71 protein-coding genes and 1 tRNA gene (2 of these 72 cut by a window edge) are annotated in these 54,152 nt (G+C 32.4%); 30 read left to right on the top strand and 42 right to left on the bottom strand.

Going from position 1 to position 54,152, the window contains the following annotated elements; genetic code table 11:
- Together D1866_RS12655 and D1866_RS12650 are read right to left on the bottom strand one after the other, a co-directional pair.
- Positions 1 to 844 carry the 5' portion of a DEAD/DEAH box helicase gene (locus D1866_RS12655; protein ID WP_152940351.1) on the bottom strand. It extends 209 nt beyond the left edge of the window, so the window shows 844 of its 1,053 coding nt (coding positions 1–844); its start codon is at positions 842 to 844; its stop codon lies off the left edge, out of view.
- Between the two features lie 63 nt (positions 845 to 907).
- Complete coding sequence (locus D1866_RS12650) at positions 908 to 1,582, bottom strand: hypothetical protein (protein WP_152940349.1); 675 nt, start codon at positions 1,580 to 1,582, stop codon at positions 908 to 910.
- 65 nt (positions 1,583 to 1,647) lie between these two features.
- Here D1866_RS12650 and D1866_RS12645 point away from each other — a divergent pair, with 65 nt between their 5' ends.
- From D1866_RS12645 to D1866_RS12625, 5 genes are all read left to right on the top strand, one after another.
- Positions 1,648 to 2,592: a TIGR00269 family protein gene (locus tag D1866_RS12645; RefSeq protein WP_152940347.1), complete on the top strand. Its 945-nt coding sequence runs from the start codon at positions 1,648 to 1,650 to the stop codon at positions 2,590 to 2,592.
- A 58-nt stretch (positions 2,593 to 2,650) separates the two neighbouring features.
- Positions 2,651 to 3,022 (top strand): DNA primase noncatalytic subunit PriX, encoded by a 372-nt coding sequence (gene priX / locus D1866_RS12640; RefSeq protein WP_152940345.1) that lies wholly within the window; start codon positions 2,651 to 2,653, stop codon positions 3,020 to 3,022.
- Positions 3,023 to 3,067: 45 nt separating this feature from the next.
- On the top strand, positions 3,068 to 3,304 hold the full coding sequence (locus D1866_RS12635; protein WP_013775749.1) for a hypothetical protein: 237 nt from the start codon (positions 3,068 to 3,070) through the stop codon (positions 3,302 to 3,304).
- Positions 3,305 to 3,382: 78 nt separating this feature from the next.
- On the top strand, positions 3,383 to 3,763 hold the full coding sequence (locus D1866_RS12630; protein WP_152940343.1) for a hypothetical protein: 381 nt from the start codon (positions 3,383 to 3,385) through the stop codon (positions 3,761 to 3,763).
- Positions 3,764 to 3,814: 51 nt separating this feature from the next.
- Entirely contained in the window at positions 3,815 to 4,837 is a 1,023-nt protein-coding gene (locus D1866_RS12625; protein WP_152940341.1) for a metallopeptidase TldD-related protein, read from the top strand.
- 134 nt (positions 4,838 to 4,971) lie between these two features.
- On the opposite strand, the gene D1866_RS12620 is transcribed toward D1866_RS12625, so the two are convergent.
- From D1866_RS12620 to D1866_RS12610, 3 genes are read right to left on the bottom strand one after another with little or no spacing between them, the layout of a single operon-like run.
- Complete coding sequence (locus D1866_RS12620) at positions 4,972 to 5,547, bottom strand: XdhC family protein (RefSeq protein ID WP_152940339.1); 576 nt, start codon at positions 5,545 to 5,547, stop codon at positions 4,972 to 4,974.
- 32 nt (positions 5,548 to 5,579) lie between these two features.
- Positions 5,580 to 5,894, bottom strand: coding sequence for a hypothetical protein (locus D1866_RS12615; RefSeq protein ID WP_152940337.1), 315 nt, complete (start codon positions 5,892 to 5,894; stop codon positions 5,580 to 5,582).
- A gap of 45 nt (positions 5,895 to 5,939) precedes the next feature.
- The gene (locus D1866_RS12610; protein WP_152940335.1) at positions 5,940 to 6,212 is read right to left on the bottom strand and encodes a hypothetical protein; all 273 of its coding nucleotides are present in this window, start codon (positions 6,210 to 6,212) and stop codon (positions 5,940 to 5,942) included.
- Positions 6,213 to 6,257: 45 nt separating this feature from the next.
- Between D1866_RS12610 and D1866_RS12605 the strand changes: the two genes are divergently transcribed.
- Positions 6,258 to 7,172, top strand: a complete 915-nt coding sequence (locus D1866_RS12605; RefSeq protein ID WP_152940333.1) for a glycosyltransferase family A protein — start codon at positions 6,258 to 6,260, stop codon at positions 7,170 to 7,172.
- Here D1866_RS12605 and D1866_RS12600 read toward each other — a convergent pair.
- Positions 7,143 to 8,948 (bottom strand): glycoside hydrolase family 15 protein, encoded by a 1,806-nt coding sequence (locus D1866_RS12600; RefSeq protein WP_152940331.1) that lies wholly within the window; start codon positions 8,946 to 8,948, stop codon positions 7,143 to 7,145. The genes D1866_RS12605 and D1866_RS12600 overlap by 30 nt on opposite strands.
- Positions 8,949 to 9,031: 83 nt before the next feature.
- On the opposite strand from D1866_RS12600, the gene D1866_RS12595 reads away from it, so the two are divergent.
- Positions 9,032 to 9,955, top strand: a complete 924-nt coding sequence (locus D1866_RS12595; RefSeq protein WP_152940329.1) for a mechanosensitive ion channel family protein — start codon at positions 9,032 to 9,034, stop codon at positions 9,953 to 9,955.
- Here the strand turns inward: D1866_RS12595 and D1866_RS12590 are convergent.
- Positions 9,941 to 10,705: a hypothetical protein gene (locus tag D1866_RS12590; protein WP_152940327.1), complete on the bottom strand. Its 765-nt coding sequence runs from the start codon at positions 10,703 to 10,705 to the stop codon at positions 9,941 to 9,943. The two genes, D1866_RS12595 and D1866_RS12590, sit on opposite strands and share 15 nt — an antisense overlap.
- Before the next feature lie 130 nt (positions 10,706 to 10,835).
- Here D1866_RS12590 and D1866_RS12585 point away from each other — a divergent pair, with 130 nt between their 5' ends.
- Entirely contained in the window at positions 10,836 to 12,050 is a 1,215-nt protein-coding gene (locus tag D1866_RS12585) for a hypothetical protein (RefSeq protein WP_152940325.1), read from the top strand.
- A 130-nt stretch (positions 12,051 to 12,180) separates the two neighbouring features.
- Here the strand turns inward: D1866_RS12585 and D1866_RS12580 are convergent, their stop codons facing one another.
- On the bottom strand, positions 12,181 to 12,765 hold the full coding sequence (locus D1866_RS12580; RefSeq protein WP_152940323.1) for an FAD-dependent oxidoreductase: 585 nt from the start codon (positions 12,763 to 12,765) through the stop codon (positions 12,181 to 12,183).
- Positions 12,766 to 12,797: 32 nt separating this feature from the next.
- Positions 12,798 to 13,115: a transcriptional regulator gene (locus D1866_RS12575; protein ID WP_152940321.1), complete on the bottom strand. Its 318-nt coding sequence runs from the start codon at positions 13,113 to 13,115 to the stop codon at positions 12,798 to 12,800.
- Between the two features lie 266 nt (positions 13,116 to 13,381).
- On the opposite strand from D1866_RS12575, the gene lrs14 reads away from it, so the two are divergent.
- Together lrs14 and D1866_RS12565 are read left to right on the top strand one after the other, a co-directional pair.
- Positions 13,382 to 13,765: an Lrs14 family HTH-type transcriptional regulator gene (lrs14, locus tag D1866_RS12570; RefSeq protein ID WP_152940319.1), complete on the top strand. Its 384-nt coding sequence runs from the start codon at positions 13,382 to 13,384 to the stop codon at positions 13,763 to 13,765.
- Positions 13,766 to 13,868: 103 nt separating this feature from the next.
- Complete coding sequence (locus tag D1866_RS12565; protein ID WP_013775735.1) at positions 13,869 to 14,156, top strand: hypothetical protein; 288 nt, start codon at positions 13,869 to 13,871, stop codon at positions 14,154 to 14,156.
- A 13-nt stretch (positions 14,157 to 14,169) separates the two neighbouring features.
- Here D1866_RS12565 and D1866_RS12560 read toward each other — a convergent pair whose 3' ends face one another.
- Together D1866_RS12560 and D1866_RS12555 are read right to left on the bottom strand one after the other, a co-directional pair.
- The gene (locus D1866_RS12560) at positions 14,170 to 14,631 is read right to left on the bottom strand and encodes a DUF2258 domain-containing protein (RefSeq protein ID WP_152940317.1); all 462 of its coding nucleotides are present in this window, start codon (positions 14,629 to 14,631) and stop codon (positions 14,170 to 14,172) included.
- Between the two features lie 37 nt (positions 14,632 to 14,668).
- Positions 14,669 to 15,304, bottom strand: a complete 636-nt coding sequence (locus tag D1866_RS12555) for a hypothetical protein (protein WP_152940315.1) — start codon at positions 15,302 to 15,304, stop codon at positions 14,669 to 14,671.
- Positions 15,305 to 15,340: 36 nt separating this feature from the next.
- On the opposite strand from D1866_RS12555, the gene acnA reads away from it, so the two are divergent.
- Positions 15,341 to 17,782, top strand: coding sequence for an aconitate hydratase AcnA (acnA, locus tag D1866_RS12550; RefSeq protein WP_155861192.1), 2,442 nt, complete (start codon positions 15,341 to 15,343; stop codon positions 17,780 to 17,782).
- Positions 17,772 to 19,010, top strand: coding sequence for a ribonuclease FAU-1 family protein (locus D1866_RS12545; RefSeq protein ID WP_152940313.1), 1,239 nt, complete (start codon positions 17,772 to 17,774; stop codon positions 19,008 to 19,010). Before acnA ends, D1866_RS12545 begins: the two co-directional genes overlap by 11 nt.
- Here the strand turns inward: D1866_RS12545 and D1866_RS12540 are convergent.
- Positions 18,994 to 19,155: an AbrB/MazE/SpoVT family DNA-binding domain-containing protein gene (locus D1866_RS12540; RefSeq protein ID WP_013775730.1), complete on the bottom strand. Its 162-nt coding sequence runs from the start codon at positions 19,153 to 19,155 to the stop codon at positions 18,994 to 18,996. The two genes, D1866_RS12545 and D1866_RS12540, sit on opposite strands and share 17 nt — an antisense overlap.
- Positions 19,156 to 19,569: 414 nt before the next feature.
- Between D1866_RS12540 and D1866_RS12535 the strand changes: the two genes are divergently transcribed.
- A complete protein-coding gene (locus D1866_RS12535; protein WP_152940311.1) occupies positions 19,570 to 20,130 on the top strand; it encodes a hypothetical protein in 561 nt (186 codons plus the stop codon).
- Here the strand turns inward: D1866_RS12535 and D1866_RS12530 are convergent.
- The 3 genes from D1866_RS12530 to D1866_RS12520 are packed head-to-tail and all read right to left on the bottom strand — an operon-like array spanning position 20,095 to position 22,737.
- Entirely contained in the window at positions 20,095 to 21,240 is a 1,146-nt protein-coding gene (locus D1866_RS12530; protein WP_152940309.1) for a VWA domain-containing protein, read from the bottom strand. The two genes, D1866_RS12535 and D1866_RS12530, sit on opposite strands and share 36 nt — an antisense overlap.
- Positions 21,241 to 21,250: 10 nt before the next feature.
- Positions 21,251 to 22,051 carry a metallophosphoesterase gene (locus D1866_RS12525; protein ID WP_152940307.1) on the bottom strand — a complete coding sequence of 267 codons (801 nt, stop codon included), beginning with the start codon at positions 22,049 to 22,051 and terminating at the stop codon, positions 21,251 to 21,253.
- Positions 22,051 to 22,737 carry an FHA domain-containing protein gene (locus D1866_RS12520; protein WP_152940305.1) on the bottom strand — a complete coding sequence of 229 codons (687 nt, stop codon included), beginning with the start codon at positions 22,735 to 22,737 and terminating at the stop codon, positions 22,051 to 22,053. The genes D1866_RS12525 and D1866_RS12520 overlap by 1 nt, the downstream gene beginning before the upstream one ends.
- Positions 22,738 to 22,803: 66 nt before the next feature.
- Between D1866_RS12520 and D1866_RS12515 the strand changes: the two genes are divergently transcribed.
- Positions 22,804 to 23,874, top strand: coding sequence for a VWA domain-containing protein (locus D1866_RS12515; RefSeq protein ID WP_152940303.1), 1,071 nt, complete (start codon positions 22,804 to 22,806; stop codon positions 23,872 to 23,874).
- Complete coding sequence (gene trm10, locus D1866_RS12510; RefSeq protein WP_152940301.1) at positions 23,871 to 24,749, top strand: tRNA (adenine(9)-N1)-methyltransferase Trm10; 879 nt, start codon at positions 23,871 to 23,873, stop codon at positions 24,747 to 24,749. The genes D1866_RS12515 and trm10 overlap by 4 nt, the downstream gene beginning before the upstream one ends.
- Here trm10 and D1866_RS12505 read toward each other — a convergent pair.
- Positions 24,731 to 25,045, bottom strand: coding sequence for a hypothetical protein (locus tag D1866_RS12505; protein ID WP_152940299.1), 315 nt, complete (start codon positions 25,043 to 25,045; stop codon positions 24,731 to 24,733). The genes trm10 and D1866_RS12505 overlap by 19 nt on opposite strands.
- A 41-nt stretch (positions 25,046 to 25,086) precedes the next feature.
- On the opposite strand from D1866_RS12505, the gene D1866_RS12500 reads away from it, so the two are divergent.
- Positions 25,087 to 25,803, top strand: coding sequence for a CoA-transferase subunit beta (locus D1866_RS12500; protein ID WP_152940297.1), 717 nt, complete (start codon positions 25,087 to 25,089; stop codon positions 25,801 to 25,803).
- Here the strand turns inward: D1866_RS12500 and D1866_RS12495 are convergent.
- The 5 genes from D1866_RS12495 to D1866_RS12475 all read right to left on the bottom strand — a co-directional run bounded on the left by D1866_RS12495 (position 25,781) and on the right by D1866_RS12475 (position 30,150).
- A complete protein-coding gene (locus tag D1866_RS12495; RefSeq protein ID WP_152940295.1) occupies positions 25,781 to 26,539 on the bottom strand; it encodes a CoA transferase subunit A in 759 nt (252 codons plus the stop codon). The two genes, D1866_RS12500 and D1866_RS12495, sit on opposite strands and share 23 nt — an antisense overlap.
- Positions 26,529 to 28,367 (bottom strand): AMP-binding protein, encoded by a 1,839-nt coding sequence (locus tag D1866_RS12490; RefSeq protein WP_196773440.1) that lies wholly within the window; start codon positions 28,365 to 28,367, stop codon positions 26,529 to 26,531. Before D1866_RS12490 ends, D1866_RS12495 begins: the two co-directional genes overlap by 11 nt.
- 31 nt (positions 28,368 to 28,398) lie before the next feature.
- On the bottom strand, positions 28,399 to 28,968 hold the full coding sequence (locus D1866_RS12485) for a hypothetical protein (RefSeq protein ID WP_152940293.1): 570 nt from the start codon (positions 28,966 to 28,968) through the stop codon (positions 28,399 to 28,401).
- A gap of 113 nt (positions 28,969 to 29,081) precedes the next feature.
- A complete protein-coding gene (locus D1866_RS12480) occupies positions 29,082 to 29,465 on the bottom strand; it encodes a CBS domain-containing protein (protein ID WP_152940291.1) in 384 nt (127 codons plus the stop codon).
- 13 nt (positions 29,466 to 29,478) lie between these two features.
- Entirely contained in the window at positions 29,479 to 30,150 is a 672-nt protein-coding gene (locus D1866_RS12475) for a DsbA family oxidoreductase (protein ID WP_152940289.1), read from the bottom strand.
- Positions 30,151 to 30,305: 155 nt separating this feature from the next.
- Between D1866_RS12475 and D1866_RS12470 the strand changes: the two genes are divergently transcribed.
- On the top strand, positions 30,306 to 31,025 hold the full coding sequence (locus D1866_RS12470) for a CBS domain-containing protein (RefSeq protein WP_155861191.1): 720 nt from the start codon (positions 30,306 to 30,308) through the stop codon (positions 31,023 to 31,025).
- A gap of 76 nt (positions 31,026 to 31,101) precedes the next feature.
- Positions 31,102 to 31,284 (top strand): hypothetical protein, encoded by a 183-nt coding sequence (locus D1866_RS12465; protein ID WP_152940287.1) that lies wholly within the window; start codon positions 31,102 to 31,104, stop codon positions 31,282 to 31,284.
- On the opposite strand, the gene D1866_RS12460 is transcribed toward D1866_RS12465, so the two are convergent.
- From D1866_RS12460 to D1866_RS12450, 3 genes are read right to left on the bottom strand one after another with little or no spacing between them, the layout of a single operon-like run.
- Entirely contained in the window at positions 31,281 to 31,658 is a 378-nt protein-coding gene (locus D1866_RS12460) for a RidA family protein (protein ID WP_152940285.1), read from the bottom strand. The two genes, D1866_RS12465 and D1866_RS12460, sit on opposite strands and share 4 nt — an antisense overlap.
- Before the next feature lie 11 nt (positions 31,659 to 31,669).
- Positions 31,670 to 32,302, bottom strand: coding sequence for an amidohydrolase family protein (locus D1866_RS12455; protein WP_155861190.1), 633 nt, complete (start codon positions 32,300 to 32,302; stop codon positions 31,670 to 31,672).
- A 2-nt stretch (positions 32,303 to 32,304) separates the two neighbouring features.
- Positions 32,305 to 34,269 (bottom strand): protein kinase domain-containing protein, encoded by a 1,965-nt coding sequence (locus D1866_RS12450; RefSeq protein ID WP_196773438.1) that lies wholly within the window; start codon positions 34,267 to 34,269, stop codon positions 32,305 to 32,307.
- 158 nt (positions 34,270 to 34,427) lie between these two features.
- Between D1866_RS12450 and D1866_RS12445 the strand changes: the two genes are divergently transcribed.
- The 3 genes from D1866_RS12445 (at position 34,428) to D1866_RS12435 (ending at position 36,073) form a co-directional block, all read left to right on the top strand.
- A complete protein-coding gene (locus D1866_RS12445) occupies positions 34,428 to 34,736 on the top strand; it encodes a hypothetical protein (RefSeq protein ID WP_152940284.1) in 309 nt (102 codons plus the stop codon).
- Positions 34,733 to 35,722, top strand: coding sequence for an MFS transporter (locus D1866_RS12440; RefSeq protein WP_152940282.1), 990 nt, complete (start codon positions 34,733 to 34,735; stop codon positions 35,720 to 35,722). Before D1866_RS12445 ends, D1866_RS12440 begins: the two co-directional genes overlap by 4 nt.
- 72 nt (positions 35,723 to 35,794) lie before the next feature.
- Positions 35,795 to 36,073 (top strand): helix-turn-helix domain-containing protein, encoded by a 279-nt coding sequence (locus tag D1866_RS12435; protein ID WP_048054582.1) that lies wholly within the window; start codon positions 35,795 to 35,797, stop codon positions 36,071 to 36,073.
- Here the strand turns inward: D1866_RS12435 and D1866_RS12430 are convergent.
- On the bottom strand, positions 36,070 to 36,999 hold the full coding sequence (locus D1866_RS12430) for a nucleoside hydrolase (RefSeq protein WP_152940278.1): 930 nt from the start codon (positions 36,997 to 36,999) through the stop codon (positions 36,070 to 36,072). The two genes, D1866_RS12435 and D1866_RS12430, sit on opposite strands and share 4 nt — an antisense overlap.
- 8 nt (positions 37,000 to 37,007) lie before the next feature.
- Positions 37,008 to 37,877 carry an FAD-binding protein gene (locus tag D1866_RS12425; protein ID WP_152940276.1) on the bottom strand — a complete coding sequence of 290 codons (870 nt, stop codon included), beginning with the start codon at positions 37,875 to 37,877 and terminating at the stop codon, positions 37,008 to 37,010.
- A gap of 53 nt (positions 37,878 to 37,930) precedes the next feature.
- Between D1866_RS12425 and purE the strand changes: the two genes are divergently transcribed.
- Genes purE through D1866_RS12410 form a run of 3 tightly spaced genes read left to right on the top strand, consistent with a single transcriptional unit; the run spans position 37,931 to position 39,799 of the window.
- A complete protein-coding gene (gene purE, locus D1866_RS12420) occupies positions 37,931 to 38,407 on the top strand; it encodes a 5-(carboxyamino)imidazole ribonucleotide mutase (RefSeq protein WP_013775706.1) in 477 nt (158 codons plus the stop codon).
- Positions 38,379 to 39,470 carry a 5-(carboxyamino)imidazole ribonucleotide synthase gene (locus tag D1866_RS12415; protein ID WP_152940274.1) on the top strand — a complete coding sequence of 364 codons (1,092 nt, stop codon included), beginning with the start codon at positions 38,379 to 38,381 and terminating at the stop codon, positions 39,468 to 39,470. Before purE ends, D1866_RS12415 begins: the two co-directional genes overlap by 29 nt.
- A complete protein-coding gene (locus tag D1866_RS12410) occupies positions 39,467 to 39,799 on the top strand; it encodes a winged helix-turn-helix domain-containing protein (RefSeq protein WP_152940272.1) in 333 nt (110 codons plus the stop codon). Before D1866_RS12415 ends, D1866_RS12410 begins: the two co-directional genes overlap by 4 nt.
- Here the strand turns inward: D1866_RS12410 and D1866_RS12405 are convergent.
- Entirely contained in the window at positions 39,782 to 40,225 is a 444-nt protein-coding gene (locus tag D1866_RS12405) for an alanyl-tRNA editing protein (RefSeq protein WP_152940269.1), read from the bottom strand. The two genes, D1866_RS12410 and D1866_RS12405, sit on opposite strands and share 18 nt — an antisense overlap.
- Complete coding sequence (gene tpiA, locus D1866_RS12400) at positions 40,212 to 40,910, bottom strand: triose-phosphate isomerase (RefSeq protein WP_152940267.1); 699 nt, start codon at positions 40,908 to 40,910, stop codon at positions 40,212 to 40,214. The genes D1866_RS12405 and tpiA overlap by 14 nt, the downstream gene beginning before the upstream one ends.
- Before the next feature lie 26 nt (positions 40,911 to 40,936).
- On the opposite strand from tpiA, the gene D1866_RS12395 reads away from it, so the two are divergent.
- From D1866_RS12395 to D1866_RS12380, 4 genes are read left to right on the top strand one after another with little or no spacing between them, the layout of a single operon-like run.
- Positions 40,937 to 41,455 (top strand): DUF429 domain-containing protein, encoded by a 519-nt coding sequence (locus tag D1866_RS12395; RefSeq protein WP_155861188.1) that lies wholly within the window; start codon positions 40,937 to 40,939, stop codon positions 41,453 to 41,455.
- On the top strand, positions 41,452 to 42,417 hold the full coding sequence (locus D1866_RS12390) for an alpha/beta hydrolase-fold protein (RefSeq protein WP_152940263.1): 966 nt from the start codon (positions 41,452 to 41,454) through the stop codon (positions 42,415 to 42,417). The genes D1866_RS12395 and D1866_RS12390 overlap by 4 nt, the downstream gene beginning before the upstream one ends.
- 55 nt (positions 42,418 to 42,472) lie before the next feature.
- Entirely contained in the window at positions 42,473 to 42,664 is a 192-nt protein-coding gene (locus D1866_RS12385; protein ID WP_152940261.1) for a hypothetical protein, read from the top strand.
- Positions 42,665 to 42,672: 8 nt separating this feature from the next.
- Entirely contained in the window at positions 42,673 to 42,921 is a 249-nt protein-coding gene (locus tag D1866_RS12380) for a hypothetical protein (RefSeq protein WP_152940259.1), read from the top strand.
- On the opposite strand, the gene D1866_RS12375 is transcribed toward D1866_RS12380, so the two are convergent.
- Entirely contained in the window at positions 42,904 to 43,359 is a 456-nt protein-coding gene (locus D1866_RS12375) for an 8-oxo-dGTP diphosphatase (RefSeq protein WP_170254118.1), read from the bottom strand. The genes D1866_RS12380 and D1866_RS12375 overlap by 18 nt on opposite strands.
- 31 nt (positions 43,360 to 43,390) lie before the next feature.
- On the opposite strand from D1866_RS12375, the gene D1866_RS12370 reads away from it, so the two are divergent.
- Entirely contained in the window at positions 43,391 to 44,221 is an 831-nt protein-coding gene (locus D1866_RS12370) for a CBS domain-containing protein (protein ID WP_152940255.1), read from the top strand.
- On the opposite strand, the gene D1866_RS12365 is transcribed toward D1866_RS12370, so the two are convergent.
- Entirely contained in the window at positions 44,207 to 44,902 is a 696-nt protein-coding gene (locus D1866_RS12365) for a DUF3834 domain-containing protein (RefSeq protein ID WP_152940253.1), read from the bottom strand. The two genes, D1866_RS12370 and D1866_RS12365, sit on opposite strands and share 15 nt — an antisense overlap.
- Before the next feature lie 41 nt (positions 44,903 to 44,943).
- Here D1866_RS12365 and D1866_RS12360 point away from each other — a divergent pair, with 41 nt between their 5' ends.
- Positions 44,944 to 45,741, top strand: coding sequence for an MBL fold metallo-hydrolase (locus tag D1866_RS12360; protein WP_152940250.1), 798 nt, complete (start codon positions 44,944 to 44,946; stop codon positions 45,739 to 45,741).
- On the opposite strand, the gene D1866_RS12355 is transcribed toward D1866_RS12360, so the two are convergent.
- The 12 genes from D1866_RS12355 to argC form a co-directional block, all read right to left on the bottom strand.
- The gene (locus D1866_RS12355) at positions 45,725 to 47,050 is read right to left on the bottom strand and encodes a class II fumarate hydratase (protein WP_152940247.1); all 1,326 of its coding nucleotides are present in this window, start codon (positions 47,048 to 47,050) and stop codon (positions 45,725 to 45,727) included. The genes D1866_RS12360 and D1866_RS12355 overlap by 17 nt on opposite strands.
- Before the next feature lie 36 nt (positions 47,051 to 47,086).
- Positions 47,087 to 47,177: transfer RNA gene (locus tag D1866_RS12350), tRNA-Lys, on the bottom strand.
- 51 nt (positions 47,178 to 47,228) lie between these two features.
- The gene (locus D1866_RS12345) at positions 47,229 to 47,504 is read right to left on the bottom strand and encodes a signal recognition particle subunit SRP19/SEC65 family protein (RefSeq protein ID WP_152940245.1); all 276 of its coding nucleotides are present in this window, start codon (positions 47,502 to 47,504) and stop codon (positions 47,229 to 47,231) included.
- Positions 47,501 to 47,887 (bottom strand): 30S ribosomal protein S8e, encoded by a 387-nt coding sequence (locus D1866_RS12340; protein WP_152940243.1) that lies wholly within the window; start codon positions 47,885 to 47,887, stop codon positions 47,501 to 47,503. The genes D1866_RS12345 and D1866_RS12340 overlap by 4 nt, the downstream gene beginning before the upstream one ends.
- A gap of 41 nt (positions 47,888 to 47,928) precedes the next feature.
- Positions 47,929 to 48,702: a polyprenyl diphosphate synthase gene (gene uppS, locus D1866_RS12335; RefSeq protein WP_152940241.1), complete on the bottom strand. Its 774-nt coding sequence runs from the start codon at positions 48,700 to 48,702 to the stop codon at positions 47,929 to 47,931.
- Positions 48,684 to 49,724, bottom strand: a complete 1,041-nt coding sequence (locus D1866_RS12330; protein ID WP_152940239.1) for an N-acetyl-lysine deacetylase — start codon at positions 49,722 to 49,724, stop codon at positions 48,684 to 48,686. The genes uppS and D1866_RS12330 overlap by 19 nt, the downstream gene beginning before the upstream one ends.
- The gene (gene lysJ, locus D1866_RS12325) at positions 49,672 to 50,835 is read right to left on the bottom strand and encodes a [LysW]-aminoadipate semialdehyde/glutamate semialdehyde transaminase (RefSeq protein WP_152940237.1); all 1,164 of its coding nucleotides are present in this window, start codon (positions 50,833 to 50,835) and stop codon (positions 49,672 to 49,674) included. Before lysJ ends, D1866_RS12330 begins: the two co-directional genes overlap by 53 nt.
- Positions 50,832 to 51,683 carry a lysine biosynthesis protein LysX gene (lysX, locus tag D1866_RS12320; protein ID WP_155861186.1) on the bottom strand — a complete coding sequence of 284 codons (852 nt, stop codon included), beginning with the start codon at positions 51,681 to 51,683 and terminating at the stop codon, positions 50,832 to 50,834. The genes lysJ and lysX overlap by 4 nt, the downstream gene beginning before the upstream one ends.
- Positions 51,680 to 51,850, bottom strand: coding sequence for an alpha-aminoadipate/glutamate carrier protein LysW (gene lysW/argW / locus D1866_RS12315; RefSeq protein WP_048054575.1), 171 nt, complete (start codon positions 51,848 to 51,850; stop codon positions 51,680 to 51,682). The genes lysX and lysW/argW overlap by 4 nt, the downstream gene beginning before the upstream one ends.
- A 66-nt stretch (positions 51,851 to 51,916) precedes the next feature.
- Positions 51,917 to 52,342 carry an HTH-type transcriptional regulator LysM gene (gene lysM / locus D1866_RS12310; RefSeq protein WP_013775687.1) on the bottom strand — a complete coding sequence of 142 codons (426 nt, stop codon included), beginning with the start codon at positions 52,340 to 52,342 and terminating at the stop codon, positions 51,917 to 51,919.
- Complete coding sequence (locus tag D1866_RS12305; RefSeq protein WP_152940232.1) at positions 52,339 to 53,127, bottom strand: [LysW]-aminoadipate/[LysW]-glutamate kinase; 789 nt, start codon at positions 53,125 to 53,127, stop codon at positions 52,339 to 52,341. The genes lysM and D1866_RS12305 overlap by 4 nt, the downstream gene beginning before the upstream one ends.
- 1 nt (position 53,128) lies before the next feature.
- Positions 53,129 to 54,152: the 3' portion of an N-acetyl-gamma-glutamyl-phosphate reductase gene (gene argC, locus D1866_RS12300; RefSeq protein ID WP_152940230.1), read on the bottom strand. The gene runs 26 nt beyond the window's last position; only the last 1,024 of its 1,050 coding nucleotides appear in the window; the start codon falls outside the window, past its right edge; the stop codon is at positions 53,129 to 53,131.

Genomic DNA, 54,152 nt, shown 5'->3' with positions numbered 1-54,152 from the left:
AATCAGTTGAGAGTAGTACGTTAGTTTTACCTCTTCTGAAAGACGATAGATTCCTTAATCTAACTCTTTGTGGTAAATCACCATGAAGCAAGGAAATTTCAAAATCGTCCCTTAGCTCCTCGTAAAGCTCTTCGACCTTCTTTTTTGTATTTACGAAAATAATGGTTTTCTCATTATCGTCTAACTCATCTTTTAATTTACTAATCTTATCTCTCCAACCTTTTACCTCGTAAAACAAGTGTTCTATTTCTACAGGTTTAATATCGTCAACTTTTAGAAATTCAATATTAGGAGAGAATTCCTTTGCAAGACTTTCCACTTCTTCTGGAACTGTTGCTGAAAAGAATCCATACATATCTGGGTTGGCATTTTTTAGTATCATCCTAACGTCATCAATAAAGCCCATATCGAACATTCTATCAACTTCATCAACTATTGCAACGGAAAAGCGTGAAAGATCTAAATAGCCTTTACCCCATAAGTCTAATATCCTACCTGGAGTCCCTATTACTATATCTTTTTTGGCCTCCTTATCTTGTCCAGAGTAGGGAACTCCTCCAATAATAACTCCTATACTCATTTTCTTATATTTACCTAGTTTTCTTGCCTCATCTGCTACTTGCTCAGCTAATTCTCTAGTAGGCGTTAATACTAAAGCTTGCTCTTCCTTTTCTAGAATAGGAATTAAATATGCTGCGGTTTTCCCTGAGCCAGTCTTTGCTTGAGCTAAGACACTCTTTCCTTGTAACATTTGCGGTATTGCTAATTCTTGAACTTTAGTAGGGTTGACATAGTTTGCTTCTTGTAAAGCTTTTGTAAGCTCTTCACTAAGATTTTTAAACATAACACATGCTTCTACTCCAGAGTTTAAAATATTATCTATTAAATTATATATTTCTACCAATCTTTAAAATTTAAAATTTACTAAATAATTCAAATCTCCAGGAGACGATATCAGAACGGATTTTATTCCTACACTTTCCAGTTCGTAAAGTAGGTCACGCACTTTACTTCCTTCAAAGGAAGGCTGTGAAATATTAGATAATATTTCCTTATTCTTTTCAGTCTTTACTATTATATATGGTATTATTTTTGGAAAACTTTCTTCAAGCCCTTTTATAGATTCTACTCCAGAAAAATGTAAGGCAAGGTAGAAATCTGCGTTAGATTCTAATCTAGCTAATATTTCAGTCCTGCTTTTTCTTAAACTTATCATCATCCCAGAACTAACACCGTAACTTTTTGCAATATTTACTGCCTCCTCTGAGGATAAATAACCTACTTCTTTACCTATTTTTGGCTTATCCCCTTTGGTGAATGCAATATTTAGATTAAAAGCCTTAGCAGTTAATGATAACGAATGCACGTAAAGCTCATTAACGTCAAGAAGCCTTTGGTTTATTATTATCCTCTTATGCTCATATTTTTCTCTGATTAAAGCTGCTATGGAAGTTGGTTTAACTGATGGCAAACCTAATGGAGAATCTGGTATGTCAAATCCATCAAAGGATGATAAGTCTTGTATTTCTTTCTTTATTTTTTCAATTTTAGTCTTTGGATGAACTTCTGCAAGTAATTGCATGGTAATACCTTCAAGCATTGGATTAAAAGATTTGATTTTAATATATGATGAATATATTAAATCTTATGAGATGCAGTGAGTGTAAAGAAGAAGCAATAATTAAGATACCTTACGCTCACAAGTACCTTTGTAAAGAGCATTTTATACAATGGTTTGAAAATAGAGTCGAAAAAACTGTTAGAAAATACAATATGCTTGAGGGAACAAGAAAATTGGCAATTGCAGTATCTGGTGGAAAGGATAGTACTACTTTACTTCATGTAATGACTAAGATAGCAGAAAAAGAAGGTATTGAAATCATTGGTATAACCATAGATTTAGGAATAGATATGGGCAAAAAATACTCGGCTAAAAGTGTAGAATTTGCTATTAAGAACTACGAAATGCTAGGGGTCAAATATAGGATTGTAAAACTAAAGGAGGAATACGGATTTACCATAGATGAAGCTAAGGTAAAGATAAGGAGACCAGTATGTAGTACTTGCGGACTTACAAAAAGATATATTCTTGAAAAAGTTGCAAAGGAAGAAGGTGCAGATACTCTTGCTACTGGCCACAATCTTAATGATATTGCACAATACGTATTAACTGGATACTATAATGGTGATATATTAAGTTTAGCTAGATTAAGACCAGTATCACCTGCTGAGAACGGTTATATAAAGAAAATTAAACCCCTATTCTTATCTCCTGAAAAGGAAATCATGACTTACGCATTAGTTAAAGGAATACCTTTCATTTATGACTCATGTCCTCATACATTTAGAGTCGGAGGAGAAACCCAAGATAAGATAAGGAGATCAATAGAAGAAATGGAAGATAAAATACCTGGCTTCATGATCTCATTAGTTACTAATTTTGAGGAAAAATTCAGACCATTAATGGAAGATATTCCTAAGGAAAGTTTAGGTAAGTGTAAGATCTGTGGAATGCCTACGAGTAAGGGCAGAGAAATTTGCTCATTTTGTGCTACTAGAATGAAATTAACAGAGGTGAAGGTAAATAGTTAAAATAATTTTACATTATCCAGACGATACTCCCGCAGGATATGTTATATATCAAAATGGTATGTCAAAAGTCTATGACGAAAATGGAAATCTCTTATTTGAGGTTGAAGGAGTATTTCCTCCTATACCGTCTAAGGTTAATTATAGCTGGATAGATACAATTCTAGAGAAAGGTCTTCCAGATGGTAGGAAGAGGTTTATATTGTATGTTGCATCGAGATATCTTGTAAACGTTAAAAACTTAAATGAAGATGAGGCACTAGAAAAATTAAAGGAGTTTTATTACAAAACAGGATCAGGTAAGATTTATGATGCGTGGATAAGATCTGTTATAAAAGGAGTAAAAACTAAAGGATTGAGGCCTCCTTCTCTTAAGAAGCTTCAAGAAAAGGATCCTGAACTTTATGAAGAGATTAGAAGAGTCTTAGGTTAATTTTGTTTTAAAAAGATTTATTAGTTAATAGTAAAAGACTATCTTATGACCGAGGAAAAACAAGAACAAGAAAGAAGACAAACAAAGAGATGGGATAGGTTCACATGGACAGTAGTAGTAGGACCTTTAGCTTTCTTCTTCGTTCTATCAATAGGATTAGCATTATATCTAAATAATTTTGGACCTTGGAGAGCAGTAGTTCCAGTAGTAATAGGTTTTGCAATATTCTTCTTCATAATGGGCGTATTCTTAAGGAGCAAATTCGGTAGACTTGCGTTTTAACTCTACATCTGATTTGGGATAAATTAATTTTTTGATTTGGGTAAAGATATTTTTAGATTAATTCCATTTTTTATCGTGATGAATGGAACTACAGTAAAACAAAACATGTTACAATGGGCAGGAATGCTATTGTCAACGCTATGGGCAGGAGTCCATTTAGATTTAGTAGACGCGAAACTACCTAATCCAACTGCTACATTAATCTATAGAATTTTCTTCGGATTTGTGGCTTCATTGGCAATAGTGGCTGCAGTTGCTTTAATACAGGGCATTAAGAAGCTCTACTTGCCAATAACAATATTTTATGTTATAGACTTTGCATTACTTTTAGAGACTAGAACAGCACCAGCACCGTTCGTAGGAAAAGTTTTGCCATTCAATCCTTACGTTGACATCTCGCTAATAATAGACGCAATAATGATAGTGCTATCTCTAGCATTATGGAAAATAAGTAAGTAAAAGAAAAGACAGTAGGTAGTTTTTTCTAATTTAAGGTATTATTTTTTATTAATGCAAACTTATGAGCTAAAGGAAGAGATCGTCCACTTTATATCTGGTTCTGGAATTTATAAGGAAACCAGAGAAATTAGAGTAAATAGATATTTGACTAGATCAGGCTGGGTCTTAAACAAAATTGAGGGAAAAGAAGAAGAAATTAAATCTCATGAGGAATGCGTCTCTTATATCTCTCCCGCAGTAAAGGAATGGGAGAACTTAGATGAAATATTATCTAAGTTAACTGACGTTAATGTTACGGTAAAAAAGATACATAGAAAAATAAATGACTGTATAGAGGAAAAAATCCTAAATTATGTTGAATATAACGGACTAAAATTTGCATATTCTGGAAAACCTTCAGACCTTAAGGCTGTAGCAGACTTCTTAAAAATGCAAAGTATCTCTATGAATGAAAGGATTTGGGGACTAGAGCGAATGAATGTAATTTTGGATCCTGAAGCTACTGCTCACTTATTTCATCAATTCATGAACTTTCTAAGAGGAGATAATCCAAGGATTAAACTAGGAGAAAGAATTTCAAGTGAAATAACTGTTTATGATGACCCTCTTAATGAAAATCTTATAGGTTTTTCTGTATTTGATGATGAAGGAGTTAGAACTCAAAAGAAGGAAATTATAGGAGACGGAATAGTCTTAGAATATCTAGGTACCTTAACAACTAAGAATGGAAGTCCAGGTAATGCAAGGGGAGTTTTACCTCTTCCAGACTACTTTAACTTAATTGTAAAGCCAAAAGACTGGGGATTTCAAGAATTAATTCAAGATACTAAAAATGGGCTGATGGTTTTAGGAGTTATAAGAAGTGAAATAGTAAAAAATAGCATAAGGCTCTTCCCTAGAAACTCTATGCTAATAGGCTCTGGTGGTGTAATAGTAAGAGAGATCGCAATACCTTTGCAAGAATTAACTACTATTGATGCAATTTCTAAAGAAGTTAAGAGCGTGTATATAGATGATTATCACGGTGGAATTGCCCCATTCATACGACTAAAAGCAAGGCCTATTGTTTACTAGTAAACTATAAGAGCTAAATGCCATTTATTAATATTTTTGAACTTCTAATTGTATTCTTCTTTATTAAGTGAGAATATATTGAAAAATATTCTAATCACTAAAACCCTGAATTAGGAACTGTAACCTTCTTCTAATTATAATCCATCAACCACTTTCTCGAATTCTTTAACTTTACTTAAAGGTAAACCACTAGTGCCTCTTTCCATTGCCAAGATTTCAGACACTATACTTAAGGCTATTTCTTTCTCCGTTTTAGCACCTATATCTAATCCTGCAGGTATCCTTAATTTCTTTAATTCATCCTTTGATATACCAGCCTTTATTAGCCTTCCTAGAATTACTTTTGCCCTTTTTATACTCATGACCACTTGTATTGCCTTAGCGCCAGCTAATATGCTTTTCATTATCGCCCATGTGTCGTAAACGTGTCTGGTGCTTATTACTACGTAATTTCCTTTTATTAATTCGTCTGGTATGCTGAAAACTTCTCCTTTTATTACCTCGTCAGCTTCATAATCGTTATCTTCAGCGAAAGGATCTATAACTATTACATAAAATCCTAGATCTTTTAGATACTTTGCAACATAAGGTGCAATTCCTAAACTTCGGCCTATACATTTACTTCCATCAATTTTTACTGTATCTCTATCACAAATTATAGGCTCTTCCATTTGCGCTTCTTTAGAAGACGTAAATATAACAATCTTCATGAGAAAAAGAATGGAAAATAAAAAATATATATTTAGATGAGCGACAAGAACGACCTTATTAAATTTATTAATTTGCTAATCATTCTTTGAATTATAGATTTATAGAAAATTAATAGCAAATATCTTATATTGTAAACTAAAAGAATTCTCTTTGCGATTTTTTCCTGTTGATCTAATATTTCCAAGAGTTTTGAGGAAAATGTAGTTAATCTAATTTGCTTAATAAATGATATAAAATCCTTTACTATTGTCTTTATATTACTTCCAGAAGCAAAAGAGTTTGCATAATCTTCATATTTCTTTTTTAACAAATTAACGTTGATAATGTCATCAAGACCTATATCCATGATTAATATATTGTCAAGTATTATTTTAAAAGAGAGTAGACTATTTCACGACGTTATAGAAATTCTTACTTGATGACTTCTGGGAAATTCCATTTCGAAAAGCCTCTTTAATAGAGTTTTTAATTCCTTAGAGCTAACGATGTATGTAGAAGTGTTATAGCCCTTCTCCGTTATTTCAAACTCGTCTTCTTTCTTCCTTTTTATTTCTATCCATCTATCTCCTTTAAAACTCTCTACTCGTAATATTTTTCCTTGTTCTAGTTTTAAACATTGATTATAAACTATCTTATCAGATCCCCTAGCCGAGATCCATGGCATGAATCTTCTTTACTAATTTTTTAAATCATATAAAAAAGTATATTCATGGTTCAAATTTTTATTCCTACTTTAGGAAGAGAATCTATTAAAGATACATTAAATGCATTAAAAGCACAAACATTTAAGAATTTTGAAATTATATTAATTTCAAAAAAACAACTTAATATAAATGGAGTAAATAAAATAATTATACAGAAAGAAGGATACTTTGAGGAGGCAATAAATTTAGCCTTAGAAAACTTAAATCCTGACGACCTTGCGTTATTTTCAGACGACGACGCAATACCTTCAAGTAAATGGATAGAAGATCATCTAGAATTTCACGAAAAGAATCCATTAATTTATATTGCTTCTGGTGAAGTCATTGGAGAAAAATGGAAAAACTACCCTAATGCCCTCTTTAAAAAATATAAAAATACAAAATATATGATGCCCTACAATAGTAAGTTTAGTGAATATACCGGATTTCTTACAAAGGTTGGACTTAGCGCTGATAGAGACGATTTAGGAACTTACGATGTAGAGAAATCCTTAGCTATTGCTGGAGTTAATATGAGTTTAAAAACTAATTTCTTTCTAAAGTATAAAATTCCTACCTTTACTTTAAGAGGAAGCTATAATGAAAGTATTTTGGCACTTCATGGAATATATTTAGGAGGAGATTCTGCAACTTTTAAAGGTGCTAAAGTTTACCATAAAGGAAACGAATCTCTATCTAGAACTAAAGATCCTTATATAGATAAATACCTTTGTTTAGAAAAGTATGTTTTTCCTTATGCAGTTAATACTATTTTCAAAATAGACACAAATCTTTTAGAGGAATTTATCTCACTACTAGAGGAAGGAATACCTAAACTTGGCTTATCACTTGCGTTAAAAGGCATTGTTAATAATTATACTTATTTACAATTTAGGAAAGAATTACTTAGGTTATATGAACTTCGTGAAACCGTTCTTTAAATAGTAATAAGTCCTTACTAACTCTGCATGGGACCATACTAAAGGAGATACGGAAGGATAATTCCCAGATGGAGTAATTTGTTCTGGTATAATTCCAGTAGGCAAGGAGTTTTTCAGAACCCAATTTAAATATTCTGTAGCTTTTTCAATATTACCTTCTGCTATGTGTTGTTGGGCAACCCATAATGTTGTTATAAACCATGGATTAGGCTTGTCGCTTTCCTTCAAGTACCAATCTTCCTCATATCTTATAATTCCGCCATTAACAGTAAGCTTTTCCTCTACAACTTTTCTATTACTTATTACTCTGGGATCCATAGGATCATATACGAGCATAGCTCCCAAGACAGTGCTAGCATCAACAGTCTTATCAAAGCCCTTATCTCCTAGCATTCTGGCAAAATGATCCCCTTGATAAAAAGTATCTAAGCCTTTTCTTACTAATTGCGCAGCAGAGAAGTACTTGTCCTTATATTCCTCATCTCCAAAAAATTCTGCAAATTTTGATGCTGAAACTAAACCAGCATATACTGCTGCCGATGTAAAGAAATGAACTCCTCTTCTTTCTTCCCATAAATCGTAAGAAGGTAAAGGCAAACCAGTTTTCTCATCAATATATGTAGATAGAAAGTCCGCTGCAGATTTTACCATAGGTCTATATAAATCCTTTACGAAATCTACATCCCAGAATTTTCTAAAATGTATCCATAAAGCGTAAATTAATAGTGCAGTTTCATCTTCCTGAATAGGTACGTAGCCAGTTGTCCAAGGATGCCAAGTTGAACCCCAGAATCCGTCCACGGTGTATTTTTGGAATAAGAAGCCATTAAATAATAAATTCTTGGAAAAAGTGAAGAATTTCCTAGAGAAGTCCTGATAACCTAGTAATGTTAACGCTATGCTAGCAAAGGCTGCATCCCTATGCCAAACATAATTGTAAGTATCTTTATTAAATCTCATTATATCCGTATCTAGCGATGCCGGAATTGCACCGTTTTCTTGCCAGTTTGCTACAATAGTTAAAAGACTCCTCCTTACAACCTTATCGTAGTCTTTAGCTTTTATTAACCATGCTCTCCAGAATTTTTCTGTTCTATCTATTAATTCTCTAGGGCTCTTACTCTGTACGTACTCATTCTTCTTTCTTACATCACTGTAATTGTAACCTGCAATAAGCCAGCAATAAAATGTTGTACCAGTATTTATCTTAAAACTTATTGCCGAATCTACTGCTCCTTGGGCAATAGGATTGTTAGAAAGTTCCCCATCTTCACAGTCCTTCCAAGTACCTTGATAACCCATTACTTCTTTATAACCAGTTGCGTACTGATAAGTAGGAATATCACAAGTAAATAAAAACCATCTATCGCGTTTATAATGAATAATGCCATCCGTTGCCGGGTCATAAAGAGCAGTGTCTCCATATTCTGTACCATAAATATGATAATCCCACGCAAAAAAGACCTTAACTTCTTTATTTCCTTCTATTGTAACTTCTCTTGATAAAATTTCATAAGCCATATCTACAGCATCTTTTATTTTAATCTTTATACCTTCAACTGATGCTTCAACCTTTGATGATAAGGTGTCTTCTTCATATTCTATCTCAGGATGTAGATCGTGAAGCCAATAAAATCTATTATTTACCCAAATTCCTATTCTTCCCATGTGTAAATGGTTATCTGTACTTAAAGGATAATACAATTCTCTCAATAAATAATTTTGATCAGCCAAAATGGTAAGTCGACCGTTGCCAAGAATAATACTCCTTGTCATAATTGATTTAATATCTTAATCTAACTTATATATCTCTGTTCAGGGAATCTGCGTTTATAAAGAATGAGTTTATAGAGAATAATATGAGCCGATTTAGCGAGAGACAATTAATAGGATTAGTATTAACAGTTATAATTTCAGCTGTAGTTGTAGGTCTTGCTATATTTACATTAGCTAATTTAAAAGTGATTCCAGCAGATTATACGCTTTACTTCTATGCAACAATATGGTTCGTAGGAGCTGTACTAGTAGCATACCTAATTTCTGAGATAGTTAAAAAAAGATTAGGAAATTTCATTGGAGCAAGCAATGCTACTAGTGTGGCTTTTATAACTAGATTGTTGGGTTACATTATAGCATTCATTGGATTCTTCCTATTAGTTCATGTAAGTATAGGTGCAGCATTAGCCGCAGGAGGGTTTGCTGGACTAGTTTTAGGCTTAGCTTCTCAAACAGTTTTATCTAACATCTTTGGAGGAATAATGTTACTTTTTTCAAGGCCTTACAAGGTTGGAGATAGGATAACAATATCAACCTGGCAATATGGATTAATAGCTCCAACATATCCTCCTAAGTTCTTCTCTAACGATTTTCTTATCCCAGGCTATACTGGAGTAGTAACTGACATCTCACTACTTTATACTACAATCTATACTGATGATAAAGTGCCAGTAAAAATACCAAATAGCATTATGGTACAAGCCGCAATATTTATACATAATTCGGAGGAGGTAAGAAAAATAAGGTCAAAATATGAAGTGCCAAAGGATTTAGATCCGGAGACGGTAATTAAAGAATTAAAGCCTAGAATAGAAAAAATTGAGGGAGTTCTTGAGGTAGATATAAAAGTATTAGAAACCACATTTACTACATATATTTTAGGAATAGATACCTTAGCTAAATCAATATTTGAAGAACCTATTAGAGATCAAGTGCTTAGAATTACTATGAAAACTATTAAAGAATTACAGATAGGCAACGGGCAAAAACAATTAGCTAAAAGTTAATCTAATATCGTGAATAGGTAATTCATAAATTACCATTTTAACCTTTTCGTTTCTAACTTTAATTAATTCCGCTAAAGCTTCTGCATTATTATACAATTTGTCATTATACTTTAATTCTGATCCAATAATCCCATTATCATTAAAATATCCAGTAAAATCTAATGAATTACTCTTAATCATTATAACTCCAGAAGTTTTAGGTAATTCCCTTAATTTTATTAACGCTTTGTTAAGTTCTAGCGTTTCATCATAGATTTTTCTCATTACAGTAAATTTAGTTAAGGAAGAGTTGAGAAATGGAATGATGTGACCTTTAACTAGATGCTCGTCAAACTTACCATAGTTTTTAGAGAAAAAGTCAAAGAATCCTTTTCTTTGAATAAATTCACATCCTATATTAATTTTTGTTCCATCTGTTCTTTCTTGAAGTTGAAAGTTTAGTTTAATCTCAATTTTCTCGTCATTAGTTTTAAGATAATATTCTATATAATTAGGCAGAACATTTGGGCCTGTAAATTCTCCTTGATATACAATAACTTTACCTTTCTCGTCTTGTAAGACCAAAGCTGATAAGAATTTATTATCAGCTTCTTTTACGTCAGATGGAGGGAAATAATCGTTTTTAACTTTATCATAAACTTTTAGAAGAGTAACATGACCTAAGATTCCTGAAACGTAATATGGATTAGACATTACTGTATTAATCCACGTTTTACCAATAGGAACTGTTACTTCTTCGGTATATTGCATATAAACTACTTTTAGTTTGATAAATATAAACTTATCATTGTAAATACTGTTTCACCTTATTAAAAACATCAGCATGACAAAAATGAAAATGAGAAAAGGCTTAATTTTATCTTTTAGATAATTGGATTCCATGAAAGCTTATGACATGATAAGCTACTTACTTGAACATGCCGAGAACGGATCCATAGCAGCTTTAACTACTGAAGATAATATTCCTATTCTGCTAACTAAAAACGACGAGTATTCTTTCACTGCGTATATATGTACGCAAGATGGAGAAGTAAAGACAATTAAAAAAACATTTGATAAAACAACTTTTCATAGAGCGGTACTAGATTTTATAGACGAAGTAGAGGAATATATAGGTAAGGAAATTACTGACGTAAAAATTTCTGATGTAGCATTATTTACAAATTGTATTCCTAAGAGAGAGGAGAGAAAGCCCAGAGAGAAAAAAGATAACTTGCCTGATATTATAAGCGAATTAAGGAAGGTTTCAGAACCTTTCTATGTAGTGCCTTTACTATCTAATCAAGGAAAGCTTATAGCTTATGTTCCAGAAATAGGTGCAACGAGCTACTTTGATTTCATGGTTAATAACGTAAGTATAGTGAACGGAAAAATAGAACCGGCTAGCCCAGATTTAAAATTACTTTATTTAGTATTATTCACAAATAAGTTAGACCCGCATAATGGAAATCCGCTAACTACCCTAGATAATATAACGTTCTTTACTGCTGCTTTTATAGATAATGGTGATAAAGGAAAGGGAGAATTTGAAGGTAGAAGTGCTAATAAAAGAGTAGGGAAATTCTTTTTATCAACGTATAAAGGAGGACTAAGAACTGAGGAATTAGAATTTTTCGATTTAAGCAGTTTAAATAAAGGGAGACTTTATGCTGGCTTATTTGTAAAAAAAGATGAGAAAATACTGAGAATAGGAGGGATTAGCCTAGTAGATTTTCATAATTCTGGAAAATTGGAAATTAATGAGTATCTATTTGCGTCCTTCTCACAATCTGCCAGAAATGGGATTTTAGATTTTTCGAATTATGATAAGTTATTCTCTAATTTCCTTAATTTAGCAATATCTAAGAGCGATGCAAGAAGCTTATTAAAAGATGTTATAGAAATTCATTCCATGATGACTGACATGCCTTTTGCTTTACAGAATGTTAATAATCAGATAAGCATAGTAGATCCAATCTCTTTCTGGTATTATTCCATAAAAGGAGAAGATATTAGAGAATGTAATGATTGCCCACTTAAAGATAAGGTTAATTTGAGAAAAGAAATATTTAATACTCTTAGGAGAAGAGGATGGCTAAACGCTTTTTTCATATGATGATTGATCATGCTACTGATTAATGACGAATACGCCAGCGTCTGATTTAAATATCACAGCATTTGATAGTAATCATGATGATGACTTTGCCGAGTTTTGAACAATGAAATAAAACAGTGGTCTGATTTACTTAATATCCACTAAATGGCTCTACAACTATCTTACCAGGTTTTATTCCGTTATCAACTGCAATTTTAGTAGCAATTTTAGTAAATTCTGGTTCTCCACTTATGTAAAACATAGCATCTTGATTTTCCTTAAATATTTTATCGCTTATCTGTTCTATTTTCATTATATTGCCAAGATCTTCTTTAAATAAAATTACTCCATCCTCGTCCGGTTGATAATATATAATAACATTTTGAGAATTTTTAAGCAAGTATAGAGCCATAGATCTAACTGGAGTTATTCCAATACCCTTAGTTACAAATACATGTTTAGGAGAGTCTTTTATGACAAATTCATCTTGGTACGGGCCTTCTATTTTTACCTCGTCTCCTTCTTTTAGCATCAATAATTTTTGTTTAAATGGGGAATTTCTAATATTTGTAGTTATCATTATAAAATTTTCCCATGATGCACTTGCTATTGAAAATGTACGCCTATCATTATCGATAATGACGTCAATAGTATTTCCTGGGTTAAATTGCAACTTAGTATCGAATTTTACAACTAACTTATTCCCTATTTTGGATTTACTCAGAATTTTTGTCATAGCTATTTTTTGAGTGAACTAAAATAAAAAGCTTAGAAAATACAAGGAGATAAATCAAAGATTTTCCTTGTTGCAGAGCACACAAGGCAAAAAGTGGTAGGTTCTATCTTGTCTCCAGAATAAAGCCTGCTGGCAAGCGCATCAAGCATATCATTTATATCTTCATTCATTAATATTTTCTTAATTTTATCATCCTTTATGTGCTTCTCATAAGACGTTATAGATAATCCTACAATCTTGGAAGCTCTTCTTATCGGAACTCCCCTATCTATTAATTTTTTAATAAGTATAGTTCTTAAATACGGGACAACAAGAGAGTAAGCTTTTTCACATTCAGTTTGCCATTTCATGAATGAATGTTATCTTAATGGAATAAATATTAAATATAATATAACTTAGGGAGGAGTTAATTAACAGAGTTAATTATTTCTTTTCCAAACAATCTATTATTATGTTCTAATTAACACGGTTTACGCTCATGTATCTAAGTTGTATATATTTATGTGAATATATGTTCATTTATGTATACATATTTACCTAAACGTATATTTTTGCTTATTTTAATAAACATACTTTTTTTAAATTTAGAATACAGTATAATTAGATTAGAGGAAAAATGGCAGAAAGGATAAAATTCCCCGATGGAAGAGAAGTCGACATACACGAAGTAATGGCGTTCTTATACGGCCTATCCAAGAGTGATGTAGAAGTACTACACGTAATAATGTCTAAAAAAGGAAAGATATCAACAGACGAATTAGCTGAAACATTAAAAGTAACTAAAGCATCAATTAGTAAGTCTATAAATAATTTAATCTATAAAGGATTAATAATGAGAGATAAAATTGAAGAAGATAAAAAGAAAGGAAGACCAGGCTATGTATATTGGGTAGATAATGAGTATCTATATAAGAAAATTGCAGAAGATCTAGAAGCACTAGTTAGTAAAGTAAAAGAAAACCTAAAAGAACACTTACCAGTAATGGCTGAAGCACAATAAATTTTTATGAAGAAAGTTATTGTTTATTAAGTCATAAGTTTTATTATTATTAGAGTTTTGTGGCAAAAACCTTAATAGATCTTTTATAGACATTTTTAGTTGAATGATCTCTACAACAGATGTACTATCGTTAGTTATAGCGTTTGTTCTTGGCTTATTAGTAGGAATACTAATAAAGAAAATATTTCAAATAGGCATAATAATTCTTGCAATTATAATTATTCTTATCGCAATAGGCGTCATATCTCCTAGCACAGTAGAGCATGGCTTGATAACATTAGGCCAGCAGGCTTCAAAAGCTGAAAGTGAAGTTTCGTCTTATATTAGATTACTTCCATACAATTCTATTGCTTTTATTATAGGCCTAGTGATAGGTTTAATTAAAGGGTAAAAGAAAAAGAATATTATTGAACTGAACCAAGTAAGTCAGATAATTTTTTCCTTATTTCGCCTATTTCCTTTTTTAGTTTTTCATTCTCTTGAATTACTGACTCATACTGCTTTTTGCATTCCTCCTCTGTGTAATATCTTATAATTTTAGTATCCTCAAAAATTAATTTATTTTGAGATTTGTCGTAACTAACAGATACAACTATTTTTATTACATCTAATTTATCAATTTTCATTTGATTTACTATTTTATCGTATAAATTCTTATTAAATTCGGATACATCCCTTATTATAATATCTTTAGGAACCATCTTACTTAACGCCACTAAGGCTACTCTCCTTAACTTATCTGCATATCTAGCTGCAATTATTAGTCCAGTAGATAATTCAAATCTGTTCTCACCTAAGACAGAAGTTCTTGGCGTTGTTTCCTCGTATTCCTCTGCTCTTTCAATATCTCTTTGAGCCTCTGACATATGTAATTATTTTGCATACATATTATTTAATTTTTCTCTAAATAGGAGTCGAGGAAAAATCCATTTTAATTTGAGAGTTAATTATATTATATATTCTATTTAGAGCCCATGGAGTTAAAGGACTTTTCATATTACGTAGTAAGATTAAGTTATCAAATTCCTTGCAAAAATTCAAATTTAATTTTATACAAGTTTCTTTAATTTCTGAGTTGGAAATGGGTATCTTCCTTAAAGAAGAACAAGAAATATATTGGATAAGGCTTCTTATTGCCCTATATGCGTTTTCTAACGTACCTATTTCATCATTTCTTTTGAAAGCCTCAAAACTTAACTTAATAAAAGACGAGGAAGACATCTTCAGCCTTTCGCAAGTATTATCATTTATTGCGAATTCAACCTTTGGTAATTCTCCACAGATTAATTTGGAGTCATAAAGTATATAATAGCAAATAATATCGCCACTTTCGCATATTTCTCTAAATTTTTCTTCTGAAATTACGATAGGAGAAATTCCGTTGTAACTACCAAGTTCTAAGAGTAAAGACTTATCGTCAGAAATTGCAAATATATTTATATCAGATACTCCTTCCACGTAATCTTCTTTTCTCACATAAGATCCAAAATATCCTAAAGCCTTACATTTCTTGCATAATGAAACAAGGTTAGCCTCCATGCTAAACCTTAATATCTTATAAAGTATTAAATTCTCGTGGATCTAAAGAATCTTCCTTACTCTTTAAGAGTTTTAGCAATAAACGTTTCTAAGCATATTGATGGAGAAAAAATAACTCAAGATGACCTAGATGCTATAATAAATTGGAAAGTTGGAAATGAAATTTCCTTTATGCCTACTAGGGTTATAATGCAAGATTATACTGGAGTTCCGTTATTGGTAGATCTTGCAGAAATGAGATCTGAGTTGGCTAGAAGAGGATTAAATCCAGAAAAGGTTAATCCAATTATTCAAAGCGATTTAGTTATAGACCATTCAATCCAAGTTGATTATTATGGTACGTCTTACTCATTAACTCTTAATATGAAAAAAGAATTTGAAAGAAACGAAGAGAGATATAAATTCTTAAAATGGGCACAACGATCCTTTAAGAATCTTAGAATTATCCCTCCAGGTAAAGGTATTATACATCAAATAAACTTAGAATACTTAAGTAAAGTAATTAACGATAATAATGAACCGGAAATAGTCATAGGAACAGACTCTCACACAACAATGATAGGAGGTTTAGGCATTTTAGGTTGGGGTGTTGGAGGATTAGAGGCCGAAGCGGTAATGCTAGGAGAGCCTTATCATTCTATAGTCCCAGAAGTTATAGGAGTAAAACTTGAAGGAGAAATAAGAGAAGGAGTTACGCCCACAGATGTTGTACTATATATAACAGAACTGTTAAGGAAAAAAGGAGTTGTAGGAAAATATGTGGAATTTTTTGGCAGTTCTCTCTCAAAACTTACAATTCAAGATAGGGCTACTATAGCGAATATGGCTCCAGAATATGGGGCCACTGTAGGATATTTTCCTATAGATGAACAAACTGTTAAATATCTTAATTTAACTGGACGTGATGGAGATAAAGTAAAGAAAATTGCAATGGAACTAGGAATATTTTATAATGAAAGAGAGGAAATTAAATATTCTGATGTTGTAGAGGTAAATTTAAGTGAAATAGAACCATCAATGGCTGGGCCAAAAAATCCTGATGAGAGAATTAAATTTGGTTCCTTAAAAATAGAAAGAAAGAAAAAAGGAAATATAATCCAGGATGGAGATGTAGTCTTAGCTGCAATAACTAGTTGTACCAATACTTCAAATCCGACAGTAATGCTAGGGGCAGGGATATTAGCCAAGAAGGCTGTGGAACTAGGGTTAAGAAGCAAGCCTTATGTGAAGACCAGTTTAGCTCCAGGCTCGCCAGTAGTTGTAAAATACCTAAAAGATGCAGGACTCTTACCTTATTTAGAAGCCCTAGGATTTCACGTAGTAGGTTTTGGATGTACAACGTGCATAGGTAATGCAGGACCTTTAATCAAAGAAGTTGAAAATGATATAAAGACTTACGGGATTGAGGCCTATGCTGTAATTAGCGGTAATAGAAATTTTGAAGGAAGAATAAATCCACTGCTTAAAGGTACGTTCCTCGCATCACCAATTCTCGTTGTAGCTTTTGCTATAGCAGGTAGGATTGACATAAACTATGAAGAGCCTATAGCTTTTGACCCCAACGGTAAGCCTGTATACTTAAGAGACATATGGCCTACATTAGAGGAAATAAATTCTTATATGAACCTAGCTATGAACCCAGAATACTATATTTCGCAATATTCCACAATATTTAAAGGAGACGAAAACTGGGAAAAATTATCCGTAACTCCTTCTCCAATTTACGATTGGCCTAAATCTACGTATATCGTTGAGCCTCCTTGGTTCAAAGAGGAAGACGGAAAATTAGAAATTAAAAAAGCTAGAATACTTTTACTATTAGGAGATAAAATAACCACTGATCACATTTCACCCGCAGGACCTATATCTCCAGATAGCGACGCAGGAAAATATCTTCTGTCACTTGGAGTAAAGGAGTTAAATACTTTTGGTGCTAGGAGAGGCAATCACGAGGTAATGATCAGAGGAGGATTTTCAAATCCGAAACTTAAGAATTACCTTGTAAATAAAGAAGGAGGATATACTATACACTTCCCAGATAAAAGAGAAGGTACAGTATATGAAATTGCAATGGAGTACAAAAAAGAAGGAATCCCACTTGTCATAGTTGCAGGTAAGCAATATGGCAGCGGAAGCTCTAGAGATTGGGCAGCCAAAGTTACTGCTTTATTAGGCATTAAAGCGGTATTAGCAGAGAGCTTTGAAAGGATACATAGAAGTAATTTAGTCGCAATGGGAGTTTTACCAATAGAAATAGAGGATTGGAGAAAATTGGGAATAAAAGGAGACGAGTTAGTTTCAATAGAATTTACTGATTTGAATCCGGGAAGTAGAGTTAAAATAATATTTGAAAATAATGAGAGAAAAGTGGAAACGTCTGGTGTTTTAAGAGCAAATACTAAAACTGAAATTGAATATCTAAAATCTGGAGGTATTCTAAAATATGTTTTAGAAAAGATGATAAAGGATGAAAATTAGGATAAGAGGAATATACGCCACCGCATTAACATATATGCTATCTAAAAACTTTGAAATAGTACAACAAAGTCCTCAAATTGCAGAAAGATTTATGCAAGAAATTATAAGAGAGCCTGCAGATATTACGTTTAAAGACGGAGAGGATAAAGGTTCGCTAATTGTAATTGGAATCGCTGATAACTTTGAAAATTACTTGAAAGAAATCTTTCCATATTCGATTGTTTGGAAATCTCCAGTTAAACTTTATTCTCTAATAGAAACACAAAATTGTAAGTATCAGAGTTATGATGTAGAACCATGCTTAGAGAAAGGTATTGTAATTAAACCTCCCACTGATGGTAGGAAAATAATACTTTCGCCTCCTAAAGCAGTAAGTAAATTCGCAATGGTATGGAGAGGAGAAGGAAAAACTTTCTTTTCTGAGCATATAGTTCCTGAAGAAAGAAAAAGATTACTTAATATAAGTATTAAATATAATAAAAAAGGGTATAATGTTAAGTGGAGAAGTAATGCACAATTTGAGAAAAATTGCCTTTTAGAGAAAGATCTAGAAAATTTAATATTTAAATATGAAAATGATGATTTTTCAAAGCAAGGTTGCGATTTCTATTTGATAAACTTGTCTCTTGAGGATAAACTAGAATTGGATAAAATAAGAAGCCTTGTAGTTCCAACAATTAATTTTCATCATATGCTTAAATTATCAAGATCGAGAGAAGTTGATATTGCAGAAAGCGGTAAAGATAATGTAACTCAAATACTAGAGTCATTAATCAAAGACTATATGGAGATAGAGCACATAAAAATTAATGGCAGGAGAATATTTCTAAAACCGGGGAAGGTAATTGAGAAAAGAGTTTCAGATAACGGATATTTTCTGTTACTTAGAAGAGAAATTTCTGGAAATGGATATTATGATGGATTAGGAATAAGAAAGGAAGAAGGAGATTACGATATCATGGAAATAGATTCAAGAAAATGGCATGAAGTACATAATTACTATAGTAAAGATGGTACGCTAAAAGGAAAATACATTAATATTTCAACTCCTCCAGAACTTCTAGATGGAAAAATTAGATATATAGATTTAGAAGTCGATATAATAATCAAGAATGGAGAAAAAAATATTATAGACAAAGAAAAACTAGAAGAAAACAAAAAATATCTATCTTATAAAATGTTAGAAAGAATTAAGAAAGAAATTGAGTATATTATGACTGCTTATTAGCAGGTATTATCTTTACAGCATTTTCCTTCTCATCGTAAACAACTTTTACTAGATCTCCTTCTTTTACTTGGAATTTTTGCCTAATCCTTGCTGGAATAGTTACTTGATAATTTCTGCTAACCTTTACTATATCTTCTGTTGCCAATTTTCTTCCCCTTACTAAATACGTATTTATTAGGTATTAAAATTTTGTCATGATTTCAATCATTAAGATGATAGTTACACAGTAGAATTAGCGTAAAATCATAGAATTTTATATATTATATATGATAAAAAATGATAATGAAGATAAGAAATAACCTTGTATTATGATATTTGACATTTATTAACCTCATTAATTGTAGACTAGTTATGAATACTTTTTATTTTATCGACCTAATTTATAACTATAAATCATGTAGTCGTTTAATCATTATCGCTAACTTATATTTTAGTTACATAGTTTCTGAACTATTTAATTGAATTTTTATAAACACTTTTTTATCTATCAATCTATTATATACAGATTTAAGTACAGTTAAATACAAGATATTTATTCTACAAAGATAAAGTATTACACATGAAATTGTTTGGACATAATGTTGATTCTCTTCTTACTCCAGAGGTTAATTATATTATAACTAAGAGAGTATTTGTGCCTTTTTTAGCAGAAGAATTCCCAGAAATTGTGTCACTTAACTCTAATTTTAATGTTATCAGAGAATTAATTGTAATAAAAGATCATCTACTACGAGGAAATAAAATTCAAATAGGATACAAATTTACAATAAGCTCTAAGACTGATGGAAGACTTTCTTCACTTAAAGAGTGCAAGAAAATAATACTTGGTATAAACGCTAAATTAATAAAAAAATTAGGCGCACTCACAACTGATCTTATCTTTTTTGGATTTAAAAAGGAATTAGAAAAAATATTAATCTTACATGATATACCAATTATAGCTAAAAATAAAGAAGAACTTTACAATGAAATTTTCAATTATTTATCAAATTGGGGAATTAATATATCTTCTATTCCTGCAGAAATTAGAAATGTATCAAATAAGGTAAATACAGAATCAAAAATCCTAGATATAGATTATGCATTATTCTCCTCTCAACTTTCTAGTAACTTCACTTGATACTTCCTTAGAAAGCCTTTTAGTCTGTTCTGTAGAGCCTATCCTTTTAGTAGTCTCAAGATCCGCTGATAATCTTTTAGTAGTTTCAATAAGTTCCAGCCTTCTAGTCTGTTGTGCCAATTCCTCCATTTTCTTTAATGTTCTAGTTGCCTCCACCAAATTTCCTGCATTAACGTCCTCCGAATATTTCTGTAATGTTGAATAATATTCATATTCCATTATAACATCTTTATTTATGCCAGAAACGAATGTTTGTTGATCTTGTGCAGGTTTTAAAGTTATTATATGCATTAAGGCATCTTGAGCATTTTTTGCAGGATCTTCATAATTAACCTTAATAGTCATGAAATTTCCAGAGTATTTTGGAGGTATTATCGTCTCTCCTAGTATCTTAATTACTCCTTCAGCTGCGTTTATTTTAACAGGTAACGAAGGATAATTTAATAGTTTGACAGGAGATTCTGCAACTATATCAACTACTATATTTTTGCCTGCTATTTTTGTTTTTGCGGCTCTAGGCAACTTTTCTGGAATCTCTGATGCCTCCTCTATATGATAGAACGTAGAGCCTGTTCTATCACTTAAAATTTTTAAAAGTTCTTCATTATAATCATCTCCTATTCCGAAAGAAATTATCTGAACACTTTGTGGAATATTCATTTTCTCATAGGTTCTTACGTCAGTAACGTCAGTAGGATTACCATCAGTAAGTAAAAGAATATAAGCGGGCATATTATATTTAGCAGCAATTTTAAATGCTGTTAATAGAGCAGTAAATAACGAAGTCTGACCTCCAGAAGTAATGTACTGAATTTCACTAGTAAGGTCTAATGGATCTGAAAATTCCTTTACAATATCTACATTAGTAGCAAATTTTATAAATGTGACTTTATTTCCTTGTGGTATTTTTTTAAATAACTCAATTGCTCCATTTTTAGCTTTCTCTATTTTTAAGCCTTCCATAGATCCGCTAGTATCAAGTAATATTATATAATGAAACCCTGTAGCAATAGATATTTTTTCAGGGACTAAAAGTATCTTGAATATCATTCTCACCTCATTTTCAAAAGAGTATTTATGACTAACATCTACTCTCAAAGATAGCGTCATCTTATTCCACCTACAGTAATACTTTACAGAAAGTTCCCCTATTAAGTACTAGGGCTCCTGCACCTAAACCGTGATATCTACTGGAAAATACTGTAATTACTCTGTTATCCATCTCGAATCTAAATGCATTAACAGCTTCATGTCCTCTTATTATTCCTTTTAAGTTATTTCTTTCAAGGAACTTCAAAGTCACATCTTTTCCATAAAAATACGTTCCTTCTCCTCTAATATTAGGTACAAAGCCTTCTAGTTCTTCCCTAGGATCGTTCCATAACATTTCAAAAGCTATCTCATCATCTGGATTAACATCAGGTCTTCTTAAGGAATTTATTTGCTTTATATCTTCTAATTTCCGTGCTATTCCGCCATGTACGCAGAAATATCCATTTATAGTAGCAGCATAGGGCATGACGGAGAACATATTAACAAAATCTTCGTAATAATCTCCCATTTTTTCCAATACCTCTTCTTTAAAACCATAAAATTCGTTAGTTAGCGGGCTCTCATGATTTCCTCTTAATACTATCACCTTTTTTGGATTTTCTAGCATTTTTCTTAAAATTAATGTTAAATTCTCTATTCCCTGTGAACCTCTATCTACATAATCCCCTAAAAATATAAGTACATCAACTTTATCATATAATTCTCTAAAAACTTTTTCCGTTACATCTAAAGCTCCGTGAGTGTCCCCGATAAATGCTACGCTATCTTTTTCTGGTAATTCAAGTAAAAGAGGTTCAGTTATAAAAAAATCATGAGCCTCATTAATTATTTTTAGTATCTCATTTATTTCACTTTCGCTCAATGCCATTATTCAATCACAATCTTCAACATTGTATTACTGCCTAATTTGATTATACTTCCAGGGGCAAGTTCTTGCTTACCCTTAACAGGCTGAAATAGCTTACCGTCATACAAATAAGTCCCATTAGTACTATTCAAATCTTCTATGTATAGTTTTCCTCCTTCTAAAGAAATTATTGCATGCCTCCTAGAAATTTCTGGGTCAGGAATTACTATAACGTTCTCTGGACTTCTTCCTATAGATATACTTTCAAAAACGTCAAATTCTAAAGGCAATTTAGACTTATTTAATGCGGAGACTGGAGTAGCTATGAAAATAAGATAATATTTACCTGCAGGAGTTTGCAATGTCTGCTGAGTTGCACTACCTACTGAAACAGATTGAGGAGGAGTTTGAGATGGTTGCTGAACTGATTGTTCTATAGGTTGTTCAACGCTAGTTTGAACCGACGATTGGCCTCCTGAAGTTAATTGCTGATTAGGTTGCTCTGTTGCAACTACTGGTTGACTAGACTGCTCTTGTGCTTGTGGTTCAGCTGATGGCTGGGCACTTATGGGAGGCTGTTGATTAGCTTCTTGTTGTACTGCAGGAGGTTCTGCTTTAACGTTTTCTGGTTTCTTAGCTCCGCACTGCATACAAAAAAGAGCATCGTCAGAGTTTTCATATCCACAAATAGGACATTTCCACGTCATACTTATTTATTTATACAAAAACATTAATAAGCACTCCTGCACAAGGTAATATCGGGTTTTATTAAATTGACAATTTCATTAAAAATTAAAATCTCACATGCATATATCAACAAAAATGACAAAACCGAGGTTGGTATAGTAATTTATATTGTACCAGAAAAATATACAAGTAATGCTAATATTAGATATATTATTGCAGTAGATAATAGCCCATCAATGAAAGATCATAACAAATTTGATACAGCTATAAACTCTGCCCAATCCTTACTTGCCAGCATACCGAGTACTAACAATGTTATAATAATTTTATTTTCTAATCATCCAAAAATTATATATAACGGCCAGGGAGGAAATATTGTTTATATACCAAAAGAATTTGGAGGAACAACTAGGTTGCATGAGACAATAAGGAAAATAATAGAAATAGCCAACGACGGAGTACCAACAAAGGCAATACTTCTAACAGATGGAAAGCCTAAAGATAAAACAGATGTTCGTGATTATGAAGCTCTACAGATTCCCCCCAATTTGACATTTATTTCCATAGGAATTGGCAAAGATTACAATGAGGTTATACTTAAGAGAATTTCAGATAAATCTGCTGGGGTATTTTACCATATAGACGATATTTCACAGTTACCAGATATCTTAGAAGAACAAAAAACTACTGATACATATGCACTAAATTTGACTCTTAATACCCCTCAGGGCTTTACTCCGTTTAATTACGATCTACCAATTTTTATACCAATAGTGGATAGACTAGTAGCAGTTTACGGTACAATGATAATTGATCCAGGTAATTTGCCGGTTAATCTTACTTTCACAGCCAACTATACTGACCCTGTTGATTCTCAATCTAAAGTATTACCCGTAACTATAACCTTACAAAGAGCAGAAGATAATGTCGTAAGATCAACCATTAATTCTAATGTCCTCGCGGAAATTAAATATTATAGGCTATTAAAGGAATACGCTGATACATTAGCTAAAGGCAAAGATACTACTAGACTAATGTCAGAACTCATGCAAACTGCACAGCAAACTGGAAATCAAGCATTAATAGAAGAAACTCAAAAATTAACTGGTCATTCTAAATCTGATTTATCTGAAGTAACTAAAAAAATGAGATCATGATACTTGCTAAAAGTCTCTCATATTTTTTAAAGAAAAATGGTATAAATGAAATTTATGTTAATAAAGTAAAGAGAAGGGGGAATTCGTACTTACAAGATATTGCATTAAATATCCTTATAAAGAACTTTAAATTAAAAGAAACTGAAATACTTGGAAAACTTAAAGCAGAGGAAGATGAAATTAAAATTTTTTCTGGAAAAGGATCCGAGAAAGTTAATTATGAGATAGCTAAAGACGGTAAGAGAGATATAATTATAGACTTCCCTAAATTCCCGATCTTTATTATAGATTTATCATTATGGAATAGACACTCGGAAGAGGAAAGAAATAGGCTAATTGTTCAAATCCTGTGTTCTATTAACTCAATAAGAAAATATTTATGGGATTATAATTTATCAATAAACAATTTCCCACAAGGATTTTCGCTTTCAATTTTAAATAAAGTAAGATTTAACGTTACACCAGAAGGTAAAACAATAATACTTAATCCCTATGGCGAAATAGAGGCAACAGAAGAATTAATTAGAAGTACTCAAACCTTCATAATCGGTGGAATAATAGATAGATCTGGATGGAAGTATGCCACATATGAAATGGCTAAAATTGCAAAATACGATTTCCCTCATGTGAAAATAACATTGAGGGGGTCTACAGTGGGAGTTCCAGATAGGATAAACAAAATTATCGAGATTATACTTCGTGTATATTATGGAGAAAAATTAGAGAGCGCGATATTAGATTTACAATCAAATGCAGATAAATTCAACCGTTTACTGGTTGAAAAACAAAAAGGAAATTTAGAAGAAGCTATACAATGGTTAAAACCAAGTGAAAAAGTACTCAGAAGGTTAGGAATTCAATCGAATTCTTCTTGAATTTTCTTCTTTCCTTCTAATAATTTTCTAGGAAATGGTATATTATTAACTTCCTCTAGCTTTATTCCAGCTTTTCTCAACTCTTCTACAGCTTTTTTCAAATCATCCTCATGAACTGCAAATTTAACTTGGCTTACTATTTTATTTAATGTAGAATCGTTACTCCTAAATCTTTCTGCACTAATAACCTTCCAGTCGTTTCCATCTTTATATATAAGTACTACGTCTTGAAAGTACCCTTTTACTACGTGAGAAATACCTGCTATATAGTAATTGCCAAACTTATACACAGACATAGAAGTAAACTTAATTTTCGAGTATTTAGGAATTATGTTACATGATTGATCATGTTATAAAGGCTATTGCATTAAGCTTAGATAACGGAGAAAAAGTTTATGTCGGGTTGAATTCTATTCCAGCAATATTAGGTGCGTTTATGGCAAGAGATTTTTACGGCAAGACGATAAGAATCTTAGGCGTAGCAGAGGCGGATAACCCGTCAGAAATAAAAATAACTCCTTCTACTGGTAATCCGTTTTATGTTAATGAAACTCCAATCTTACCTACGGTTGAATCATTTGATTTGGCTCAAAAAGGAAAATTAGATGTGATGTTTCTAGGTCCCGCTCAAATAGATGAGGAAACTAATGTTAACTTATCTGTAATAGGAGATTACTCTAAACCTAAAGTTAGATTACCCGGTGGGGCTGCAACAGCTTATATATTACCGCTCGTTAAAAAGGCTATACTATGGAATTTAAAACATAGTAAATCTACTTTAGTAAAGAGAGTAGATTTTGTTACAGGTAGTGCTAAGTTTTCTACGAATAAAGTTATCGTAGTTACTGATCTTGGAGTTTTAGAATATTCTAGAGAAGATAAAAAATGGTACGTAAAATACGTATATCCATGGAGTAATTTTGCAAAGATAGTTGAAAACACTGCTTTCCAAGTTTATAATGCAATCCAAGGAGTTATAGACGTTAATGAGGAAGAAAAGAACTTTATTACAAAGTTAGATCCAGACGATCTTAGGTCATCCCTAGAATATTAAGTATTTTCTCATAATCTGCGTCATATAAAGGAAACACGCTAGTAGGTTCTGCACCTCTTGGCATATGCACAACGGCAGTTACGTGTTCGGCGTAAATATTAGGTCTTTTCTTATAGAAATAGCTTTTATCAACTAGCTCTTCTGCAGTTATTATTACCTTTTTAGAAGCTCTAGCTTTATATTCATCCTCATATACTGGACCTTCAATTTCTGCGTTACCTTCTGGATCGGCCTTATTTACGTGTATTATTGCAACGTCTGGCGTTATTGCTTTTACTAGAACTATTTTTTCTCCAGAAAAGGGATCATCAACAATTTTCCATGTACCTTCTTTTTCATGAAGTTTGATTAAATCTGAGCCAATTATTCCCTTAACCGGCATAAAAGGAACACCAAAAGCTCCTGCCCTTATCCCTGCGATAAAAGCCCCACAAGTGTCCTCCAAAATTTCTATTTCTCTGCTTTCTGCTTTCCTTCTAAAGCTAGGTAACATTCCAAACCATTCTAAAGTTGCCATGGCTATCCTAACTTTCTTCAATACGTTATTTTGTAAAAGAACTTCTAAACCTAATCCAGGTTCTCTATCTACGAAATTTAGATTTCTTATGCCAGATTTTACTAACTCAAAAATAAATCCCATGGGATTCCTATGAATTGACATTCCACTAATTGTTATTGTATCTCCTTCTCTTATTAAATCGAGTGCAGTCTTAATGTCAGTTACCTTATTTTCCAATCTTTTCACCCAATCTTTTTCTTAAATCTTCTATAGCTTCTCTTTCTTCTAGGGTTGATAAGTCCCCTAATTCCTCGTTGTTAATTAGAGCTCTTAAAACTCTTCTCATAATCTTACCAGTCCTTGTCTTAGGTAATTTGTCAACAAATATAATATCATCAATTACAGCTATACCTCCATAATTTTTCTTAATTTCGCTCATTATTTTATTCTTAAGCTCTTCTGAAGGTAAGAAGCCTTGCTTTAATGAAGCAAAGACTACTAGCACATTTCCTTTAATTTCGTCCTTTTTACCTACTACTGCAGCATCTGCTATTTCCTCATTTGAGAGAACAATATTTTCTATTTCCGCAGGACTTAATCTATGTCCTGCAACTTTTATCACGTCGTCTATTCTACCAAGAATACACAGATATCCCTCATCGTCCATGTAGCCATAATCGCCAGTTAAATATACGCCGAATTTCTCGTAGTATTTCCTATATCTTTCATCGTCATGCCATAAGGAACTCATAAATGCTGGAGCAGAAGATTTTATTACGATATTTCCTTTGGTATTTGGAGGTAATTCTTTTCCATTATCATCATAAATAGCTATGTCTATTCCAGGTAAAGGATATCCTACCGACCCTTTTTTATAATATATTCCACCAATATAAAATCCTCCAGGAGAAGTTATGAAACCGCTATTCTCTGTCTGCCCCCACGTCTCTATAACGTAAACTTTACTTGAAGTTAGTTCTACTAACCATTTCCAAGCTTCTTCGCCAAGAATCTCACCAGCACTGACTATCATTCTTAGCGAAGAAATATCATGATCTATTTTACTACCATATTTCATCAGTAATCTTATTGCAGTTGGTGCAGTCCAAATGTCGGTGACTGCATAGTCTTCTATTAATCTCCACCACACTTGAGGATCTGGATAATCTGGAACTCCCTCATACCATAATAATGTGCCATTATTAAGTAATGTTCCATAAGTGCTATATGAGTGACCGTTAATCCAGCCGATATCTGAAGTTGAAAAGAAAGTTGAAGTATCGTCAAAATTTAATAGCCATTTAACGTGATAATAAGCCCAAACAGTATATGGACCCACAGAATGTACGACACCTTTTGGTTTGCCAGTAGTTCCAGAAGTAAATAATATAAAGAGAGGATCTTGAGAGTCCATGGGTACAGCATCAACTTTCTTTGCATCTAATAGGTCATAAAAGTTGTGACCAACTACCTTACCACTTCTAGGTACTGTAATTTTAATCAAGTTAAGGTCTTTAGTAGCGTTTTCGATAACATCTAAATAAGAAATTTCCTTACCTCTTCTATATCCAACGTCGGCAGTAATAATTGCTTTAGAACCGGCTATTTCTATTCTTTCTCTTAATGCCCTCTCTCCAAAACCTGCAAAGACAACATTATGTATAACTCCTATTCTTGCACAAGCTAACATTGATACCATTGCCTCTGGAATCATTGGCATGTAAATAGTAACTACGTCGCCTTTCTTTAAACCAAGTTGAGTTAATGCACCGGCAAATGAGGATACTAAATTATAGAGCTGCTTATAACTTAAAGACACCTTTTCTCCATTTTCACTTTCCCAATATAATGCAATTTTGTTACTGTTTTTTCTTATATCTAGAATATTATACGTTATATTAATTTTACCGCCTTTAAACCAATAATAATACGGATGATGAGATTCAACTACTTTCTCATAAAGTTTATACCAAAATAACTCTCTGGCTACTGAATCCCAAAATTTTTCTGGATACCTTAAAGAGTACTCATGAATTTCTCTCATCTTAGTATAAATCGGATTCATAAAATTGTTCTTATCAAACTAAAAATAAGCCTTACCGTCTTTTCTTTATTAAATCGATTACCCAAAATCCGTCTTTCCAACTTATTTTCTCTACATCGAATTTTATTATAAACTTCATTATATCATCTACGCTTAAGCCTCCGTGTAATTTGTCCCTAATTATAATTCTGACTTTACCTCCGAGTTTGGTAATTCTATGAAGTTCTCTCATAATGTCATAATCTAAAACTTCGTAAATTATTGAATAACTTATACTACAATCGCGGATTGGAAAAGGAAAGAAGAATGTTACAAAATCATCAAATATTCTAGCCGAAGAAATAGCAATGTTGCCCAGAGTTAGTTCAGCATTAAAATTTTCAATATTAATCCTTTTAACGATATTAGAACCGTCTATTATTATGCCGTAAACTTGGCTAAGAAAATTTATTTCTCCATCTAAAAAATTTTTTCCTATTAAAATATCTAAATCCATAAAATTTGATATTCGACCGTAAGCTAAGCTAATTTCTTCTTCTTTTCCATTAATAACAACAAGATTTTCTGCGTTCCATAATGCTGTCGTATTGCCCTTAAAGTCTTCTAGCAACCCAACTTTCATAATAGCATATATGTGAATGAAAATAAATATTTTTCCAAGTTCAGAATTCACACTTAATTTATTAAACGGAATTTCTTTGATATATAATAAAAATATTAATAATAAATAAAATACTACTTATAAATGTCTTGAATAGCCTTTGAAGCATCTACAATAGATAATATGCCTACAATATTCCCTTCTGAGTCTTTAACCGGCAAATGTCTAATCTTATTTTTAGTCATTATACTCACAGCCTCTACTATATCTGTATTAAGATCTACTATTATTAAATTACCCATAGTAGCAGCAACTCTGACTTCATCAGACGGAGAAAAACCTGAAGCTATAGCTTTTACCGCATCTCTATCGGTAAATATTCCTTTAGGTACTCCATTTTCTGTAACTAAAACAGAACCTATACCTCTTTCTAGCATTAGTTTACAAACTTCTTGTAGACTAGTATTTGCTTCTACTTGAAAAACTGGAGTAGTCATATAGTCTTTTACAGTTCTCATAAGAGAATATTCTTTATTGTTCCCAATAAGCTTTTAGGTTAACGGTCTTAGGTTCTCCGCCGTTCTTTAACAAGTCTTCAATTACTTGCCTATAATAATCTTCAGTTTGAACTCCTCTAATCAACCATTTATCATTAATTAAAACTGCCGGTACTCCATGTATTCCCATTGCATGTGCCTCTTCTTCATCTTGTATTACTGCTAATTTTGCCTTCTTTGACTTGAAGTCTTCTTTGAACCTTTCAACGTATAGTCCAACTTCTTTAGCAATTTCTATTAGTACATCGTCTGAAGTTATGTCTTCTCCTTCAAAGAATAATTTCTCTTGCGCTCTTTTATAATATTCCCAGTGACCTTCGTCCCCTTTTTGGAATTCTGCTGCCTTGCATGCCATCTGAGGTGGAAGAGACCAAATATAGCCTATTTTACCTTTATTTATTACTTTTTCAGGATCATAATCTGGAATATATTTTTTTAGAATAGAAAATTCGTTTTTAAATAACTCCCTAGCTTCTTCTATTGTTGGTGCAATGTCTTTTAGGTCTTCAAGGGAAGATATCATCATAAAAGATTTATGCCTAACAATAACTTGATCTTTATAGTCCTTCACTACGTTCATTAATCTCCTAGTCGCAATAAAGCAGTAAGGGCATAGCACGTCATGGAAGAATTTTATCTCTATCATTTTATGTAAGATTAAAAATAGTAGTTTTTAACATTACCTTAAACATTAACGGCAATTATTAGTTCTCATTAAAACCTTTGAAATAAAGCTTTTTCAGCTGGATTATAATAATATAAATTATAGTAAAAATGAAAGATTAGAAGAGGTGAATAATTGTGTTGGTTAAAGATGTTATGTCTCCTGATGTAATAAAAGTAACTAAAGATACAAAAATATATGATGCATTAAATATAATGATTAGAAATAATATAAGAAGACTTGTGGTCGAATCTAATGGAATAATTACTATAAGAGATATTGTATATAATTGGAAAAAAATCGACGATACTGTAGATAAAATTATGACTTCTGATTTGCAATTTATAGATAAAAATTCTGATTTAAAAGAAGCTTGCAGAATAGTAACTGCAAAAGGAATAGGATCCTTAGTAGTAGGTAACGGAGATAACATAGAAGGAATAATAACTGAAAGAGATTTAATAAGATATTGTAAGGCAGACATAAACTCGTTCGTGCAAGATATTATGAACAAAAATCCACTAATAATTTCAACAGATACTACGTTGGCAGAAGTAGTAGAATTTATGAAACAAAAATATGTTAGACACGCTATAGTGGCTTGCGATAATTTACCTTGCGGAGTTATATCCACGAAAGATATAGGAAAGGCACTTTTAGCAAAGAAAGATCTAACAAAAACAGAAGTTTCTGGATTTATGTCTAATAACGTTTTTAAAGTGTATCCAGACGATAAAATTGAGACTGCAAGAATATTAATGGCTGAAAAGAACATAGGCTTCTTACCAGTGACTAATTCAAAGGAAATATTAGGTAGCCTTAGTGAGAGAGAAATTCTCGCAGTCTTATCTATTTAATTTTTTACTAATCTATGAAAGAAGAAGAAAAGCTTATAAGTGAAAAAATACATCATTATGGAATAAGTGAGAAGAAATGGAAGACTACAGAAAAATCTTTGAGGGGCTAGCATATACGATAGTTGAAGACGATGAAGCATCGGTAGTATTGCTAGAAGGAAAACCAATAGCAGCGTCTTGCATAGAACATGGAAACCACGATCTATTAGACCTAAATTGTCCACATGTAGAAAAGCTATTGAAAAAAGTTTTTTCTTAAATGCCTGCTACAACTGCTATTTCTATTAGAACGTCTTTAGGTAGTTTTGATACTTCTACTGTAACTCTTGCTGGAGGATTATCTTTAAAATACATGGAGTATACTTCGTTAAAACCTTGAAAATCGTTCATGTTTTTTAGATAAACAAAGCTCATTAAAACCTTATCTAACCCTGAACCAGCTGCTTCTAATATTGCTTTAATATTCTCTAAAACTTGAGCAGTCTGCTCTTTTATTCCTCCATTAACAACATTATTTGACTTAGGATCTAAGGGAATTTGCCCAGATACAAATATTAAATTACCTATTTTTACTGCTTGAGAATATGGACCTATAGGTTTTGGAGCCTTTTCAGTATAGATTATTTCTTTCATCGAATATGATATCAATGTATACTAATTATTTTTAACGCATTTTCAGATATCACATCGATTAAGTGCACATTCTTAAAAGGTAAATAAGGATAACCACTGCCATATATCAACCTATCCGTAGGTATTCTATTTAAGAAACTCTCTGGAACACCAGAGGTTTCAAAAAACACATTATTATATTTAAGCAAATTATAGAGCATTTCTTCCATGGGATAATAAGAGCCTAATATTACAAAAGTTAAATGAGTAAATTCTTGTATTTTTTGAGTTAGATCTTGTGTGGTCTTTATAAATATTGGCATTTTATGGTCCTCGGCGAATTCTAGAACCTTGTCAATATCTTGGATTTTGTATCCATGTTTTTCTGGCGTTAATACTATGCCCACTATTCCTTTCTCGTATTGCCTACCTAATTCTACTTCTAAAGGAACTCTACACTTTGGATTATATATACCAAGTAATCGGTATTTCTCTCTATTTTCATTTTTATTCTTTAGCCAAAGATATTGCTGATAGAATCCGTCCACACAGCACTGACAAGAGTATTTATATGCAGGATTTAGTAAAATAATGTCAAAATATTCTGAAATTTCCTTTGCATTAACCCATTTAATTCCTAAATGTTGGTGAACGTCTATTCTCACAATTAGATTAATACTTCTTCTGGAATATTATATTCTGTCATGGCTATGTCCTTTAAGTCTCTTGCTATCTCTTCCATGGTTATCTCGCCTCTTAAACCCCTCATTATAATATCTTTAAACTCTTCTGGAACATAATCCATTCTAGGATCTACAGAGTAAAAGTCCTTTAATGCTTGTTCTCTCTTTGAAGGATTTGTTGCTGCTTCTTCCAGTTCTCTCTCTAGCCATTCTGGGAATGGGAAATTGTTAGTTAAAGAGGCATATAGTGAGACCGTGAAAGAGTAAATATCCATCTCTGTTGAAGCTCTTTGTCCAAACCTCTGCAATGGATGAGCATAATAAGGAGTATAATGAATTACTGGAGTTCCTATCTTTACAGCACTGCCTAAGTCAGAAAGTTTTGGAATTACATGCTCTTTTTCTAAAGCCTCTAGTGCCTCTTCTCCATAGTTAGGAAGTAGACTAGTAAATAATATATTAGAAGGTTTAATGTCGCAATGAATATATCCTTCTTTATGTATAGTTATTATTGCATTAGCTAACTTAGAAAATATCACTGAAACTACTTGAGGCCAGAGAACTGAGTGCCTTAAAGTTGAATATTCATCCTTTGCTAGCACATCTCTTAAGTCTCCGCCACCCATGTATTCCATTACAATAGCGGGGGGAGAACTGTAATAATCCACCCAATTTTCGTCAATAAAGTTAGCTAAAATTCTTACAAGGTATTTCGAATTCTTTGAGATTTCCTGCATTTTAGCTACTTCATTTAGCATTTCATCAAAATTATACTCTTTCTTCATTATTTTCATAGCGTATTTTTTACCTAGCCTTTCAACCAATAAGACGTAACCCATTCCCCCAGTTCCTAACACTTGTTTTACCTCATATCCGTATATTACGTAGCCTATCCATTGCTCTGGGTAAAAATCTTTAGGAGAATAAAGAACTCCTGGCTTTACCTTTTCACAAGCCTCTACTATACCTTCTTTACATGCATAGAGAAAGTCCTTTTCTGCCTCACTTTTTGCGTTCAAGTGCTCTAATGCTAATCCTCTTAAGAATGCAGAACCTGCTGTTCTACGCATTTTTTCTGCTTCTTCAATTATTTTTAGTGCCTCCATGTACTTACCAGATTTTATATATGCGTTTGCTAACATCAGTAAGTTATGATAAGACCTACTTCTCTTCACAGCTTCCTCAAAGAATTTTATTGATTCTTCTGGATTTTTCTTAATAAAATGCCATCCTAATTTTAAAGCAGGTGCATCGTATGTAGGTAAAATTGAAAGTGCATTATATAAGATCTTGGCATTTCCTGTAGCATCATATTCCTCTATAATTTTATCAACTTTTTTCCTTAATTTTTCTTCTAGAATTTTATATCTTTCATCTGAGAAAAACGAATAGATCTTTAGAGCCTCTAGTTCTTCCCCTATTTTCTCGTAACATTCCGCTACTGCTAATGATTCTTCTGGATATTTCTTATCTAATTTCGTATATAACGAAATCGCTTCACTGCATTTTCCAAGTTTCGAAAGGCCTATTATTGCTTGTCGAATTACTTCATCGTCTGAAGGATACTTAGAAAGCACATACTGTATAACGTCATAATTATCCATTGCATCCAGCAATTTTCTTTTATCTCCACTAATAATTACTATACCTTTTATAATTAAATAATTCCCGTTAATTACGGGAGTAGCAATATTGCCTAAAAATAAGCAAAGAGATTCATTTGATTCAAATAAGTATCCTAGGTTACCTACTTTTATAGTAAGCTTTCCTTCAAAAATAATTTTAGAACAATCATAAATGGGGAATTTTGACAATTTTATTTTATCTCCATCTATCGTAGCTAGATAGCCAATTATATTATCCTTAGTTTTTAATTTTCCAAAGTATTCCTCAACTTTTCCGTCGTTAAATATGTACTTTTTATTACCGTCAGTAAATACAAACTGCACGATTAATTTGATTTAGGTATAACTCTTTTTAGATTTCGGCTTAATAATACATTTCTCCTCATTAAGTTAAAATAGGGCATTAAATAATGAGGAAAGAGCGTTATATAGTATTACAGTAGAACAACTAATTTTTAGATATAAAACTACATTGTAAATATATGCTAAAACACCTAGAATACACGAGACATAGTATAACAGAGCCTTTAGTTACTGTATATTTATATAAAAAAGTCGAAGATGGAAAAATAATTTCTGCATTTAGAATTATGATGTATAAAGATAGTGTAATATCTATCTATGAAGATGATAAATTACAAGGAGGAGTTATATTAGACATTGAGAACGGCGGAGTAGACAAAGCTTATGAGATAATAAAGAAATACTATGATGATACTAGTGATGATATGATAATTTATGGAGAAAAGGATCTTGTTGATCAATTACTAGAAAAATTTGATGGGCAATGAAACTTTTATTAAAATTGGCTATTAGTTGGATTCTTTGGGGAATAGGATTTTATCTATATTATCCTTTCCTTTCAATATTTCTAGTTAGATATATAAAACCTTCCGAATTAGGATTTTTCTATCTTACGACATTAATATTCTCCTTGCCATTACCTTACCTCGGAGGAAAAATTAACAAGAAATTTGGAGATAAATATAGTATAATTTTAGGAATGAGTCTTTCCGGAACAGGAATTTTATTACTTCCTTTTACTTCTTCTATTATATCACTTTATATTTTCATGATAATGTATAATTCATTCTACATAGCATTACCAGGTTTTTATGAATTAATGGAAACAGAAGGTAAAAGCACAATATCAAAGGTTTGGGCAATATCGGTATTGCCATCAATATTTATGCCTTCAATAGGAGGAATAATCTCGCAATATCTAGGGTTTACTTACCTCTTTATTATATCCGCGTTTTTCATAATTTTTTCATTTTTACCGTTAATTACGCAAAAAGAAATCAAAAACGAAGATCCAAAAATTGAATTTTACCCAATAATCTCTCTAATTATACTTCCAGTAGCATTATCAAGTCAGTTTATTTATTTAGTTATAAAGGAAATGTATAATTTAAGTGACACATTAATAGGAATTATAGCTACGTTTGCAGAGCTATTAGGTAGTATAATAGCTTTTACTTCCTCTTTTATCTCAAGTAAAAAGGCAATTAACCTTTCTCTTATTCTATTTTCTTTACAGTCTTTAATAATAATTTCTCCTTATTTTTCTGTATTTTATGGGTTATGGGAATCAATAATTCCGTTATCATTATCTATATCCAAGAAAAATTACGTCTCTATAGTAACTATGCAGATAATAGGTTGGATTTTAGGATATCTAATTGCATCAATTATACAAAGTCCTAGAGACGCCATATTTTTATCATCTGTTTTATCTTTAATTGTGCTTACTATTATAAATTTTGGAAAATATTAAGGAATATAAAAAACTCTTCTATCTAACTCTTCATACTAACTGCTTAAATTATATTGTGACAAAATATTTCATGTGAATATAACACAGCTAGTAATATTGACAAACTTAGCAGAAGGAGAGCTTAGTATAAAGGAGTTGGCAGAATACACTGGGATTCCTAAAAAGAATATAATAAAAGCAATGAAAAGTTTAGAGAATAGAGGATACGTAGAGAAGAGAGCAATAATAGGAAGAGATATAATATTTTCAATAACTGAAGAAGGACTAGAAGAACTTTACAAATATTACTTATTTATGAAAAAGTTAATAGAAGATATGGAATTCACATTATGTAGTAGATTTGATTGTTAAAACCAAGATAATAGATTATAGAGCATACTTATGAATTTCTCCTTATTAATTTCATAAACTACATTTACATTGGGCTCTTTATTCCAAATTCCCAAGTAATCAATAACAGTCATTCCCCTAGTTAAGCATTCACAATTTTCTATATCTACGTACTGTTTTTCTACTTTAGTTGCGACAGAGCTATCTATTGCGATAGCCGTGGTTATTAAGTCTGGATGTGGATTGCCTTTCATTTTTTGTTTAGTCATAGCATAATTTCTGTAATGAGTATAAATATCTATATAGAATGAGGAAAGTTTAGTGTTCATAGATTTCATTTTCTCCCATTCTTCATCATTAATTGTATAATTTGTAATAAGATCCCATGCAACCATTGTTAAATCCATGCCAGAATTAAATATTACTTTAGCAGCATCTGGATCGACCCAAATATTATACTCAGCTACTGGCGTAATATTACCTCTGCCATATATTGTACCGCCCATAATCCATACTTTCTTTATTTTGTCAGCTAAACTCTTGTCTTTTAAATATGCTAAGGCTAAATTAGTTAAAGGAGAAATTGCTAAAAATTCTAATTCTCCTGCATATCTATCTGCAAGTTCTATTATTGCGTCCACTGCATGCTTGTTACTGGCCTTTAATTTGCTAGGTTTAACAACTTTATCGCCTATACCTCCTTTGCCATGTACGTTTTCAACTGTTCTATAATTTTTTACAAGAGGCCTCTGACTACCTGGATAAACTGGAATTTCCTTGCCTATAAATTCTAATGCCCATAAGGCATTATTTACTTCTTGATCAAAACTTATGTTGCCTTCAACTATTGTTATTCCTTCTACAGATATTCCGTACCGTAAAAGCATAAAAAGGCTCATTATATCATCTTCTGCTGTATCACAATCAATTATAAAATGCCTTGTCATGTGCAACACTATGCAAATATGTTCTTAAAGTCTAATATTGCTTTTAATTTCCAATACACCCTTGGAAGATCGTCGTGTGTAAAATAATTTAATTTCTTTATTACATCTTCATCAGCTACATAGAATTTACTAATTCCAGAACCAACTACAGTATATGCATAAATAGGTTGAGTATCTTCTATCGCATTCATAAAGTCTTCTATAGTAGGAGTATTAACGTAATATCCATTCCTACTATTGTTTTCTTCAATAGTTGCTACTCCTTCATCCTTTGAAAATCCATGTATTTCGGCATCAAAATCGTAAGATGCATGAATAGTATATTTTCCATCATATTCAACAAGCATCGCTAAAGGTTTTAAATGCATTAACTTATTAACATAAGCTATAGTTTCATCTTTTTTATTAAATGACTTTTCAAAAGTAAAAACCTTAGTAGGTTTTGGAAATAATTTTAACCTTGCCTTATATATTGCACCTAATCTACCTTTACTACCTATAATAATTTTCCATGAAATTTTACCAAAAAGAGTAATAAAAAATACTTTCTCAGTAAAATCGTAAGGTTTACCATAACGTGTAGATAGAGGAGAAAACTCATTGTTTGCTAAAAGTCCGCCGATACTTCCGTCATACAAGCATGGTAATAGTAATCCATACTCTGACGCTTCCTCCCTTATCTTATCGACAGAAGCCCCTGCATAAGCCTCGACATAACCTTCTTTCTCTATTTTATAGTAGTCCATTTTAATTTTCAGATAAATATCAGATTTTCTAGGGTTTGAATGCTTCCCATAACCTATAATCATTACCTTTTTACCACTTAAATAAGCGTCCTTAATGGAATTATATAATTCCTTCTCGTTATATACTTCCATCAGTTAGTCTCTTGATTAAAAAACCTTATAATACTTAAGCCCCTTAAGATTTTATGCCACTTGTAGGAGTAATAATGGGAAGTAAATCCGATTGGGAATACATGAAAGAGGCGGTAGATGTATTAAAGTCATTTGGAGTCAGTTATGAAGTAAAAGTTGTATCTGCCCATAGAACTCCAGAGTTTATGGTTGAATACGCAAAGACCGCAAGATCTAGAGGAATTGAAGTTATAATAGCTGGCGCAGGAGGAGCTGCACACTTGCCTGGAATGACCGCATCTTTAACTACTCTACCAGTAATTGGAGTTCCCATTCCTTCTAAAAATCTTAATGGATTAGATTCACTATTATCAATTGTTCAAATGCCTTACGGAGTCCCAGTAGCAACTGTAGCAATAGGTGGAGCTAAAAATGCAGCACTATTGGCAATCAGAATACTTTCGATAAAATATAAAGATTTAGAAGAAAAGTTAAATAAATTTATGGAAGATATGAAAAACGATGTCTTATCAACCTCTCTCCAAGCTTAAGATTGGAATATTAGGCGGAGGTCAACTAGGCTGGATGTTAATATTAGAAGGAAGAAAATTTCCATTTGAATTTTATGTACTTGGCAATAAGGATGAGCCAGCATGTAAAATTGCGGATAAGTGCTTCTCAGAAGATCAATATAAAGAACTTGTAGACTCATCAGATATAGTAACCTTTGAATTTGAACATGTAAGTGAGAAAGCTTTAGATTACGCTGAAGAAAAAGGGAAATTGTATCCTAGGATTAATTCTGTAGAGTTAAAAAGGGAGAGATATAAGGAAAAAGAATTCTTGAGAGATCACGGTTTTCCCGTACCTAGATTTTATGTAGCTAATGATGGAGAAGAAGCTTTGAAAATACTTAAGGATGAATTTAACAATGAGGGCGTTTTAAAACAGTCAAGAGGTGGATATGACGGAAAAGGACAGTATTTTATACATGGAGATGTAGATAAATATCAATTTATAAAGGATATGAAATGTAAATTTGTAGTAGAGGAATACGTGAATTTTGATTTTGAAGCTTCAATAATAGCTACTAGGAGCAGAAGGGAGTTTAAGGCCTTTACCCCTACATTCAATTATAATGAGAAGGGAATTTTAGTTTACAACTATGGACCGTATTATAACGATAAAATGATCGAAATCGCGGATAGATTAACTAGAGAACTGGATTATATAGGTACAATTGGTATTGAATTCTTTGTTAGAGGTAACGAAGTCTTAATAAACGAGATTGCACCAAGGGTTCACAATACTGGACATTATACGTTAGACGGAGCGGAAACTTCACAATTTGAACAACATATAAGAGCTATAGCAGATTTAGAGTTAGGATCAACAAGAATACTTTCCCCTTCTGGAATGGTAAATATACTTGGTGTAGGAGAAGTTCCTAAGGACGTATTAAAATTTGGCAAAGTATACTGGTATGGGAAAAGCGAAGTTAGGAAAAGGAGAAAAATGGGTCACGTGAATATTATAGGAGATAATTTGGAGGATGTAAAAGAAAAAATTGATAATGTTATGAAGCTAATATATCCTCAAGGATTGGACTTATGAAATTTAATTTTAAAATCTGGATAGAAGACGATAATGGAAAATCTGTGTTAGGTAAAGGCGGAGTTGAATTATTAAAAGAGATAATTAATACTGGGTCTATTTCTAAAGCTGCCGAAAATCTTAACTTATCATATAAATTTGCTTGGGAATACGTGAGAAAAATTGAATCAGAAATAGGAGGAATAGAAATGAAAAAAGGAGGAAAGAATGCAGGTGGAACAGTCATTTCGGATAAAGTACAACAGCTTCTTAAGATTTATGAAGAGGCAATGAACGAAGTCTCTGCAGTGCTTGAGAAATATTCTAAGAAGCTAAATGACATTAAATGATAATTCTAACAGTTTCTTTGTGTTCCTATATCTCCAATGATCTAATTTTATTTCTCCAATTTCTTTTGTATTACTAACATGTTGTTTATTGCAAGCATTTATGTTCCATCCTGGAATTATTACAATGTAAAGCTCTTTTACTTCTGGAGGCACTGGAAATAAATCATAAATTTCATCCCCATATTTTTTCTCTGCATCTTCTCTGCTTAGCTTTTCAGTAATAAATGGCAAGCCTTCATTTATTTTGTTTTGAGCTTCTACAAATATTCGATTAATTTCCTCTTCGGTTGGTTTTCTCTCAAATTGAACAGTTAGCCTACCATGAGGACCGTTAACATAAGTACTTGCAGTCCACTTAACGCCTAAAACTTTTCTTGTTGCACCCTTTAGCACATGTAAAGCACTATGAGTCCTAATTTCTATCATTTTTCTCATCCATTGCCTTTATCCCACTTTTTATGAAATCTTCTACTACCTTTTCCGGTTCCTTAGCTTTCATTACTGCACTAGCAACACCTATTCCATCTGCCCCTAATTTTACTGCAGTATAAACGTCTTCTCCACTACTTATTCCTGCCCCAGCTATTATAAATACTCCAGGTACTTTAGAAATTTCTTTAACAGCATTAGTTATTACTTCTGGCTTAGCTTTTGATACAGAAATTCCGGAACCTATTAATTCTGGCGGTTCTATTAAGATAGCTGTAGGTTTTAACAGAGCCATTGGCTCTACAAGCTCATACCTATCTACACAAACTACTGATTCCAAGCCTAGTCTATTTAATCTGATTAATGCATCATGTATTTCATCTGCTCTTATCCTTTTCTCGCTATGATTTAACAATGTTCCTTTTGCTCCAGCTTCTTTTATCATCTCTGGTAATAAAGATCCAGTATGTGCACCTAAAGGATAAGAATCAACGTGTTGTGCATAAATAGGTAATGATACCTCCTGAGAAAGAATGGGTATCATGGTAGCAGGAACGGATAAAATAACTTCAGTAGAATACTCTGTGGATACTTTCTCTATCCTTTTTGCAATGTCTACCCCTTTTTTTCCGAAAGAGTTCTCGTAAGCCTTGAAATTTATTAATATTATTGGCTTTTTCATAAGATTAGAGGGGACAGCTCATTTTTATTTATTGTGGAGTTGATTTAGCAGTAAAGAGAAAATCTGCAGTAGCAAAAATGATAGATAATAGAATACAAGTAAAATTCCTATCTACTGATGAAGAAATCATTAATTACTGCAAAGACGCAAAAGTGACGAGTATTGATTCTCCTTTATCTCTCTCTAAAGGATTTAGAGAGGTAGATAAAAAGATGATAAGAAATGGTTACAAGGTTTTACCTCCATCTTTTATGGTTAGTCTGGTAAAAAGAGCCATTAAACTTTCTAGTTTATTACCAAATATTATAGAAACTCATCCGACATCATCAATGAAAAATTTGGGAATTAATTGGAAAGAATACTCAAGAAAGAAAGACGAGATAGATGCGGTAATTTGTGCCATTACAGCTTATGCCTATGATAATCATCTTGCTCTGGAAATTTCTGCTAATGATGGAACAATTTACTTATTACCTAAAGGTTTTCCTAAGCCGATTAAAATGAGTGAAGGTTATTATACACTTCCACACATAGGTAATCAATGATAAGATTAAATTTTATCAGTTTCGAAAGCGAAATTTTGAAGGATAATCCTTTGCAAGATCCTTATATTAGACGTATCGGTATAATAGAACCAGAAGATCCTATTGGTAAGCCAATAATAATTTACTTAAGTGGATTTCTTGGATCTTCGCTATCAATGTTAAATTATGATCCATTATCTGAGGACATTCTAAGTAGAGTAGAGAGACTTAAGAAAGAGGGTAAAATTAATGGTTCAATTATAGTTCTACCGGACATGTTTACAAAAGTAGGAGGAAATCAATACATTAACTCGCAAGCTGTAGGTTTTTATGAAGATTTTTTGATAAAGGAATTAATACCATATCTAGAAGAAAAATATAAGAGTAGAAAAATAGGCTTGATAGGAAAATCATCCGGTGGTTATGGTGCACTAGTCTTAGGCATGAAATATGATGAAATCAAGGCAATAGCTTCTCATTCTGGTGACGCATACTTTGAGTATGTTTACCTGCCAATGTTTCCTAGAGTAATACCATATTTGAGAAAATTCTCTTCCCCAGAAGAATGGCTAAATAATTTTTGGAAAAAACAAAATAAAAAGAAAAAGGAAGACTTAAACGTACTTAACATAATAGGCATGTCAGCATTCTATTCTCCTAGTCCAGAAGGAAAAATATTACTTCCTTTTGATTTGGATTCTGGAGAAATTATAGAAGATTTATGGAAAAAATGGTTAGAGAAAGATCCGGTAAGAATAATAGAAAAGCTTGGAGAAAAATTAAAGAATAAGGGCGTATTTATTGATGTAGGAGTAAAGGACGAATATAACATTCAATATGGTGCTAGAATTCTTCACAATAAGATGAAGAAGATGGGCATAGAGCATTACTATGAAGAATATGAAGACGGACATATGAACACCTCTTATAGACTAGATATTTCAATAAGTTTTATAGAAAAATATTTATCTATGATGAGCTGATTATTCTATCAAAATCGTTATAAACTTTTTTATCTATAGAAATTGATATATATCTATGGATATCCTACTACTATTCAAATTAACACTATTAGTTATAGCTTCAGTTACAAGTGTATTCGGAATAGGCTATATAATACTAACAAAATTTGCACCTTCTACTATAAATAAAAAGGACTTATTTGCGTTAGGAGGCATACTTTTAAGCGTTGGAATAGTATCTTTTCTAGTCTCAATAATATTCTTCTAGGTGAAGATATGTATAGAATAAGTTTTGAAAATGGGAAAACTTACATAATAAAGGATAATGGAGAAATAGAGGAAGATGAAAATAAAAATGAAGAAAATCTACAAGTAATAATAGTTAAGACGTTAACTAGGGAAAAAATAGAACAGTATCGGAATAAAGGCGTAAAAATTTTCGAGTGTAAAGAAAGTCAAGATTTATGCTTGTCTAAAGTCCTTAAAATATTATTTGGAAAGCCAAAATCATGCAAATTCACATAAAGATGAAACCATAAATTTCCAATCATTTGTAAATTCAAATACACAATTTACGTATTTCCCCTCAAGAACTAAAGGTAACCATATTCTATCATCAATCCACATATTCTTAAATGGTAAATCACTACGCTGTACCCAAATAGGTATAGCTTCATCACTTTCTTTTAAGATGCCTATAAATTCTGTAGCTAAATACACATGCATTACTTGAACGTTACCATTGATTTGCTTAAATGTAATAACACCTACTTTTCGCGGATTTATTATTTTTACGCCAACTTCCTCTTCTGTTTCCCTTATTGCACATTCTAAAGGAGTTTCGTTCTCTTCTACTTTTCCTCCAGGAAAAGTTATAAGTCCCTCTCCTAATCCCCTCTTCTTTTTTATCATTAATAATTTGTCAGATTGAATTATAATACTAAGACATGTATGTAGCTCCAATCTTTTTTACCTCTTCTTACAATATTCTTGTATGATAGTAAAGACATTAGAGGTATTAAGGCCTCCTATAATTTCAATTGAAGATAACTTAATGCAGGCTTTTAAGAGGATTAATGAGAGAGGCATTGGACGAGTAATAATAGCTAATGAGAAGGTAGAAGGAATACTTTCTACTAGAGATTTACTTTCTGTTTACCTTAGTTTCTGTCCTCAAAGTTGTAGCCAAGGAGATTTATATAAAATGAGTAATATGAAGGCATCTTTATACATGACTCCAAATCCTGCGGTTGTAAACGAAAAAGATGATATATTGGAGGCAATAACTATCATGGTAACAAGGAACTTCGGATCTTTACCAGTTGTAGATGACTTAGGTAGACCAACTGGTATAGTAACAGAAAGAGAAATGCTCTTGAGTTTTCAAGATCTTGAGGTTCTATTTCCAGTTAGTATGTTCATGAGTAAAAAAGTAACTACAATAAATAAAGATGTTGACCTTGTGCAAGCAACAAGACAAATGCTACATAGAGGATTTAGGAGATTACCTGTAGTTGATGACGAAGGAAAGGTAATAGGAATAGTGACAGCTGCTGATTGTATAAAGGCTGCTTCGAAGAGCGTAGAAAAATTAGATCCAGACTACTTCTTTAGTAAGAAAGTCACTGATATAATGAGCACCCCGCCAATAAGCATAGAAGAAGATAGATCTATAAATGAAGCAGCTGCTACTTTAATAGAGAAGAACATTGGCTCCTTGTTAATATTAGATGATGAATCTAGACCTAAAGGAATAATAACCGAAAGAGACTTATTAATAGCACTACATTATCAATTACATTTACAATTTTTAAGAAAAACCTAATTGTAAATCGGACACTGAAGGTACAATTTGCGAATACACTTCTATGGATTTCTTTAATTCGTAAAAGTTTGTTGTTAATCTATGATTATAATGACCTATTATGTTTTCCATTACATTTAAAGGATAATATTTAGATAAAGAAGATATTATTTTAGCAGAATTCTTAGGATCTTCCTTAATTATACGTATTCCCTTTTCGTACATTTTTAACAAATTACTAGAATCAACTCTAGAGTAAATTACACAAGAAGGTGCCCTCAAACCTAATCTGTCAAATTCATCCTCAAGTTTTTCACCCAATTTTACCTCTATCCCAACTATTGCTAGATTCCCTTCTTCTGCTTTCTTAACAGCGGAGTTAGCATCAGTATTTATAACTTCTTTATTAGTATATTTTGCATAAAGGCGAGCATTTATATCTGCTAACGTTCCTGCTCTTATTGTATAAACCCTAGTAGAATTCTTATTGCCTAGAATACTATACATATCTATGTAAACTCCTGCAACTATCTTATATCCTTTCAATTTTAATTTAGCAATATTAGTTATAGAATCTAGGACTATATCTCCTATTTCATTGGTTTCACATGAGTTTTTTAAATTAATTTGCTCCTCTCCTAATTCTTTAGCCACCAGCAATGGAAAACTTACTGGCCCTGCAAAAGGTGCTGTAACTAGCATGTGATAAAAAGAGATAAAAAAGTAAAAAAAGATAACACTTTATGAAATTAAGTAAAAACGTAGAAGTTATACCAGGTAGTCCTAACACACTCATTTATGATGGAAGAGTAGTAATAGATCAAGGCGGTAAAAATTCTGACCTAAATATTAATGCAGAAGTACAATTAGCAACTCATGGCCATATGGATCATATTGCTGGTTTATTCAAGCCTGCAAAGATAAAATTTCTTCCAAAGGAAGATTATTGGAGTTTAAACATAATAGGGAGAAGGGCGATAACTTATGGATTTAGTGCAAAAAATTCTAGTATTTTTACTTATGATCTTATAAAGGAAGAGCTAAAGGACGAATTTACTGATAGTGAAGTAGAGAAAATAAAACTCCCCGGACACACACCAGGGCATGTGGTTTATAAGATAGACAACGTGTTATATTGCGGAGATGCATTCTTTGGGCAAAAAGTCCTGGAATCTTTCGTTTTTCCATTTTATATTGATTTTTGGACTGCACAAGATAGTTTAGATAAATTAAAAGAGCTTGTGAAATCAGTAGATTTTATCATAATTTCACACGGCCCAATATATAAAAAGGAAAAAATGATAGAAATGCTAAACTTTAACATCGATTATAACAAGAAGCTTGTGGAGGAAATTAAAGATATGATAAGAGGAAATCCAATGACTGCAGAGGAAGTTGTAATTAAACTCATGATTAAAAGAGGTAAAAACGAAATAAATCCTACATCAGTATTTTTGAATGAAATAACTGCTAAATCAATCTTATCAGAAATAGCTAAAAATATAAAAGTAGAAAGCAAGGGCGTTACTTTTGAGATTTAGCTGGAATCCCTGGTTTTACCAATTGTTGTAAGTCCAAAATTTTATCGATTTCTTCATCTTTAAACCCCATCTCTCTTAACGCTTCTCTTATTGACATTCCTTTAACTAACATTTTACCTATTTGCGAAGCTTTGTCATAACCAACTATAGGAGAAATAACTGTTATTAATGACGGGCTGCTTTCGGCATATCTCTTCATCTTTTCTACATTAGGCTTCATTCCGTTTATTACTAGCGAGGAGAACTTGCGTAAAGCTTCAGATAGAAGGTTCTCTTGTAATATAATATTATAACCAATTAATGGAACCCCCATAGCTAACTCAAACTCGCCTAACATTGAAGCCATTTGATTAGCGTGATCTAAACCTACCACTTGAGATGAGACTAATAATGTAGCCTCAACTGTCACTGGATTTGTCTTGCCGGGCATTATGCTACTTCCAGCAATCTCCTCTTGAGTCGGAATATCAATTTCTCCAATTGAAGTAAATGGACCGGAAAACATTAGTCTGAAGTCTTGGCCTATTCTATAAACTTCTATAGCTATATTCCTCATTACTCCACTAAGTAATAAAAGATCAGTTAAAAACCTCATAGATCTAAATTTATTTGATGTCTTAAAATTAAGTGATGTTAACTCGTTTATTTCTTGAATTACTAGTTCCGTAAATTTTGGATGAGCATTTAACCCTGTTCCAACTGCAGTGCCGCCTATGGGTAATTCCTTAACATATTCAATAACATTATTTAGTTGTTCTAAATCGTGACTTAAGGCATCATAATACGCTGATAATTCTTGTCCTAATGTTATAGGTAAAGCGTCTCTTAAATGCGTCCTTCCCGATTTTATAACGTTATCGTACTCTTTACTCTTTTCGTTAAGCGATGATAGAATATCCCTAAGTGACGGTATTAAATTCTCTATTGCATTAGAAACTGCAGCTATTCTAATAGCTGTAGGAACTACGTCATTAGATGATTGCGACATATTTACGTGATCGTTAGGGTGTATTTTCTTACCAGACAGTTCAGAAGCTCTTTCTGCTATAATTTCATTAATATTCATATTCAATCCCGTACCAGAGCCTGTCTGAAAAACGTCTAAGATTACTTTTTCATCATGCTTGCCTTCCATAACTTCTATTGAAGCGTCCTCTATTGCCTTTACTATATCTTTATCTAAAAGGTTTAATTTTGCATTTGCCCTTGCACAAGCTAATTTAACTAAACCCATAGCCCAAATTATTTTCCTCGGAAATCTAGTACCGGTGTTCATAAAAAGTTTAGGAGCAACTTCGGTATATTTCATGATCTCTATATATGAAATAGAAATTTATAAAAATGGTGGCGGGCCCGCCGGGATTCGAACCCGGGACCTACGGGTTACTCCCTAGCGGTTAAGAGCCCGTCGCTCTACCTGGCTGAGCTACGGGCCCACAAAAATAACATTTTATGGCCGTTTATAAAACTATTGCATAAGCATTATATCAAAGTTTCTTTTGCTGTTGTAAATATGAATAAATATCCTTTATTAATTTATATTTACCTTTAACTTTTTTAACCATTATTAATCCTTTAATTCTGCTCCCAGGATGTACCTTATCTAGAACCTCAGGTTCTAGGCCAAGAGCTTTAGCTGCAGAAAAAAGATCATCTAAGGTAATCTTAACTTTCCTAATTTTTCTCCCCTTTCTTCTACTATCTGCAGTAAAATATGCTAACCAAATTGCTATTTTATTACCTTCATAATCTCTTAAGCTCATTTCTGAACCAATACTGCATTTATAACTCCATCTTGCCCAGGCCTTGAGGTTACTATTGCTTCACCTATTTCTGTCCTTATTCTAGCACCTTTTACTATTATACCTCTTCTTGCATATTCTCTATTAGAAGGCACTTCTTCTACTTCTAGAATCTTAACCTTTTTATAGGTATGATCAGACGGATTATACACGTTAGCAAAAGCAGCATACTTTAGTTTAATTTTAAAATTGCCTCCCATAACTCTTACTTTTTCTCTTATATCCTCCGTATGAAGTTTAGTCTCTGTGGGCAATTCACCCATTTCAAATTTTCTTTTATCTCTATGCCTACCCTTTAGCCCTCCAGTTATTTTCCTCAAATCATTACCTTGATAAACGCCCATCTCTTATCACTTTATAAGAAAAACTATTATAGGATAAAAAGTTAAGCTCCAAAATTCCTTTTTCTTCTTTGATATGACCTAATAGCCCTCCATAAATCTATTTTCCTAAATTCTGGCCAATATGCGTCACAGAAGAACAATTCAGAATAAGCCAAATGCCATAAAAGGAAATTACTTATCCTCATCTCGCCAGAGGTCCTTATTACAAGATCTATATCTTCTAACTCTTTATCATAAAAGTATTTTCTAAAAGTTTCTTCGTTTAATACTATATCTTTTATTAGACCCTTTCTATATTCGTCTAAAAGCTTTGCAACAGCATCTAATATTTCCTGCCTACCGCCATAGCATATTGCAAGGGTTAAACTCCTTTCGTTAAATGATGAAGACTTCTCAACAACTCTAGAGATTGATAGCCTAAGATCTTCTGGAAGTTTATGAAGCTGACCTATAGCTCTAACTTTTACTTTATATTTGTAGATATAATCTTCAGTTAAAAGATCGTCTATACCCATTTTTATGTACTTTAAAATTACACTAAGTTCTTGCGAGCTCCTTTTATCGCAATTCTCTGTGGATAATGCAAATACAGTAACGTCTTTCACTCCAAGCTCTGCTAACCAAATTAAAACTTCCTTAAGTTTTTTATATCCTTGAAGATATGCCTCATTAAAGCTTGAATTATTTTCCCTGGCCCACCTTCTATTGCCATCTGGTATTATACCAACATGTCTAGGAATAGGTCCAGACTTAATTTGATTCCAAAGCCATTTCTCATAAATTATATAAACAGGCTTTAGCAGTCGCTGTAACATAGATCTTCTATCGCTTTTGTATAAGTGATTATTCCTATAAATATTTCTTCCAAAGTTATTTTTTCGTATGAAGTATGTTCCAATTTGGAGTCTCCAGGGCCATATGTAGCTATGTTTTTAGTAATTGCAGATAGAATGTTCATATCACTAGTTCCAGCTTTTCTAACAAATGCCGGTTTAATATTTTGAAGAAGCAATGCCTTATATAAGGATTTTACTATTTTATCGTTAGCACTAACCTTAACAGGAGGAACTTGCTCAGTTATTTTTATTTCACATGAAGCAAATTCTTCTTTCAATTTTAGCAGTATATCGTCTAATTTAAACCCGTAAGGATATCTTATATCAAAATGTAAGTAGACTGTCGAAGGAGTTACATTTACATATTCGCCGGCTTTTATTATTGTAGGCACTATTGAAGGCTTATCGTAAGTTGTAGGCAATTGAGAAACTTCTATAAGTTTCTTAGATACTTCTAGGATAGGATTGAAATTTGCAGAAGATGAGTGCTGAGATTCATAATTACAAATGACATCTACATGAGTAACTCCGCGATATTCTATAACTATTTTAGTTGTACTTGTTGGTTCGCCTATTATTATTCCTTTATACCAGTTACCAGAATTCGCAAGTTCTCTTGCGCCACTACTTTTATTTTCCTCATCTGAAAGTCCAGCGAATTGAACTTTATAACCGTTCTCATTTAATATCCAAGTAGCAAGCAACATCGAAATTAAGGGACCTTTAGCGTCTACTACTCCTCTACCATATATTGTTCCTCCTTCTTCTTTAGGTTCTATAAAACCAGGGACAGTATCTACGTGAGAAGCTAATAATAAATCACCTTTTCCTAAAAGGAAAGATTTTGTTTTAGTAATTTTCAAGTCTAAATTTAATTCTTTAGAAACTTTCTCAAAAAAACTCGTAGCGCGAGCTTCTTCTCCTGACGGAGTATATATACTTGCCAGTTCAAGAAGATATTGTTTTGCCTTCTGTAATAGCAACTCCTTGTCTAGTTGCATTTACTGCCAACTCCATGTCCTCTTGAGTTATCATATAAGGTGAGAGGAACCTTATCGTTGATACTCCAGCCTTTAGGGATAAAACTCCGTGATCTTGTAGATATTTTATTGCTTTACCCGGATTAAGCCTTAAGTCAACTCCTATCATTAATCCAAGTCCTCTAACTTCTCTAATAGATTTAAAGTCAGCTAAAGCTTCATTAAGCATTTTCATAAATATTTCACCTTTAACTCTTGCCTGCTCTGGTACATTGTCAGCAAGCAATGCCTTTATTGCTCCAGTAACTGCTGCTGCTGCGAAAGGATTACCGCCATAAGTTGTACCGTGATCTCCTTCACTAAGTTTTTCAGCTATCCAATCTGGCATAAAGACTGCACTGACTGGAAATCCTCCACCGATTGCTTTCCCTGCCGTCATTATATCTGGCTTTATGCCAAAATGTTGATAAGCCCACACTTTTCCTGTCCTTCCAAAACCAGTTTGAACTTCGTCAACAATTAGTAGGACTCCTTTCTCTTGTGTAGTTTCTCTTAAAGCTTTCATAAAATCCTCCTTTGCAGGTATAACTCCTCCTTCTCCTTGAACGGGCTCTACTATAACTGCTGCAGTATTTTCGTCAATTTTTTTCAAATCTTCTATACTATTAAACTCAAGAAATTCTACTGGTTCTAATAAAGGTTCAAATGGTTCTCTATATCTCTTATTCCATGTAACTGATAGTGAACCAGAAGTTCTACCATGGAACGAATTTTTAAAAGCCATTAATTTTCTTTTACCAGTTATTTTCCTTGCAGTTTTTAATGCCAATTCTACTGCTTCGCTACCGGAATTTAATAGGAATACGTTGTCTAGGTCGTCAGGCTTTATTTTTTCCATCTCATTTAGCATTTCTTCTCTTATAGGTGTATCAAAAGCTGTAGTAAGTGTTATTATTTCTGACATTTGCCTCTCTAAATATTCTAAAACTATCTTATTTCTGTGACCTAAAAATGCTACTCCGTGACCTGCATGTAAATCTAAATATCTTCTACCTTTATCATCCCATACATATTGATTTTCTCCTTTTACTATCCTTAAGTCTCTTGTAGCATAAAATTCTATAAGCTTCATTTTCTTATCCACTCCTCTATTTTCCTGATTAAATATTCAGACAAGTTAAATTGGTTTACTCTAACCGTATTTTTAAACTCTGGCACTCCATTAACTTCGTCTACTAAGTAGCCTCTTTCCTTATCTTCAAATATATCAATCCCTAAAAAGAAACCCCCTATTACTTCTTTTACTTTTAATGCTAAATCTTTTAATTCATCGTCAATTTTTAGAGGCTCCGCAATTGCTCCTAGTGCTGTATTTGTTCTCCAATTTTTAGTATTTACCCTATATATCCCTACTGGGGCTTCATCGCCTATCACAAAAATTCTTATATCCCTGTCGGGCTTCCTTACAAATTCTTGAATATAATAAACATTCTTAAATCCAACTGAAGTATAATCTTGGTATTCTAAAAAGCTCCTTAATGTATCTTCATCTACTGCTTTAGCAACCATTCTACCCCAGCTACCTTCAATAGGCTTTATAACTGCAGGATAACCTAGTTTACTTGCCACTTCCAATGCCTTATCTTTAGAAAATGCTATTGCAGTTTTAGGAACCTTTATATTATGTCTAGATAATATTGCTGTAGTTATTAACTTATTTTCACAGTTAATTAACGTTCTACTATCATTTATTACGTTATAACCTAGAGTTTCAAATATTAAAGACGTTGATAAAGCTCTTTGGTGAGAAGTGTTTCTTTGTAAAACTACATCTAGGTTCTGAAATTGGTTATCCTCAGAAAATAGATGATAAAAATCTTTAGTATATATTGGTATTACTTTATGGCCTAATTTTGTAGCCTCTTGGATTATATTTCTCTCTTCCCATCTAAGTAAATCATACGTAACTCCAACTATCACTCTCCCCAATCCTCTCCTACTTGCTCTGCCAATCTTAGTGCCAGCTTACCATTTTCTTTGTATACCTCTAATTGAGCTCCACAGTCATGTTCGATTATTTCTCCTGGTAATGCGTCATCTTCTACGTTAACTTGGCCTCCACAAACTGGGCATTTAAGTGTTACCATATTTGGTCGAAATAATAATAACAAGTTTAGTGTTCAAAAGTTTATATGAAAATAATCGGTTTGAAGTTAGTACCATGTCCTAAGTATAATAGTACTTGTAGTACTTATAACGCCCTGAATACTTCTAATCTCATCTATTGTTTTGTTTATCTCTGCTATATTAATTCCTCGAACTATGGTTATTATATCATAATCTCCAGTAGTTTCGTAAACGGTCTCTACACCAGAAATCTTAATTATCTTCTTTGAAATTTCTGGCGTAGGAATTTGAGGAGTTGATTTAACCATAACTATTGCTTTTATCTCGTTTTCTAGTTCATATTCTATAGTAAATCTCTTTATTATTCCTAATCTAATTAATTTCTCTATTCTTTTTCTAACTGCTGCTTCGCTTATCTTTAAATCTTTAGCGATTAAAGTATATGGAGTTCTAGCATTCTTTTTTAATGTTTCAAGGATTTTCAAATCATTATTATCAATTTTACTACTCATTCTATCACCGTACCTTCTCCATTAAGAGCTTTATTAATAGCATCATTTTCTAATCCAGAGGAGATTATAACTTTTTTAACGCCGTTCTTAACTGCTTCTGCAGCCATTAATATTTTTCTATTCATTCCTGCTCCAACTTTTTTAGCGAATTCTTCTGCTTCGTCTTTTGAAATTTTTTTAACTATCGCACCATTTTGAAGAACTCCTTTTACGTCAGTTAGAATGACTAATGTATCAGCCTTTATAGCAGAAGCAACGCTAAAAGCCATCTGATCTCCATCTACATTAAGCATTGTACCTTCAGAAATATCTATAGCAATAGGAGATAATATAATATAATCAAACACATTAGAAATGGAATTTAATAAATTTGCATTCACCTCATAGATTTTACCAGTATAACCTCCATCTATTATTCTTTTCTTTCCTCTCTCATCGATTATCATTATTCTCTTTTTCCTATTTGCTTTTACTATTGCGGCGTCGGCACCACTTATTCCTACAGCTAACTTGCCTCTAGTATTTAATGCCGTTACAATGTTTTTATTTATTAACGCCATAGCCATTACATAAACATCTAATTCTTCCCTAGTTGTATACCTACTTCTTATACCTTCTGGCGATGTAACAAATATTGGTTCAATTCCCATCCTTTTAGAATACTCAGTTACTATGTCTCCTCCGCCGTGCACAAATATTAATTTGCCATTATATGATATAATACTATCAATTAAATTTTGTAAAGCATTTTTTATAACTCTTCCTCCAGCTTTTACCACTATCATTTTAGGCAGGCCTCAAGGGTGGTGTCCTTAGACCCTCGTCTTCATTAAAGCCTCTTGATATATTGAAGTTTTGAACTGCCTGGCCAGCTGCACCTTTAACTAAATTATCTATTGCTGCAAACATAGTAAGTCTCATAATTCTCTTCTCTTGTGCAAACCCTATGTCAGCAAAATTACTACCTATTACGTATTTAGGATCAGGATACGGATGAAGTCCACCCCTAATAATTCTTATAAACTTTCTGCCATGATAAAACTCAGCAATCTTTTTCCATATTTCAATATCATCATAATTATCATTAAGCCATGCATGGGCTGAAGCTAGAGCACCTCTTATGCTGCTTACAGCGTGAGGAACTATGCTAACTTTTACTGGTTTCTTCGCTAATAGACTTAATTCCTGTTCAGCTTCCGCAGCGTGCCTATGACCTTCTGGTTCATATGGTCTAATAGCGTTCTCTCTTTCAGGATGATGACTACCTTCTTTAGGTTTCATTCCTCCTTCACTACTAGAAACTTTTACATCGCTAATAAACTTCAAATCGGTTGAGATTCCGTTACCAACTACTGGTGCTAATGCTAAAATAGTTGCTGTAGCATTGCATCCAGGAGAAGCAATAAGCTTAGCTCCCTTTAACTCTTCATAGTGAAGTTCTGGTAAACCATAAACAGATTTTTTAAGTAAATCAGGATATGGATGCTCTATTCCATACCATTTTTTGTATTCTTCTGGATCTTTTAATCTAAAATCTGCACTTAAATCTATTACTTGTAAACCCATTTCAAGTAATTTAGGCACATAATTTAACGACACTCTGTGAGGAAGTGCTAAAAATACTGTATCTGCTTTATCCCCAATTTTATCTAAAGATAATTGAGAAAAATTCATATTGAGTATTCCCTTTAAATTAGGATGAACTAAAGAAATTGGCTTTCCTGTATATTCTCTAGAAGTAACTAAGGTTATTTCTACTTTACTATGCATTGATAATATTCTTAGTAATTCACCACCAGTATAACCCGAA

This window comes from Acidianus ambivalens, assembly GCF_009729015.1.
Taxonomy (GTDB): Archaea; Thermoproteota; Thermoprotei_A; order Sulfolobales; family Sulfolobaceae; genus Acidianus; species Acidianus ambivalens.
The sequence above is the reverse complement of the archived record's forward strand: the minus strand, read 5'-3'. Positions and strand labels throughout refer to the sequence as shown.

What these genes read in the sequence shown, in the direction of transcription:
- D1866_RS12605 (WP_152940333.1), top strand. Translation starts at nt 6,258, where the DNA reads ATGGTTCAAATTTTTATTCCTACTTTAGGAAGAGAATCTATTAAAGAT.
- D1866_RS12490 (WP_196773440.1), bottom strand. Translation starts at nt 28,367, where the DNA reads ATGAATCCGATTTATACTAAGATGAGAGAAATTCATGAGTACTCTTTA.
- D1866_RS12600 (WP_152940331.1), bottom strand. Translation starts at nt 8,948, where the DNA reads ATGACAAGGAGTATTATTCTTGGCAACGGTCGACTTACCATTTTGGCT.
- D1866_RS12555 (WP_152940315.1), bottom strand. Translation starts at nt 15,304, where the DNA reads ATGGAGGCTAACCTTGTTTCATTATGCAAGAAATGTAAGGCTTTAGGA.
- D1866_RS12485 (WP_152940293.1), bottom strand. Translation starts at nt 28,968, where the DNA reads ATGAAAGTTGGGTTGCTAGAAGACTTTAAGGGCAATACGACAGCATTA.
- D1866_RS12525 (WP_152940307.1), bottom strand. Translation starts at nt 22,051, where the DNA reads ATGGCATTGAGCGAAAGTGAAATAAATGAGATACTAAAAATAATTAAT.
- D1866_RS12460 (WP_152940285.1), bottom strand. Translation starts at nt 31,658, where the DNA reads ATGAAAGAAATAATCTATACTGAAAAGGCTCCAAAACCTATAGGTCCA.
- D1866_RS12465 (WP_152940287.1), top strand. Translation starts at nt 31,102, where the DNA reads ATGGAAGACTACAGAAAAATCTTTGAGGGGCTAGCATATACGATAGTT.
- D1866_RS12440 (WP_152940282.1), top strand. Translation starts at nt 34,733, where the DNA reads ATGAAACTTTTATTAAAATTGGCTATTAGTTGGATTCTTTGGGGAATA.
- trm10 (WP_152940301.1), top strand. Translation starts at nt 23,871, where the DNA reads ATGATACTTGCTAAAAGTCTCTCATATTTTTTAAAGAAAAATGGTATA.
- D1866_RS12330 (WP_152940239.1), bottom strand. Translation starts at nt 49,724, where the DNA reads ATGCAACTAGACAAGGAGTTGCTATTACAGAAGGCAAAACAATATCTT.
- D1866_RS12620 (WP_152940339.1), bottom strand. Translation starts at nt 5,547, where the DNA reads ATGAAGATTGTTATATTTACGTCTTCTAAAGAAGCGCAAATGGAAGAG.
- D1866_RS12360 (WP_152940250.1), top strand. Translation starts at nt 44,944, where the DNA reads ATGAAATTAAGTAAAAACGTAGAAGTTATACCAGGTAGTCCTAACACA.
- D1866_RS12610 (WP_152940335.1), bottom strand. Translation starts at nt 6,212, where the DNA reads ATGCCATGGATCTCGGCTAGGGGATCTGATAAGATAGTTTATAATCAA.
- D1866_RS12625 (WP_152940341.1), top strand. Translation starts at nt 3,815, where the DNA reads ATGCAAACTTATGAGCTAAAGGAAGAGATCGTCCACTTTATATCTGGT.
- D1866_RS12520 (WP_152940305.1), bottom strand. Translation starts at nt 22,737, where the DNA reads ATGACGTGGAAATGTCCTATTTGTGGATATGAAAACTCTGACGATGCT.
- D1866_RS12530 (WP_152940309.1), bottom strand. Translation starts at nt 21,240, where the DNA reads ATGACGCTATCTTTGAGAGTAGATGTTAGTCATAAATACTCTTTTGAA.
- D1866_RS12535 (WP_152940311.1), top strand. Translation starts at nt 19,570, where the DNA reads ATGAAATTGTTTGGACATAATGTTGATTCTCTTCTTACTCCAGAGGTT.
- D1866_RS12650 (WP_152940349.1), bottom strand. Translation starts at nt 1,582, where the DNA reads ATGCAATTACTTGCAGAAGTTCATCCAAAGACTAAAATTGAAAAAATA.
- D1866_RS12595 (WP_152940329.1), top strand. Translation starts at nt 9,032, where the DNA reads ATGAGCCGATTTAGCGAGAGACAATTAATAGGATTAGTATTAACAGTT.
- lysJ (WP_152940237.1), bottom strand. Translation starts at nt 50,835, where the DNA reads ATGAAGCTTATAGAATTTTATGCTACAAGAGACTTAAGGATAGTAAAA.
- D1866_RS12480 (WP_152940291.1), bottom strand. Translation starts at nt 29,465, where the DNA reads ATGAGAACTGTAAAAGACTATATGACTACTCCAGTTTTTCAAGTAGAA.
- D1866_RS12345 (WP_152940245.1), bottom strand. Translation starts at nt 47,504, where the DNA reads ATGAGCTTAAGAGATTATGAAGGTAATAAAATAGCAATTTGGTTAGCA.
- D1866_RS12385 (WP_152940261.1), top strand. Translation starts at nt 42,473, where the DNA reads ATGGATATCCTACTACTATTCAAATTAACACTATTAGTTATAGCTTCA.
- D1866_RS12405 (WP_152940269.1), bottom strand. Translation starts at nt 40,225, where the DNA reads ATGATAGAAATTAGGACTCATAGTGCTTTACATGTGCTAAAGGGTGCA.
- D1866_RS12445 (WP_152940284.1), top strand. Translation starts at nt 34,428, where the DNA reads ATGCTAAAACACCTAGAATACACGAGACATAGTATAACAGAGCCTTTA.
- D1866_RS12635 (WP_013775749.1), top strand. Translation starts at nt 3,068, where the DNA reads ATGACCGAGGAAAAACAAGAACAAGAAAGAAGACAAACAAAGAGATGG.
- D1866_RS12415 (WP_152940274.1), top strand. Translation starts at nt 38,379, where the DNA reads ATGTCTTATCAACCTCTCTCCAAGCTTAAGATTGGAATATTAGGCGGA.
- purE (WP_013775706.1), top strand. Translation starts at nt 37,931, where the DNA reads ATGCCACTTGTAGGAGTAATAATGGGAAGTAAATCCGATTGGGAATAC.
- D1866_RS12545 (WP_152940313.1), top strand. Translation starts at nt 17,772, where the DNA reads ATGAAAATTAGGATAAGAGGAATATACGCCACCGCATTAACATATATG.
- D1866_RS12425 (WP_152940276.1), bottom strand. Translation starts at nt 37,877, where the DNA reads ATGGAAGTATATAACGAGAAGGAATTATATAATTCCATTAAGGACGCT.
- D1866_RS12305 (WP_152940232.1), bottom strand. Translation starts at nt 53,127, where the DNA reads ATGATAGTGGTAAAAGCTGGAGGAAGAGTTATAAAAAATGCTTTACAA.
- D1866_RS12380 (WP_152940259.1), top strand. Translation starts at nt 42,673, where the DNA reads ATGTATAGAATAAGTTTTGAAAATGGGAAAACTTACATAATAAAGGAT.
- lrs14 (WP_152940319.1), top strand. Translation starts at nt 13,382, where the DNA reads ATGGCAGAAAGGATAAAATTCCCCGATGGAAGAGAAGTCGACATACAC.
- D1866_RS12645 (WP_152940347.1), top strand. Translation starts at nt 1,648, where the DNA reads ATGAGATGCAGTGAGTGTAAAGAAGAAGCAATAATTAAGATACCTTAC.
- D1866_RS12590 (WP_152940327.1), bottom strand. Translation starts at nt 10,705, where the DNA reads ATGCAATATACCGAAGAAGTAACAGTTCCTATTGGTAAAACGTGGATT.
- D1866_RS12340 (WP_152940243.1), bottom strand. Translation starts at nt 47,887, where the DNA reads ATGGGCGTTTATCAAGGTAATGATTTGAGGAAAATAACTGGAGGGCTA.
- lysW/argW (WP_048054575.1), bottom strand. Translation starts at nt 51,850, where the DNA reads ATGGTAACACTTAAATGCCCAGTTTGTGGAGGCCAAGTTAACGTAGAA.
- D1866_RS12585 (WP_152940325.1), top strand. Translation starts at nt 10,836, where the DNA reads ATGAAAGCTTATGACATGATAAGCTACTTACTTGAACATGCCGAGAAC.
- D1866_RS12370 (WP_152940255.1), top strand. Translation starts at nt 43,391, where the DNA reads ATGATAGTAAAGACATTAGAGGTATTAAGGCCTCCTATAATTTCAATT.
- D1866_RS12355 (WP_152940247.1), bottom strand. Translation starts at nt 47,050, where the DNA reads ATGAAATATACCGAAGTTGCTCCTAAACTTTTTATGAACACCGGTACT.
- priX (WP_152940345.1), top strand. Translation starts at nt 2,651, where the DNA reads ATGTCAAAAGTCTATGACGAAAATGGAAATCTCTTATTTGAGGTTGAA.
- D1866_RS12575 (WP_152940321.1), bottom strand. Translation starts at nt 13,115, where the DNA reads ATGAAATGGCAAACTGAATGTGAAAAAGCTTACTCTCTTGTTGTCCCG.
- D1866_RS12565 (WP_013775735.1), top strand. Translation starts at nt 13,869, where the DNA reads ATGATCTCTACAACAGATGTACTATCGTTAGTTATAGCGTTTGTTCTT.
- D1866_RS12390 (WP_152940263.1), top strand. Translation starts at nt 41,452, where the DNA reads ATGATAAGATTAAATTTTATCAGTTTCGAAAGCGAAATTTTGAAGGAT.
- D1866_RS12430 (WP_152940278.1), bottom strand. Translation starts at nt 36,999, where the DNA reads ATGACAAGGCATTTTATAATTGATTGTGATACAGCAGAAGATGATATA.
- D1866_RS12500 (WP_152940297.1), top strand. Translation starts at nt 25,087, where the DNA reads ATGATTGATCATGTTATAAAGGCTATTGCATTAAGCTTAGATAACGGA.
- D1866_RS12630 (WP_152940343.1), top strand. Translation starts at nt 3,383, where the DNA reads ATGAATGGAACTACAGTAAAACAAAACATGTTACAATGGGCAGGAATG.
- D1866_RS12615 (WP_152940337.1), bottom strand. Translation starts at nt 5,894, where the DNA reads ATGGATATAGGTCTTGATGACATTATCAACGTTAATTTGTTAAAAAAG.
- D1866_RS12560 (WP_152940317.1), bottom strand. Translation starts at nt 14,631, where the DNA reads ATGTCAGAGGCTCAAAGAGATATTGAAAGAGCAGAGGAATACGAGGAA.
- D1866_RS12505 (WP_152940299.1), bottom strand. Translation starts at nt 25,045, where the DNA reads ATGTCTGTGTATAAGTTTGGCAATTACTATATAGCAGGTATTTCTCAC.
- uppS (WP_152940241.1), bottom strand. Translation starts at nt 48,702, where the DNA reads ATGTTACAGCGACTGCTAAAGCCTGTTTATATAATTTATGAGAAATGG.
- tpiA (WP_152940267.1), bottom strand. Translation starts at nt 40,910, where the DNA reads ATGAAAAAGCCAATAATATTAATAAATTTCAAGGCTTACGAGAACTCT.
- D1866_RS12475 (WP_152940289.1), bottom strand. Translation starts at nt 30,150, where the DNA reads ATGATAGAGATAAAATTCTTCCATGACGTGCTATGCCCTTACTGCTTT.
- D1866_RS12580 (WP_152940323.1), bottom strand. Translation starts at nt 12,765, where the DNA reads ATGACAAAAATTCTGAGTAAATCCAAAATAGGGAATAAGTTAGTTGTA.
- D1866_RS12365 (WP_152940253.1), bottom strand. Translation starts at nt 44,902, where the DNA reads ATGCTAGTTACAGCACCTTTTGCAGGGCCAGTAAGTTTTCCATTGCTG.
- lysM (WP_013775687.1), bottom strand. Translation starts at nt 52,342, where the DNA reads ATGAGTAGTAAAATTGATAATAATGATTTGAAAATCCTTGAAACATTA.
- D1866_RS12410 (WP_152940272.1), top strand. Translation starts at nt 39,467, where the DNA reads ATGAAATTTAATTTTAAAATCTGGATAGAAGACGATAATGGAAAATCT.